The sequence below is a fragment of the Rhodocaloribacter sp. genome, assembly GCF_056451265.1.
In genome coordinates this window covers 1-57,671 of record NZ_JBWOPL010000065.1, presented here as the reverse complement: position 1 = coordinate 57,671, position 57,671 = coordinate 1, and the positions used below count along the sequence as shown (strand labels likewise).

Annotated in this window: 46 protein-coding genes and 1 pseudogene (1 of these 47 running past the window's edge); 21 read left to right on the top strand and 26 right to left on the bottom strand. The window is 66.5% G+C overall.

The genetic code is table 11. The features are described 5' to 3' along the window. Positions 1-27, bottom strand: partial view of a formimidoylglutamate deiminase gene (locus AC1HIY_RS11650; RefSeq protein ID WP_479576912.1) — the start only. Its footprint begins 1,359 nt before the window's first position; 27 of the gene's 1,386 nt are visible here — the first part of the coding sequence; the start codon lies at positions 25-27; its stop codon lies beyond the left edge, outside the window. 19 nt (positions 28-46) lie between these two features. Then, on the bottom strand, positions 47-850 hold the full coding sequence (gene hutG / locus AC1HIY_RS11645; protein WP_479576911.1) for an N-formylglutamate deformylase: 804 nt from the start codon (positions 848-850) through the stop codon (positions 47-49). Positions 851-1,012: 162 nt separating this feature from the next. Here hutG and ggt point away from each other — a divergent pair, with 162 nt between their 5' ends. Then, entirely contained in the window at positions 1,013-2,737 is a 1,725-nt protein-coding gene (gene ggt / locus AC1HIY_RS11640; protein ID WP_479576910.1) for a gamma-glutamyltransferase, read from the top strand. Between the two features lie 351 nt (positions 2,738-3,088). Here the strand turns inward: ggt and AC1HIY_RS11635 are convergent, their stop codons facing one another. Beyond that, positions 3,089-4,255 (bottom strand): glycosyltransferase family 4 protein, encoded by a 1,167-nt coding sequence (locus AC1HIY_RS11635; protein ID WP_479576909.1) that lies wholly within the window; start codon positions 4,253-4,255, stop codon positions 3,089-3,091. A gap of 244 nt (positions 4,256-4,499) precedes the next feature. On the opposite strand from AC1HIY_RS11635, the gene AC1HIY_RS11630 reads away from it, so the two are divergent. The 4 genes from AC1HIY_RS11630 (at position 4,500) to AC1HIY_RS11615 (ending at position 7,913) form a co-directional block, all read left to right on the top strand. Continuing rightward, positions 4,500-5,579 (top strand): mannose-1-phosphate guanylyltransferase, encoded by a 1,080-nt coding sequence (locus tag AC1HIY_RS11630; protein WP_479576908.1) that lies wholly within the window; start codon positions 4,500-4,502, stop codon positions 5,577-5,579. Between the two features lie 137 nt (positions 5,580-5,716). Next, positions 5,717-6,193, top strand: a complete 477-nt coding sequence (locus AC1HIY_RS11625; protein WP_479576907.1) for a YbhB/YbcL family Raf kinase inhibitor-like protein — start codon at positions 5,717-5,719, stop codon at positions 6,191-6,193. A gap of 42 nt (positions 6,194-6,235) precedes the next feature. After that, on the top strand, positions 6,236-7,339 hold the full coding sequence (locus tag AC1HIY_RS11620; RefSeq protein WP_479576906.1) for a 3-keto-alpha-glucoside-1,2-lyase-like domain-containing protein: 1,104 nt from the start codon (positions 6,236-6,238) through the stop codon (positions 7,337-7,339). Between the two features lie 16 nt (positions 7,340-7,355). Beyond that, positions 7,356-7,913 carry a SixA phosphatase family protein gene (locus AC1HIY_RS11615; protein ID WP_479576905.1) on the top strand — a complete coding sequence of 186 codons (558 nt, stop codon included), beginning with the start codon at positions 7,356-7,358 and terminating at the stop codon, positions 7,911-7,913. Here AC1HIY_RS11615 and AC1HIY_RS11610 read toward each other — a convergent pair. After that, positions 7,876-8,943 (bottom strand): AI-2E family transporter, encoded by a 1,068-nt coding sequence (locus tag AC1HIY_RS11610; RefSeq protein WP_479576904.1) that lies wholly within the window; start codon positions 8,941-8,943, stop codon positions 7,876-7,878. The two genes, AC1HIY_RS11615 and AC1HIY_RS11610, sit on opposite strands and share 38 nt — an antisense overlap. Further along, positions 8,927-9,487 carry a cyclic nucleotide-binding domain-containing protein gene (locus AC1HIY_RS11605; protein ID WP_479576903.1) on the bottom strand — a complete coding sequence of 187 codons (561 nt, stop codon included), beginning with the start codon at positions 9,485-9,487 and terminating at the stop codon, positions 8,927-8,929. The genes AC1HIY_RS11610 and AC1HIY_RS11605 overlap by 17 nt, the downstream gene beginning before the upstream one ends. Positions 9,488-9,602: 115 nt before the next feature. On the opposite strand from AC1HIY_RS11605, the gene AC1HIY_RS11600 reads away from it, so the two are divergent. Both AC1HIY_RS11600 and AC1HIY_RS11595 read left to right on the top strand, forming a co-directional pair. Further along, positions 9,603-10,490, top strand: a complete 888-nt coding sequence (locus AC1HIY_RS11600) for an ROK family protein (RefSeq protein ID WP_479576902.1) — start codon at positions 9,603-9,605, stop codon at positions 10,488-10,490. 283 nt (positions 10,491-10,773) lie between these two features. Beyond that, positions 10,774-12,180, top strand: coding sequence for an undecaprenyl-phosphate glucose phosphotransferase (locus AC1HIY_RS11595; RefSeq protein ID WP_479576901.1), 1,407 nt, complete (start codon positions 10,774-10,776; stop codon positions 12,178-12,180). A gap of 167 nt (positions 12,181-12,347) precedes the next feature. Here AC1HIY_RS11595 and AC1HIY_RS11590 read toward each other — a convergent pair whose 3' ends face one another. Together AC1HIY_RS11590 and AC1HIY_RS11585 are read right to left on the bottom strand one after the other, a co-directional pair. Next, entirely contained in the window at positions 12,348-14,171 is a 1,824-nt protein-coding gene (locus AC1HIY_RS11590; protein ID WP_479576900.1) for a gamma-glutamyltransferase family protein, read from the bottom strand. 69 nt (positions 14,172-14,240) lie between these two features. Next, a complete protein-coding gene (locus AC1HIY_RS11585) occupies positions 14,241-17,411 on the bottom strand; it encodes a VPS10 domain-containing protein (protein WP_479576899.1) in 3,171 nt (1,056 codons plus the stop codon). A gap of 174 nt (positions 17,412-17,585) precedes the next feature. Here AC1HIY_RS11585 and AC1HIY_RS11580 point away from each other — a divergent pair, with 174 nt between their 5' ends. Next, on the top strand, positions 17,586-19,997 hold the full coding sequence (locus AC1HIY_RS11580) for a S9 family peptidase (RefSeq protein ID WP_479576898.1): 2,412 nt from the start codon (positions 17,586-17,588) through the stop codon (positions 19,995-19,997). Positions 19,998-20,009: 12 nt separating this feature from the next. On the opposite strand, the gene AC1HIY_RS11575 is transcribed toward AC1HIY_RS11580, so the two are convergent. Both AC1HIY_RS11575 and AC1HIY_RS11570 read right to left on the bottom strand, forming a co-directional pair. Next, on the bottom strand, positions 20,010-21,182 hold the full coding sequence (locus AC1HIY_RS11575; protein ID WP_479576897.1) for a serine hydrolase domain-containing protein: 1,173 nt from the start codon (positions 21,180-21,182) through the stop codon (positions 20,010-20,012). A 35-nt stretch (positions 21,183-21,217) separates the two neighbouring features. Beyond that, positions 21,218-21,544: a cupin domain-containing protein gene (locus tag AC1HIY_RS11570; protein ID WP_479576896.1), complete on the bottom strand. Its 327-nt coding sequence runs from the start codon at positions 21,542-21,544 to the stop codon at positions 21,218-21,220. Positions 21,545-21,737: 193 nt separating this feature from the next. Between AC1HIY_RS11570 and AC1HIY_RS11565 the strand changes: the two genes are divergently transcribed. Next, on the top strand, positions 21,738-22,199 hold the full coding sequence (locus tag AC1HIY_RS11565) for a universal stress protein (RefSeq protein WP_479576895.1): 462 nt from the start codon (positions 21,738-21,740) through the stop codon (positions 22,197-22,199). A gap of 19 nt (positions 22,200-22,218) precedes the next feature. Here the strand turns inward: AC1HIY_RS11565 and AC1HIY_RS11560 are convergent, their stop codons facing one another. From AC1HIY_RS11560 to AC1HIY_RS11545, 4 genes are all read right to left on the bottom strand, one after another. Continuing rightward, on the bottom strand, positions 22,219-23,304 hold the full coding sequence (locus AC1HIY_RS11560) for a response regulator (protein WP_479576894.1): 1,086 nt from the start codon (positions 23,302-23,304) through the stop codon (positions 22,219-22,221). Between the two features lie 162 nt (positions 23,305-23,466). Continuing rightward, positions 23,467-24,336 carry an alpha/beta hydrolase family protein gene (locus AC1HIY_RS11555; RefSeq protein ID WP_479576893.1) on the bottom strand — a complete coding sequence of 290 codons (870 nt, stop codon included), beginning with the start codon at positions 24,334-24,336 and terminating at the stop codon, positions 23,467-23,469. Between the two features lie 36 nt (positions 24,337-24,372). Beyond that, on the bottom strand, positions 24,373-25,071 hold the full coding sequence (locus AC1HIY_RS11550; RefSeq protein WP_479576892.1) for a hypothetical protein: 699 nt from the start codon (positions 25,069-25,071) through the stop codon (positions 24,373-24,375). 233 nt (positions 25,072-25,304) lie between these two features. Then, entirely contained in the window at positions 25,305-25,637 is a 333-nt protein-coding gene (locus tag AC1HIY_RS11545; protein WP_479576891.1) for a HesB/IscA family protein, read from the bottom strand. A gap of 310 nt (positions 25,638-25,947) precedes the next feature. On the opposite strand from AC1HIY_RS11545, the gene sufB reads away from it, so the two are divergent. The 8 genes and pseudogenes from sufB to AC1HIY_RS11505 all read left to right on the top strand — a co-directional run bounded on the left by sufB (position 25,948) and on the right by AC1HIY_RS11505 (position 32,219). After that, positions 25,948-27,408 (top strand): Fe-S cluster assembly protein SufB, encoded by a 1,461-nt coding sequence (gene sufB, locus AC1HIY_RS11540; RefSeq protein ID WP_479576890.1) that lies wholly within the window; start codon positions 25,948-25,950, stop codon positions 27,406-27,408. Between the two features lie 42 nt (positions 27,409-27,450). Continuing rightward, positions 27,451-28,215, top strand: coding sequence for a Fe-S cluster assembly ATPase SufC (gene sufC, locus AC1HIY_RS11535; RefSeq protein WP_479576889.1), 765 nt, complete (start codon positions 27,451-27,453; stop codon positions 28,213-28,215). A gap of 61 nt (positions 28,216-28,276) precedes the next feature. Beyond that, complete coding sequence (gene sufD / locus AC1HIY_RS11530; RefSeq protein WP_479576888.1) at positions 28,277-29,599, top strand: Fe-S cluster assembly protein SufD; 1,323 nt, start codon at positions 28,277-28,279, stop codon at positions 29,597-29,599. 39 nt (positions 29,600-29,638) lie between these two features. Beyond that, entirely contained in the window at positions 29,639-30,898 is a 1,260-nt protein-coding gene (locus AC1HIY_RS11525) for a SufS family cysteine desulfurase (RefSeq protein ID WP_479576887.1), read from the top strand. Positions 30,899-30,930: 32 nt separating this feature from the next. Then, entirely contained in the window at positions 30,931-31,362 is a 432-nt protein-coding gene (locus AC1HIY_RS11520) for a SufE family protein (RefSeq protein WP_479576886.1), read from the top strand. 41 nt (positions 31,363-31,403) lie between these two features. Beyond that, entirely contained in the window at positions 31,404-31,733 is a 330-nt protein-coding gene (locus AC1HIY_RS11515; protein ID WP_479576885.1) for a DUF59 domain-containing protein, read from the top strand. 27 nt (positions 31,734-31,760) lie between these two features. After that, positions 31,761-31,871, top strand: a pseudogene (locus AC1HIY_RS11510) (AAA-type ATPase lid domain-containing protein); the annotation flags it as partial. 3 nt (positions 31,872-31,874) lie between these two features. Next, a complete protein-coding gene (locus tag AC1HIY_RS11505) occupies positions 31,875-32,219 on the top strand; it encodes a VOC family protein (protein ID WP_479576884.1) in 345 nt (114 codons plus the stop codon). 15 nt (positions 32,220-32,234) lie between these two features. Here AC1HIY_RS11505 and AC1HIY_RS11500 read toward each other — a convergent pair whose 3' ends face one another. From AC1HIY_RS11500 to gyrA, 3 genes are all read right to left on the bottom strand, one after another. Continuing rightward, a complete protein-coding gene (locus tag AC1HIY_RS11500) occupies positions 32,235-33,131 on the bottom strand; it encodes a TPM domain-containing protein (RefSeq protein ID WP_479576883.1) in 897 nt (298 codons plus the stop codon). A gap of 59 nt (positions 33,132-33,190) precedes the next feature. Continuing rightward, positions 33,191-34,075 carry an HDOD domain-containing protein gene (locus tag AC1HIY_RS11495; RefSeq protein WP_479576882.1) on the bottom strand — a complete coding sequence of 295 codons (885 nt, stop codon included), beginning with the start codon at positions 34,073-34,075 and terminating at the stop codon, positions 33,191-33,193. 202 nt (positions 34,076-34,277) lie between these two features. Then, entirely contained in the window at positions 34,278-36,902 is a 2,625-nt protein-coding gene (gene gyrA, locus AC1HIY_RS11490; protein ID WP_479576881.1) for a DNA gyrase subunit A, read from the bottom strand. Between the two features lie 385 nt (positions 36,903-37,287). Here gyrA and AC1HIY_RS11485 point away from each other — a divergent pair, with 385 nt between their 5' ends. Next, positions 37,288-38,598: a tetratricopeptide repeat protein gene (locus tag AC1HIY_RS11485; RefSeq protein WP_479576880.1), complete on the top strand. Its 1,311-nt coding sequence runs from the start codon at positions 37,288-37,290 to the stop codon at positions 38,596-38,598. Positions 38,599-38,759: 161 nt separating this feature from the next. Here AC1HIY_RS11485 and AC1HIY_RS11480 read toward each other — a convergent pair whose 3' ends face one another. From AC1HIY_RS11480 to ilvD, 9 genes are all read right to left on the bottom strand, one after another. After that, positions 38,760-40,829 (bottom strand): acyl-CoA dehydrogenase family protein, encoded by a 2,070-nt coding sequence (locus tag AC1HIY_RS11480; protein WP_479576879.1) that lies wholly within the window; start codon positions 40,827-40,829, stop codon positions 38,760-38,762. A 585-nt stretch (positions 40,830-41,414) separates the two neighbouring features. Further along, positions 41,415-41,978, bottom strand: coding sequence for a 3-isopropylmalate dehydratase (locus AC1HIY_RS11475; protein WP_479576878.1), 564 nt, complete (start codon positions 41,976-41,978; stop codon positions 41,415-41,417). A gap of 50 nt (positions 41,979-42,028) precedes the next feature. Next, complete coding sequence (locus AC1HIY_RS11470; RefSeq protein WP_479576877.1) at positions 42,029-43,321, bottom strand: 3-isopropylmalate dehydratase large subunit; 1,293 nt, start codon at positions 43,319-43,321, stop codon at positions 42,029-42,031. Positions 43,322-43,342: 21 nt separating this feature from the next. Beyond that, positions 43,343-44,998, bottom strand: coding sequence for a 2-isopropylmalate synthase (locus AC1HIY_RS11465; protein WP_479576876.1), 1,656 nt, complete (start codon positions 44,996-44,998; stop codon positions 43,343-43,345). 217 nt (positions 44,999-45,215) lie between these two features. Further along, positions 45,216-46,316 (bottom strand): 3-isopropylmalate dehydrogenase, encoded by a 1,101-nt coding sequence (leuB, locus tag AC1HIY_RS11460; protein ID WP_479576875.1) that lies wholly within the window; start codon positions 46,314-46,316, stop codon positions 45,216-45,218. A gap of 8 nt (positions 46,317-46,324) precedes the next feature. Further along, positions 46,325-47,341 (bottom strand): ketol-acid reductoisomerase, encoded by a 1,017-nt coding sequence (gene ilvC / locus AC1HIY_RS11455; RefSeq protein ID WP_479576874.1) that lies wholly within the window; start codon positions 47,339-47,341, stop codon positions 46,325-46,327. 53 nt (positions 47,342-47,394) lie between these two features. Further along, positions 47,395-47,976 (bottom strand): acetolactate synthase small subunit, encoded by a 582-nt coding sequence (gene ilvN / locus AC1HIY_RS11450; protein ID WP_479576873.1) that lies wholly within the window; start codon positions 47,974-47,976, stop codon positions 47,395-47,397. Between the two features lie 38 nt (positions 47,977-48,014). Further along, positions 48,015-49,706, bottom strand: a complete 1,692-nt coding sequence (ilvB, locus tag AC1HIY_RS11445; protein WP_479576872.1) for a biosynthetic-type acetolactate synthase large subunit — start codon at positions 49,704-49,706, stop codon at positions 48,015-48,017. Between the two features lie 133 nt (positions 49,707-49,839). Beyond that, on the bottom strand, positions 49,840-51,576 hold the full coding sequence (gene ilvD / locus AC1HIY_RS11440; protein WP_479576871.1) for a dihydroxy-acid dehydratase: 1,737 nt from the start codon (positions 51,574-51,576) through the stop codon (positions 49,840-49,842). Positions 51,577-52,495: 919 nt separating this feature from the next. Here ilvD and pyrF point away from each other — a divergent pair. From pyrF to AC1HIY_RS11425, 3 genes are all read left to right on the top strand, one after another. Beyond that, positions 52,496-53,317, top strand: a complete 822-nt coding sequence (pyrF, locus tag AC1HIY_RS11435) for an orotidine-5'-phosphate decarboxylase (RefSeq protein WP_479576870.1) — start codon at positions 52,496-52,498, stop codon at positions 53,315-53,317. A 48-nt stretch (positions 53,318-53,365) separates the two neighbouring features. After that, a complete protein-coding gene (gene ppc, locus AC1HIY_RS11430) occupies positions 53,366-56,170 on the top strand; it encodes a phosphoenolpyruvate carboxylase (RefSeq protein ID WP_479576869.1) in 2,805 nt (934 codons plus the stop codon). A 78-nt stretch (positions 56,171-56,248) separates the two neighbouring features. Continuing rightward, a complete protein-coding gene (locus tag AC1HIY_RS11425) occupies positions 56,249-57,130 on the top strand; it encodes a hypothetical protein (RefSeq protein ID WP_479576868.1) in 882 nt (293 codons plus the stop codon). 61 nt (positions 57,131-57,191) lie between these two features. Here the strand turns inward: AC1HIY_RS11425 and AC1HIY_RS11420 are convergent. Then, the coding region (locus tag AC1HIY_RS11420; RefSeq protein WP_479576867.1) for a GspE/PulE family protein at positions 57,192-57,671 on the bottom strand (480 nt) is incomplete at its 5' end.

Sequence of the window (57,671 nt, the reverse complement as noted above, 5' to 3'; positions counted from 1 at the left end):
CGGGCAATGTAGTTCTCGCAATCGCATCTCGTTTCTCCCCCTCGTTTCAGGCCGCACGTCCGGCGTGCTCCGCGCCCCATCCGAGCATCGTCTCGACGACCGCGCGGAGCACGGGCCGGAGCTTCGCCGCGCGGTCGGCGCGATAGGCGAACGGTGCGTCTTCTTCCATGTAGGTGTGCTGCGCCAACTCGAGCTGAAGGGCGTGGACGCCCGCCGCCGGGGCGCCATAGTGCCGCGTGATGTATCCGCCCCGAAACCGCCCGTCGCGCACGCTCGAAAAGCCTTCCGCCCCCGCACACACCGCTTCCACGCGGCGCGCGAGCCCGGTGTCGGCGCTCGCCCCATCGTTCGTCCCGAGGTTCAGGTCCGGCAACCTCCCGTCGAAGAGGCGCGGCACGACGGAACGGATCGAGTGCGCGTCGAGGAGGAGGGCGTAGCCGTGTCGGGCCTTCAGCCGCGCGAGCTCGTCGGCGATCTGCTCATGGTACGGACGCCAATACCGTTCGCGCCGGCGCCTCTGCTCATCGGCGTCCGGCTCGGCGCCGGGACGATAGATCGGCGCGCCGTCGAAGAGCGTCGTCGGGCACAGTCCCGTGGTGGCCCCGGCATAGAGCGGCGCGTCGTCGGGCGGGCGGTTGAGGTCGATGACGTAGCGGCTATGCGTGGCCGCGAGCACTCCCACGCCGAGGTCGCCCACCGGGTCGTACAGGCGATCCACGTGCCAGTCGGTGTCCGGGAGCGCGTGCGCCGCATCGGTGAAACCCCGCCGGAGCTCGGGCGGCACGTACAGCCCCACGTGCGGCATGCTCACGAGCAAAGGCCGCTCGCCGGGAACGAAAGTAAAGGTCATCTCAAAAGGTTCTCTGCAGAATTTCCGGAGGAGACGGTTCGTTACGTTCCTTCGAAAACCCGCGCGTGAAAAAATCCCGCGAGGCGCGTACCTTGCCCCGCCCCGGATTCCCCACCGGAGCCAGGTTAAACATACGAATCACGAGCCAAAGCCCGCGCGATGATGCAAAAATTCTCCCTTCTCTTGCTGATGATCGGCCTGCTTTTCGCCGGTCGGACGCCGTCCACCGTCCACGCGCAGGCCGGGCGCATCCCCGTTCCGGCGAAGCACGGCATGGTGGTCAGCAGCCACTACCTCGCCTCCGAAGCCGGCGTGGAAGCGCTCAAGAAAGGCGGCAACGCCATCGACGCGGCGGTGGCGACGGCCTTCGCGCTCGCCGTGACGCACCCCTCGGCAGGCAACATCGGCGGCGGCGGCTTCCTCGTCTATCACGGCGCCGACGGCACGGTGACGACGTTCAACTTCCGCGAGAAAGCCCCGCTCGCCGCCACGGAGACAATGTTTCTCGACGAGAACGGAGAGATCCGCGACCGGGTGAACCACGAGGGGCTGCTGGCCGTCGGAGTGCCGGGCACGGTGGCCGGACTGTGGCTGGCGCACGAGCGCATGGGCCGTCTGCCATGGAAGGACCTCGTCGAGCCCGCCATTCGCCTGGCCGAAGAGGGCTTCCCGATGCCGTGGTCCATGCAGGGCATCGAGCGGTATTTCCAGTCGCTCGAAGGCGACCCGCTCTTCGACGCTTCGCGAAAGGTGTTCCTCAAAGACGGCCGGGACGTGTACGAGCCCGGCGAGACCTGGCGACAGCCCGACCTCGCCCGCACGCTCCGACGCATCCGGGATCACGGCAAGGACGGTTTTTACAAAGGTGAGACGGCCCGCCTCATCGCCGCGTTCATGCGGAAGCACGGCGGCCTCATCACCGAGGAGGACCTGGCCCGGTACGAAGCCGAGGAGCAGGCGCCCATCCACGGCACGTATCGCGGATACGACGTCTACGGCATGGCGCCCCCGAGTTCCGGCGGCGTGGCCGTGGTGGAGATGCTCAACATCCTCGAAGGCTTCGACCTCGCGGACATCGGCCACAACTCGGCGCTCTACCTCCACCTCCTCACCGAGGCCATGCGCCGCGCCTATGCCGACCGCGCCGAGCACCTCGGCGACCCGCATTTCAACCCCGACATGCCCATCGACCGCCTCACGTCGAAGGCGTATGCCGAGGATCTCCGCGAGACCATCGACCTTTTCATGGCCTCCGAGAGCGACTCCTCCCGGTTCAACAGCGCGTACTTCGCCCATGAGAGCGAGGAGACGACCCACCTCTCCGTCGTCGACGCCGAGGGCAACGCCGTCTCGATGACGTACACGCTCGAATACAGCTACGGCTCGCGCATCGTGGTCGAAGGCGCGGGTTTCCTGCTCAACAACGAGATGGGCGACTTCAACCCCATCCCCGGACGCACCACCACGACGGGCCTCATCGGCACGCCGCCGAACCTCGTGGCTCCGGGAAAGCGGATGCTTTCGAGCATGTCTCCGACCATCGTGGCCAGGGACGGGCGGCCCGTGCTCGCCATCGGCAGCCCCGGCGGGCGCACCATCATCAACACCGTCACACAGGTGGTGCTCAACGTCATCGACCACGGCATGAACGTGGGCGAGGCCGTCGAGTCGCCGCGCATTCATCATCAGTGGCTCCCCGACGTGACCTCGTTTGAGCGGTGGGGCTTCTCGCCGGACACGAAACGGCTCTATCAGATGATGGGCCACAAGATCCGGTATCGCGGCATGCAGGGCCGGGCGCACGGCATCTTCATCGACTGGGAAGAGGGCATCCGGTACGGCGCCGCCGACACCCGCGCTCCGAACGGCCGCGCCGTGGGGTATTGAACGACGGTCCGTTCTGAAGCGACACGTCGGGCAGATACGAACCACACGCGGAGAAACCCACTCAAGCCCCTCCCCGTGCGAAGGAGAGGTGGCGCGAAGCGAAGGAGAGGTGGCGCGAAGCGAAGGAGAGGTGGCGCGAAGCGACGGAGGGGTAGTACAGAGCCACGCTCGGAACGAAAAATACCCCCTTCCCCCCTTCGGGGTACTTCCCCCTGACAGAGGGAAGAGCTTGATACATTCGAGCGGGACCAGTCCCTCCCCGTGCGAAGGGGAGGGGGCGCGAAGCGACGGAGGGGTAGACCGGCTACCGTGAACGTCACCCTTGAGAAGTGACGGGTCGGCAAAAACGCACTATGCCCTGCGAAGGCCTCCCCCCTCCGCCGCCACCCGGCGCACCAGCGCCGCCACCTGCCGCGCCGTGCTCTCGACGGACGCGTGCTCCCGAACCCACGCCCTGTTCCGCGTCGCGACCCCGGCCTTGAGCGCCGGCAGGTCGGCCAGCACGCACAGGAGCGTCTCGCGCAGCGCCTCCGCGTCGTCGGTGGGGACGAAGAAGGCGCGGTCCGGGTCGAGAAAGGATCGATTGCTCGGGATGTCGCTCACCACCGGGATGGCGCCGGCGTACATACCCTCGAGGATGCCGACGGAGATGCCGTCGTGCGGAGGAACGGAGACGAGCACGTCGGAGGCGGCCCACGCGGCGCACATCTCGGGCTTCGTGAGGAAGCGATCGACGACGTGAGCGCGGGGGTGGGCGGCAAGGGCGTCGAGGAGGGCCTGCGTTTCGGCGGAGCGTTCGTGTTCGAGCGTGAGCACGATCACGTGCGCGTCGGGGCGGGCGTCGAGCAGGCGGCGGAGGGCCGGGAGCACCTGCGTGGGCGCGTACCAGTCCGAGATGCCGCGCGCGCTGATGACTACGGGCGCTTCCGGCGGGATGCCGCGCGCCGCGCGGGCCTCGGCGCGAAGCTCGGGCGTGAACGGATGGTCGGCGAGGCGGATGCCCCACAGCGCCGGGACCACCTTCTCGGGCGGCAGGCGATACTGCGTGCGGACGAACCCGGCGAGCGCGCCGCCGTCGGTGAGCACCGCCCGCGCCCGACGAAGCACGCGCCCGACGATCGGGCGAAAAAGGAAGCGCCGAACCCCCTCGAAGGGGTACACCGACACGTCGTACGTCCACGTGTTCACAATGATGGGGTCGAAGCCCGAGCGGAGGCCCATCCATCCGTAGCTCGTCGCATACGAGGGCATGAGCACGTCCACCCCGCGTTCGCCGAGGAGCCTGCGGAGCGGGCGCGCCGAAGCCGCAAAGTCGATCCACGTCATCCGTTCCGCCGACGCATGAAACGCGGGGCGGAGCACGCCGACCTCGACGCCTTCGAGCGGCATGTCGGGCGGGTGAAACGTGAAGAGCGACACCCGCAGCCCCTGCTCGGCAAGCGCGGGGAGCCACTTGTGCACGTGATAGCTCCGCCCGTTTCCGAAATAGGCGAGATGAAGGCGTGTGTCGTCCGGCATGTCGTCGGGAGGGAAGGAAACGTCTTGATCTTCGGGCGGGCGGAAACCGGTCCGGTCCCGCCGGGGTACGGTGCTCGGGAGCCGACGGCCCCGTGAGGTCCCTGTTCAAAATACGCGGGTGTGACGGCGTCGTTTTGTGAAGGCTCTCCGGGCACTTAGTTTCCCGCACCGGGCCTCAAAATACGGATACGCCGCCCGGGAATCCCCCTTGCCCCTGCATCCGATCAACCCGAACCCAACCGACATGGCAACCTACGCAGTGATTATGGCCGGCGGCATCGGCAGCCGGTTCTGGCCGAAGAGCCGCCGCGAACAGCCCAAGCAGTTCCTCAACGTCTTCGGCGAGGCGACGCTGATCCAGAACACCGTCGCCCGGCTGCAGGGGCTGGTGCCGCCGGAACGGTGCTTCGTGGTGACGCACGAGCGGTACGTGGAGCAGACGAAAGCACAGCTTCCCGCCGTGCCCGAGGAGAACATCCTGGCCGAGCCGATCAGCCGGAACACGGCGCCGTGCATCGCCTATGCGGCGGTGCGTTTGCAGGCCCTCGACCCCGACGCCGTGATGATCGTGCTTCCGGCCGACCACGTCATCACGGACGTGCGCGCCTTCCATGAGGTGCTCGAGACCGCCATCGAGGCGGCGCAGGAGCCGGGCGCGCTCGTCACCATCGGCATCACGCCCACCCACCCCGCCACCGGCTACGGATACATCCAGTTCGAAGGCACACCCGAGCACATCGGCGCATCCTCGAAGGCGCTCCACGTGCGCACCTTCGCCGAGAAGCCCGACCAGGAGACGGCCGAGCGCTTCCTCGACTCGGGCGACTTCCTCTGGAACAGCGGCATGTTCATCTGGCGCGCCGAGTCGATTCTCGATCAGATGGCGTGCCATTTGCCCAAAGCCCACGCGGCCTTCGCGCCCGTCGCCGAAGCGCTTGGAAGCGAGAACGAGCATGAAGCGGTGGCCGATGCCTTTCGGAACAGTCCCCGCGTCTCCATCGACGTGGGCGTGATGGAGCGCGCCGACAAGGTCTACGTCGTGCCCGGTTCGTTCGGCTGGAGCGACGTCGGCGACTGGCGCGCGGTCTACGATCTGAGCGAGAAAGACGCGCACGGCAACGGCCTTCAGGGCAACGTCCTCGTGCACGATTCGAGCCGCTGCCTCGTGCAGAGCGACGACCGTCTCATCGTGCTCGTGGGCATCCACGACGCCGTCGTCATCGACACCGAAGACGCGGTCCTCGTGTGCAACCGAGAAAGCACCCAGCAGGTCAAGAACGTCGTCGACTACCTGTACGCGCATCAACTCACCCGGTACATCTGAGCGGCGTTTCGGCCCGGGTCCGACGAACCTGCTTTCGAAAAAAAACAGCGACGGCCGAGTGCTCCGGCCCTTGTGCCTGACGGGTGAATTTCGTATCACTTCCGTGCCCGTCCTCCCTTCGTTTTTCGAAAGCAACCATGCCGCTGACCCTTTCTTCGCCCGCCTTCCCGAACGGCGGGCCGATCCCGCCCCGCCACACGTGCGACGGCGACGACCTCGCGCCTCCGCTCCGGTGGTCGGGCGTGCCCGAAGCCGCCGCGAGCCTCGCCCTCATCGTAGACGACCCCGACGCCCCGGACCCGCGCGCCCCCCGCATGACGTGGGTGCACTGGGTCGTCTACAACCTCCCGCCCGACGCCGACGGTCTCCCCGAAGGGGCGTCGGCCCGCGACCTCCCGCCCGGCGCGCGCGAAGGGCTGAACGACTGGAAACGCCCCGGCTACGGCGGCCCGTGCCCGCCCATCGGACGCCACCGGTATTTCTTCAAGCTGTACGCGCTCGACGGCGTCCTCCCCGACCTCGGCACGCCGACCAAAGCCGCCCTCGAAGCTGCGATGGCGGGCCACGTCCTCGAACGCGCCGAACTCGTCGGCACGTACCAGCGAGTGGGATAAACCACCGCGCACGCCGCTTCTTCCCCCATGATCGCCGAACCCATGTCTCGCCCCCTCATCTTCCTCTTCACCCTCAGTCTCTTCGTCCTCATGACCCGCCCGACCCTCGCCCAGCGCGGATGGAAACAGCATGACATGAACCGCCCGCGCCCGCCCGTGGTGACGCCCGCCCCGCAGACGCTCCCCGTCCCGCCGCCTCCCGACGCCGTCGTGCTTTTCGACGGCACGGACCTCTCGGCGTGGGAGGCGCACGTCGGCGGTCCCGGCGCGTGGACCCTCGGCAACGACTACATGGAGGTGGCCCGCCACAGCGGCAAACCCGCCCCGTGGAAGGTCGGCGACGGGTATTTCGAGGTCGCCCCCGGCACGGGAGACATCCGAACGAAGCAGACCTTCGGCGACGTTCAGCTTCACGTCGAATGGGCCGCGCCGTCCGTCGTCGAGGGGGACGGGCAGGGGCGCGGCAACAGCGGCGTCTTCCTCATGGGCCTCTATGAGGTGCAGGTCCTCGACTCGTACGAGAACGACACCTATCCCGACGGGCAGGCGGCGGCGCTTTACGGGCAGCACCCGCCGCTGGCCAACGCGATGCGGCCGCCCGGCGCGTGGAACACGTACGACATCGTCTTTCGGCGCCCCCGCTTCGGAGCGGCCGGGCAACTCCTGGCGCCCGCCCGCGTGACGGTGATCCACAACGGCATCCTCGTGCAGGACGCCGTCGAGCTGTGGGGCGTGCCGCTGTGGCTTCAGCACCTCCCCTATCGCCCGCATGCCGACCGGCTCCCGCTCGTCCTTCAGGATCACGGCGACCCGGTGCGCTTCCGCAACATCTGGTTGCGCGAACTGCCGGAGACGTTGCCTGCCCCGCCCCCGGACGCCTACCCGGAGGGCCTCACGCTCGCGCCCGAAGTGCTCGAGCGGTACGCCGGGCGTTACGGCTCGTGGGAGATCCGCCGCGAAGACGACCGGCTCCGGGCGCATTTCTTCGGCCCGCTATGGCTGGAGATGATCCCGCTCTCGGAGACCCGCTTCACCCTCAAACACACCGCCGGCACGCTCGACTTCGACCTCGGCGACGACGGCGTGGCGCGGCGCGTGACGTTCACCCTCGGCGGCGTGCCGATGCAGGCGGAACGGGCGCAATGACCCGTCCTCCAGAGTCATGTCTTCCCCCTCAATCCGGACGCCCATGAAGATCCTCCGCCTCCTCGCCTTCGCCGCGCTCGCGCTTCTGTGCGCCCCGCCCCTCCGGGCCCAAACGCAGGAAGCCGCCGTCGTCTACCTCGTGCGGCATGCCGAAGCCGTATCGCCGGAGCTTCGAGAGGACCCGAAAAACCCGCACCTGAGCGAGGCCGGTCGTAGGCGCGCGGCGCACCTCGCCTACGTCCTCGGCGATGCGGGTCTCACGCAGATCCTGAGCACCGACTTCCACCGCACGCGCGAGACGGCGCGGCCGCTCGCCGAAAAGCTCGGCCTCGAGGTGAAGGCGTACGACCCGTACGACCTCCCGGGCTTCGCCGAGACGCTTCGCGGCATGCGCGGACGTTTCCTCGTCACGGGCCACAGCAACACCACGCCGAAGCTCGTCGAACTGCTCGGCGGCGATCCGGGCCCGCCCATCGACGAGCAGACCGAATACGACCGGCTGTACGTCGTCGTGCTCGGCCCCGACGGAACGCTCACTACGACGCTTCTCCGGTACGGCGCACCTGCGAAGTGAGGCCTCCGCCGAAGCGATACCGGCGGGCGCTCAGGGCGGTTTCTCGCGCGGCCACCTTGAGGATGGCCGCCGCCGGGATGGCAAGCAGCATGCCGAGCACGCCGAAGAACTTCCCTCCGATGAGCACCACGAGCAAGACCGTCACCGGGTGCAATTTCACGTTTCGCGCCACCACGAGCGGGTTGAGCACCAGGTTGTCGATGAGTTGAACGGCGATGAACGCCGCGATGATGGCGAGGCCCGTACGCAGCGGAGCGCCGCCCAGCATCGAGACGGCCACGGCAAGCACGGTGGCGAACACGGGTCCGAGGTACGGGATCAGGTTTGCCAGTCCCGCGACGATGCCGAGAATGAGGTACGAATCGACGTCGAGGAGCCACAGCGCCGCCGTCGAGAGCGCAGCCACCACGAGCGTCGTGACCAGCTTGCCGCGCAGATAGTTGCCCAGTTGCCGATCCATCTTGTGCAACAGGTTGAGCACGAACTCGAAGTACCGGTTCGGCGCCCAGGCGATGAAGCTTTTCCGGAGCGTGGGGCCGTCTTTGAGGATGAAGAACAGCAGGAACGGCACGAGGACGAGGTTGCCGAGGAAGGCGAGCACATCCGGCACGAACGTCACGGCGTTGCGCACGTGGTCGGCGACGAAGGCCCGGATGGCTTCGGAGAGGTCGAGGTCCACCGCGCCTGCGAACGCAAACCGGGTTTGGAGGAAACGTTCCGTCCGGTCGATGAGCGCGGCCACACCCTCCGGCGTGACGGCGCTCTGCAAGGCGCGCATCTGCGCGAAGGCGGGCGGCAGACACCAGAAAAGCGCGAGCCCTACGGCCGCCGCAACGCCGGTGAAGACCACACTCGCGGCGGCGGTGCGGCCCATCCCGCGCGCCTCCATCCTGCGCACGAGCGGATCGAGGAGGTAGGCCAGCAGGGCCGAGACGAGCGCCACCTTCACCACCGCGCCGACGGCGGCGAGCGCGTAGAGCACGAGGCCGAGAGCGAGCGTCCCCAGCCCTGCCTTAACCCATGGGTTCATGCGCATCCTCCCCGCCGCTTGTGTCCTCCCCGGGCAACGCCGCCCGAAGGCGCTCCACCTCCTCGTGCAAGGCCTGAAGCTCCCGATCCGCCCGGATGAGCCTCCGCCCGGCGATGCGGGCCAGCGGCAGGAGCACCTTCACGCCCAGCTTAGGGTCGCGGGCGAGCAGGCCGAGCAGTTCCGGCTGAAAGAAGCCCCACAGCGTGCTTGCCGTCTCGGCGCGCGCCGTGGCCGAACGCGGCGTCTCGTTCAGCAGCGCGATCTCGCCGAAGAAGTCGCCGTCGCACAGTTCGGAGAGCACCCGCCCCGTAGGCTCGTAGAGAATGGCGACGCGACCCTGTTCGATCAGGTACATGCCCACGCCCGGCTCTCCCTGACGGAAGATGACCTCCCCCGCCGCGTATTCCCGCCGGTACAGGATCCGTTCGACGGCGGCCAGTTCTTTCCGGCTCAGTTCCGAGAAGAGAGGAATGTTCCGGAGCAGCTCCCACGTGGCGAGCCTCTCCCCGTTCGACCGAAAAATATTATCCCAGATACTGCGCATGCCATTCCTGAAAGAAATCGATTACATTTTGTCCGGCCGGGTGTATATTGCCGTCCCTGAGCATGAAAACATACGGTATAACGAGCACAACATAAACCGGCCCTCACGCATGTCCGTGAACCTTCCGTCTCCCCTTTTCGGCGCCGTGGAAGCGGGCGGCACCAAGTTCGTCTGCGCCGTGGGGCGCGGCCCGGACGACCTCCCCGCCGTCACGCGCTTTCCCACGACCACCCCGGAAGAGACGCTCGCCCGCACGCTGGCGTTCTTCCGCGCGCAGCCGTCGTTGCCCGCCGCCGTCGGCGTCGGCTCTTTCGGTCCGGTGGATCCGGATCCGCACTCGCCCACGTACGGGCACATCACGCTCACGCCCAAGCCCCGGTGGTCGAACGTGGACGTGGCGGGGGCGCTTCGGGAAGGTCTCGGCGTGCCCGTAGCCTTCGACACGGACGTCAACGCCGCCGGCCTGGGCGAACACCGGTGGGGCGCAGCGCAGGGCCTCGACACGTTCCTGTACCTCACCGTCGGCACGGGCATCGGGGGCGGCGGGCTCGCCGGCGGGCGCCCCATGCACGGGCTCGTGCACCCGGAGATGGGACACATCTTCGTCCCGCGCGCGCCCGGCGACACCTTCGCCGGCGCCTGCCCGTTCCATGGCGACTGCCTCGAAGGCATGGCCTCCGGGTCGGCCCTCGAAGCCCGGTTGGGCCGCCCCGCCGCCGAACTGCCCGCCGACGATCCCGTGTGGCCCCTCGAAGCGCACTACCTCGCCTACGGCATCGCCAACTTCATCCTCACGCTCTCGCCGCAGCGCATCATCGTCGGCGGCGGGGTGATGCATCATCCCCGGCTGCTTCCCATGATCCGGCAACAGGTGCAGACGATCCTCAACGGCTACGTCAAGGCGCCCACCTTCGACGACCTCGACGCCTACCTCGTCCCCCCCGCTCTCGGCGACCGCGCGGGCGTGCTCGGCGCGCTGGCGATGGCGCAAGATCTGGCATAGTCGTATCTTCCCCGGGCACGCCGGGTCCTCCCTCCCGTCGGCGGGCGTCCGGCGTATGCCCCCCCTTTTTGCACTTCCTCAGGCTCCATCCCCCGACAGGCGCGTATGAGATAGGCTACGAGACGGCCGGGTTCGATCAAGCCGCGTCGGGCGCCTCACAGGGCGTATTGCGTTTTTCGCGCGCGTGCATGGATCCGCGATCCGCCCTGCACGACCCCCCCGGTCCGGCGCGCCGGATCGTCTCTGCCGTAATCCTCCCGTGTTCCTTCCTCCGTACGTCCCCATGCTGCAAGAGCAAAGCCGATTGTTTCAGCGGTTGCTGTTCTTCGCGGATTTCGTGCTGGTTGCGATCAGCTGGATTGCCGCGTATTACATCCGTTTCGACCTGTTGCGCATCCTCGGCGTATGGCCGCCGCCGGAGTGGGTGCCGCTCACGCGGTACCTCGGCTTCCTGCCGTGGGTGCTCATCGTCTCGACGTTCGTCTTCTGGGCCTCCGGGCTGTATGAACCCGACCGGGCGCAACGCCTGACCCGGCTCATCTACAGCGTCGTCAAATCAATGGGGCTCGGCTTGCTCGTGGTGGCGGCCACGCTCTCGTTCTATCGCGAGCTCAACTTCTCTCGCCTGCACATGATCCTCTTCGGCGCCATCACGCCGACGCTGATGATCGCGCTCCGGCTGATCCTTTACACGGCGCTGCGGCGGGCGCGTCAACAGGGCAAGTACCTCCGGCGCGTGCTCATCGTGGGCGCGGGCGACGTGGGGCGGCGACTCGAGGAAGCCTTCCGTCAGTACCCGTGGATGGGCCTGGAAGTGGTCGGCTTCCTCGACGACCACAAAACCGGTCCCGACATCCTCGGAACTACCGGAGAGGCGGCTGCGCTCATCGACCGCTTCGAGGCGGCAGGACGGCCCATCCACTACGTCTACCTCGCCCTCCCGCTCTCCGCCGCCACCCGCATCGAGATGATCACCGATGCGCTCTCGACCCGTCTCGCCCATGTCTGCCTCGTGCCCGACCTGCTCCAGTTCAACATCCTCAACAGCCGCGTCACGGACGTGGACGGGTTGCCGGTGATCCACCTCATCGACGAGACGCCGATGGAGTTTCGGCGCGTGATGAAACGCATCGTCGACGTCGTCTTCTCGGCTCTGGTGCTCCTCGTCGCCGCGCCCTTGATGCTCGCCATTGCGATCGCCGTGAAGCTGTCCTCGCCGGGGCCGATCTTTTACCGGCAGGAACGCATGGGGCTCAACGGCCACACGTTCCACATGCTCAAGTTCCGCTCCATGCCCGTCGACGCCGAGGAACGGACGGGCGCCGTGTGGGCCCGGCCCGGCGAGCCCCGCGCCACGAAGGTCGGCGCATTCCTCCGAAAGACCTCGCTCGACGAACTGCCGCAGTTCATCAACGTGCTCAAGGGCGACATGTCGGTCGTCGGGCCGCGCCCGGAACGGCCGGTGTTCATCCGGCAGTTCAAGGAACGCGTGCCCGGATACATGCTCCGCCACAAGGTCAAGGCCGGCATCACCGGATGGGCGCAGGTCAACGGCTGGCGCGGCGACACCTCCCTCGAAAAACGCATCGACTACGACCTCTACTACATCCAGCACTGGTCGCTCAAGTTCGATTTCAAGATCATGCTGATGACGCTCTGGAAAGGCTTCATCAACGAAAACGCCTATTGAACCAGCCGGGGCAGAGGAGTCTTCGAGCATCTTGTGATCGGCATCGGGCGCACGCTTCGGGATCGTCAAACGACCAGGGGGAAGAACGCCTTCCGTCGGGCGAGCGGCTCAAACGAGGCGCAAACGCCGGTCCGTGAACGGGTTGGGGCGTTTCTCAAACGCGCGATTCACCACGCGATGCCGTAGTCTTCGCCGTGGTGGCTGGAGCCGCCCCAGAACGAACCGTGTTTCCAGTCGAAGAAGAGGGCGTTGATGGGGCCGGAAGTGCGCTCGGCGGTGCGCAGCTCGTAGCCCATCGCGCGCAATTCTTTCCGCACCCACGGCGGCGTCGCCTCCTGGATGAGCAGCCGTCCGGGGCGCGACTCGTGTTGCCCGAACGAGCCTTTGAGCTGGAAGCTGTTGATGTTCGCCGCCTCGGCCGCCTCCTGCACGTTCATCCCGAACTCGACCACGTTGAGGAAGAACTGCAGCAGGTTCTGATCCTGGCTGTCGCCGCCCTGGACGGCAAACGAGAGGTATGGTTTGCCGTCTTTGAGGGCCATTCCCGGCGTGAGCGTGGCGCGAGGCCGCTTGCCCGGCTCGACGACGTTGAACGGGTTCTCCGCGGGGTCGAGGACGAAGCTCTGCATGCGCTGGCTCAGCCCCACGCCCGTGCGCCCGGCGATGACGGCGGGCACCCACCCGCCGCTCGGCGTCACCGAGACGACCCAGCCCTCCTCGTCCGTCGCCTCGATGGAGGTCGTGCCCGCGTAAAAATCGTCCTCGAAGCCCGCGTCGTCGGTCTGCACCGGGGTGGCGGCGGCCCACCGTTCGAGGTAGTCGAGATACGGGTTCGTCCCGCCCTGAAACGGATACGGGTCGCCGGGTTTGACGGCGGGATCGTTCTTCTCCCAGTCGATGTCCCGGATGCGCGCCTTCGCGTACTCCTTCGAGAGCAGCCCTTCGAGCGGCTCTTCCGGGGGGAAGTAGGGATCGCCATAGTAAAAATCCCGGTCGGCGAAGGCGCGGTTCATCACCTGATAGAGCGTGTGGATGTACCGGGCGGAGTTGTAGCCCATGCTCTTGAGGTCGAAGTTTTCGAGCATGTTGAGCATCTGAAGCATCACCGGTCCCTGCACCCACGAGGTGAGCTTGTATACCTCGATGCCCTTGTACGTGGTCATCACCGGCTCCTCGATGTGCACCTGCCAGTTTGCGAGGTCTTCCATGGTGATGAGCCCGCCTTCCTCCTGCACGGCGCGCACGAGTTCCTCGGCGATGTCGCCCTTGTAAAAGCGGTCGTACGCGGCATAGATCGCCTCTTTTCGGGTCTTCCCCTCGGCCAGCGCCGCCGCCTCGGCATCGACGAGTTTTTGGAGGGTGTTCCGAAGGTCGGGCTGGCGGAAGATCTCGCCCGCGTACGGCGCTTCGCGTTCCTCGCCGAGGTGCGGGAGGAAGACGTCGCGGGAATACTTCCACTGTTTGATGCGCTCTTTCTCCCGCTCGATGCGGTCGGCGGTCTGCGCTTCGATGGGATAGCCTTCGGCCATCTCCATGGCGGGCGCCAGCACGTCGGCCAGGCGCATCGTGCCGTACTCGGCGAGCATCACCATGAGGCCGCCGGGGGTGCCGGGCGTCACGGCGGCGAGGGGACCGAACTCGGGCGGGTACTTCATCCCCTGCTCTTTGAAGAACGCGGCCGTCGCGCCAGTGGGAGCCACGCCGAGCGCGTTGATGCCGACGACCTTGCCGGTGTGCGGGTTGTAGATGAGCGCCTGCGTCTCGCCGCCCCAGCTCAGCACGTCCCACATGGTGGAGGTGGCGGCGAGCATGGCGCAGGCGGCGTCTACGGCGTTGCCGCCCTGCTGAAAGATGGCGGCTCCGGCGGTCGCGCCGAGGGGCTTGCCCGTGATGGCCACCCAGTGCCGACCGTGAAGCACCGGCTTGGCCGTCCGCTGTCCGAACGCCGTCATGGGGAAAAGCAGGAGCAGGGTGAAAAGGAGACTTCGCATGGCAACTTCCTCATGGTCTCGTGTCTGCCCGGCGGCCTCGCGTGGATGCGCCGCCGGGCGCGTGAACGTTCAGGGTTTGTCCGCATCGATGACCACCTGCGGCACCGACTTCGCCATCTCGTTGATCGGGGCGACGTGCGATTCGAGGATCTGCCGGAAGGTCGCGTGGGCGGCTTCGGTCTCGGCGGTCAGCTCCGCGAGGCGTTTCATCTGCGGCTCGGTCGGGCGGGCGAAGGCCCCGTCGACGGCCCAGGCGAGCGAGCGGATCTCTTCGCGAAGACGCGGGCGCTGCCGGTAGCCCATGTTCGGCGGGGGGCGTGTGAGCACGTCGTCGCGGAAAGCGGTGATGGCCGTGACGGCCTCGTCGATGGCCGTCGCGAGGTCGCGCGGGGCGGGCAGTTCGGCGGGCCGGTCGGCGGTCGGCGGGCGGTCGCCCTCGAGGTGTTCGATCCGTCCCTTGAGTTCCTTCAACTGCCGGACGAGTGCGTCGCTGTCATTGATCATCCCGTGCGTCTCGGAGAGCAGCTCGGTGAGGGCCGCCACGGCCTCATGCGCGGCGCGGTAGTCGTCCATCGTCGCATCGAGGCGCGGGTCCGCACGCACCTCGACGGCGGCCGTGCGCGTCTCGCCGAGGGCTTCGAGCGTGGCCGTGTACGCGCCGGGCATGGCGCTCGGACGGAAGCTGCCGCGGAAGCCGCCGCCGCCCCCGCTCGCCAGCGGCGTCGGTCCCTCCTCCCGCAGATCCCACACGAGGCGGTTGAGCCCCGCCTTCGCCGTCGAGTCCGTGATGACGCGCACCGTGCGTCCGTCCGCGTCGGCAATGGTGAGCGTCACCGGCTCGGCCGGCGTCTCGGAGAGGCCGAAGTTGACGTACACGCCGTAGTCGGGATTCTTCGCGCGATAGGTGCGTTGCCCGAGGTTTTCGAGGCGGCTGTGCATTTTCCACTTCGTGGTCGGGCGCACGTCGAAGAGGTGCACGCGCTCGCCGCGCACGGCGGTCCACTCCTGCAGCGGGCGGATGTCGTCGAGCACCCAGGCGCCGCGCCCGTGCGTGCCCACGACGAGGTCGCCCGCGCGCGCCTGCACGCGGAGGTCGCGCACGGAGACGGGCGGGAGGTTGTTCCGGATCGAACGCCACGTCCGCCCCCGGTCCCACGAGGCAAAGATGCCGTGCTCCATCCCGGCATAGAGCAGATCGGGGTTGCGCGGGTCCTGCCGGACGACCTTCACGTAGTCGTCCTGCGGCAAGCCGGGGCTGAGGTTCGTCCACGTCCGCCCGAAGTCGGTCGTCATGAAGGCGTACGGGCGGAAGTCGTCCATGCGGTGATGATCGACGGCGACGAAGGCGGCGCCGGCGTCGTGCTCGGAGGCGTGGATCTTGCCCACCCAGCCGAAGCGGGGGAAACCGTCGATGTTCTTCGTCACGTCCTCCCAGGTTTCGCCGTCATCGGGCGAGAGCCACACGTGCCCGTCGTCCGTGCCCACCCACAGCACGCCTTCCCGCACCGGCGACTCGGCGATGGTGAGGATGGTATTGTAAAACTCGGCGGCGGTGTTGTCCTGATAGATCTCGCCGCCCGAAGATGCCTGTTTCGCCTTGTCGTTCTCCGTCAGATCGCCGCTCAGCACTTCCCACGTCTGCCCCCGGTCGCGCGTGCGAAAGACCACGTTGCCGCCGAAGTACACCTTTTCGGGATCGTGGGGCGAGATGAGGATGGGCGAATCCCAGTTGAACCGGTATTTGTGCTCGGCGATGGCGTCGCCCGCCGAGCCGGTGATCTTCGGATACGGATGGATCACGCGCTGATTGCCGGTTTTCGTATCGACGAAATAGATGACGCCGCCCTGCGAGTTGGCATACGCATAGCGCTCGTCGCCGGGGATGGGCACGGCGTAATAGCCGTCGCCGTAGGCGATGCCGTACCAGTCGCGCTTGAGGATGCCCGCCGTGCGGAGCGAGTTGCTCGGGCCGCACCACGTGCCGTTGTCCTGCAGCCCGCCGCACACGTAGTACGGATCGCGGTCGTCCACGTAGAGCTGATAGAACTGCGAGAGCTCGACGTTGTTGATGATGTCCCACGTCTTTCCGGCGTCGTGCGAGATCTGATAGCCGCCGTCGGAGCCGGAGAGGAGGCGGTTGGAGTTCATCGGATCGATCCAGAACGACTGGTGGTCGCCGTGAACGTCCTGTGCGATGCGCTCGAAGGTCTTGCCGCCGTCGGTGGATTTGACGAGGCGGCCGGAGAGCGAATACACCACGTCGGGGTCGTTCGGGTCGACGCGGATGTCGCTGTAATAGAAGGGGCGGAAGTTGATGTTGCGGTCGTCGTTGACCATGCGCCAGGTCTCGCCCCGGTCGTCGGAGCGGAAGAGGGTGCCCTCGTCGGGCGTCTCGGTGATCATGTAGACCGTGCTGGGCCGGCTCTGCGCCACGGCCACGCCGATGCGCGCCATCGGGCCTTTCGGCATGCCCGGACCGGTCAGCTTCGTCCACGTCTCGCCGCCGTCGAGCGAGCGGTAGAGGGCCGTCTGCTTACCGCCGTCGTCGAAACGCCAGGGGCGGCGGCGGAAGGTCCACATGCCGGCATAGAGGACCTTCGGATTGGCCCATTCGAAGTCGAGGTCGGAGCATCCGGTGTCTTCGTCGAGGTAGAGCACCTTGCGCCAGGTCGCGCCGCCGTCGGAGGTTTTGAAGACGCCGCGTTCTTCGTTCGGCCCCCACTCGCGTCCGAGGGCGCAGACCCAGGCCACGTCCGGGTCGTCCGGATGCACACGGATGCGTTTGATGCGCTCGGTTTCTTCGAGGCCGAGCTTCGCCCACGTCTCGCCGCCGTCGGTGGAGCGGTAGACGCCGCGTCCGTAGCCGACGCTGTTCCGGGGATCGCCCTCGCCGCTGCCGAGCCAGACGACCTCGGGGTTCGACGGGGCGATGCCGAGCGCGCCGACGGAATAGGCGTCCTGGTCGGTGAAGAGCGCCTCGAAGGTGACGCCGCCGTTGGTCGTCTTGAAGACGCCGCCGTCGGCTCCGGCCACGAAGAAGACGTCCGGGTTACCGGGGACGCCGGCGATGTCCGTGACGCGCCCGCCCATGTTCGCCGGGCCGATGGCGCGCCACTGCATGGCCGCAAGGGCCGAACCGTCGTCGCCCGACTGCGCGCGCGCGGCAGGGGGCGCAGACAGCAGGAAGAAGCCAAAAAACAGGCAGAAGAGTGCCCGGACGGGCCAGTGAGGGGAGCGCATGACCATACCTCTGCAATAGGTGGGAAGGAAACGAAAGAGCGGCGGTCGGGGCAGTATGGTAGCCGTTTACGGGGAGGGAGTCAAGACCCGGATATTCCGCCGGTTGCATCCTCCCGGCGCACTGCCTAAGTTCTCCCACCCCCTCCTTCGTCTCCGGCATCTTTCGAACCCGCCATGCGCAAACTTCTGGCTCTCCTGGCCCTCTCGACCCTCACGCTCCCTGCCGCCCTTCACGCACAAAAAGCCAACTTCGAACTCGCCGAAACCTTCACGACCCGGCGCATGGACAAGATGACGGGCAGCCTGTCCGTCGACGCGCAATGGATCAAGGGGGAGAACCGCTTCTGGTACGAATACGAGACGGGCGACGGCAAAAACTGGTACCTCGTCGACGCCGAACGACGCGCGAAAAAGCTCCTCTTCGACCAGGACGAGATGGCGGCGAAGCTGACCGAAACGTTCCACCGCCCCTTCAACGCGAAGGACCTCCCGCTCAAGGATTTCACGTACGACACCGAGCGGCGTCGCTTCAGCTTCCACGTCGACAGCATCCGCTTCACGTATCGCCTCGAGGACCGGGCGCTCGTCCGCGGCGATTCTCTGGCAAAGGAGCCGAAGGAAGACTGGGCCTCGTATTCCCCCGACAGCACCTGGATCGCCTTCGCCCGCCGACACGACCTCTACCTCATGCGCCGCAACGACCCGGACAGCACCGAGATCCGGCTCACCACCGACGGCGAACGCTGGTACAGCTATCAGGCCGACGACGGCGACACCACCTCGACGAAACGCCTCCGCGCCCGCGTAAACTGGTTCGAGGACGAGAAAAAGCTGTACGTCCGGCGGCAGGACCGGCGGGAGGTCGGCGACCTCTGGGTCATCAACGCGCTCAAAAAACGCCCGGAGCTGGAGACGTACAAGTACCCGATGCCCGGCGAGGAGCACGTCCCGCAGGATGAGATCTGGATCTTCGACGTCGAGCGCCGCAAGGGCATCCGCGTGAAGGCCGACAAGTGGAAGGATCAGGCGCTCGGCGGCGCGTACTTCAACAAGGGCGGCTTCTTCACCACCGAGCAATCGGACTACCTGTACTTCCTCCGCCGCGACCGCCTCTGGCAACACGTCGACGTGTGCAAGGCGAACACGACCACGGGCGAGGTGACGGTGTTGTGGTCGGAGGAGAGCAAGCCGTACTTCAACACCCGCTTCGCCGACCTCGCCATCCTCAACGAAGGCGAACAGTTCCTCTGGTGGTCCGAGCGCAACGGATGGGGCCAGCTCTACCGGTACGACGCCGAGGGCAACCTCGTCAACAAGATCACCGACGGCTATTTCAACGTCGGCGACATCGAGCGCATCGACACGCTCCGGCAGGTGATCTATTTCGAGGGCTTCGGTCGCGAGCCCGGCGTCCACCCGTACTATTCGATGAAATACCGGATCCACTTCGACGGGACGGGGATGAAGCGCCTCACCCCCGAGGACGCCACGCACTCGTTCAGCATGTCCGACCGGCACGAATACTTCGTGGACACCTATTCGCGGGTGGACCTGGCCCCGAAGTCCGTCCTCCGCGACGCCGAGGGGCGCGTGGTGCTCGAACTCGAAGCAACCGACCTCAGCCGCATGATCGAAGCCGGGTGGCGCATGCCGGAGATCTTCACGGTGAAGGCCAACGACGACGCCACCGACCTCTACGGCGTACTGTGGAAGCCGTTCGACTTCGACTCGACGAAGACGTACCCCATCATCACGTACGTCTATCCCGGCCCGCAGACCGAGCCGTTCCCCATCGGCTTCACCCTCTCCGGCTCCCGCGCGCGCACCGTGGCGCTGGCGCAGCTCGGCTTCATCGTCGTCGCCATGGGACAGCGCGGCGGAAGCCCCCTCCGCTCGAAATATTATCACAACTACGGCTACGGCGACCTCCGCGACTATCCGCTGGCCGACAACAAGTACGGCCTCGAACAGCTCGCCGCCCGACACCCGTACATCGACCTCGACCGCGTGGGCATCTTCGGTCATTCCGGCGGCGGCTTCATGTCCACGGCGGCCCTGCTCACCTATCCCGACTTTTACAAAGTGGCCGTCTCCTCCGCCGGCAACCACGACAACAACATTTACAACATGTGGTGGAGCGAGGTCCACAACGGCGTGAAGGAGAAAACGAAGAAGGTCGAGAAGAAAGAGGACGAGGAGAAAAAGGAAGACGAGCAAAAGAAAGAGGACGAGGAAGAACAGCAAAAGGAGGACGAACGGGAGCAGGCAGAGGAGATGACGGAAACCACCTTCGAGGCGCACGTGGAGACGAACGTCGAACTCGCAGGCAACCTGAAGGGGCGCCTCCTGCTCGTGCACGGAGACATCGACAACAACGTGCACCCGGCGAACACGATCCGCCTCGCCAACGCGCTCATCAAAGCCGGCAAGCGGTTCGACTTCATGATCATGCCCGGCAAACGTCACGGCTTCGGCGACTATACGCCGTACTTCGAGCGCATGATGTGGTATTATTTCGCCGAACACCTCCTCGGCGACTACCGCGCGAACGTCGACTTCAACCTCCCGGCGGACGAAGAGGAATGACCGGCGGGGCGGCTACTCTTCCACTGCCGCGAGCACCCGGCCGACGAGCCCGTCGAGTTGCCCCCGTTGGATCCATCGCGCCACGACGACGAGGTCGTGCTCGGGGTCGATGTAGACCATGTTCGTGCCCGCGCCGAGGTGCGCGAAGGCCGACGCGGGGGCGCTCGGGAGCATCTTTTGGTCGGTGTTGAGGAACCAGTTCATGAAGCCGTATCCGGGGTTCGGCCCCGTGGGCGTGGTGGCCCGCCGATACCATTCCTCCGAGAAGATCTGCCGGTCGTTCCACTGCCCGCGCCGGAGCGTGAGATACCCGAAGCGGGCCTGATCGAGCGCGGAGAGGAACATGCCGCCGCCCCAGTGCCCGCCGCCGCTCACCGACTGCATGCGCAGCCCGTCGAGCGTCACCCACGAGTTCTCGTAGCCTTCCCACCGCCACGTGTTCGACGCGCCGATGGGGTCCATCACGGCTTCGCGGAGCACCGCCGGCAACGGTTTCCGCCAGACGTGCAGCGCCGCGAGCGCGAGCACGTTGACGCGCACGTCGTTGTATTTCCACGCCGTCCCCGGCTCGGGCAGAGGTTGCGAGGGCCACGCCATCGGGTCGTTCCCCACGGGGCGGTCGGCCCACGACGGCTTGCCCCATAGCGTGCCGTCCCACGCGCTCGTCTGCCGGAGGAGGTGGTCCCACGTGATCTTCGCATTATGCTCGGAGTCGAAATGGTCGGTGGGCACGTAGTCGCGCACGCGGTCGTCGAGGTCGCGGATGAGCCCCCGGTCGTAGGCGACGCCGACGACGGTCGAGAGGAAGCTCTTCGTGACGCTGAAGGTCATGTCGACGCGCTTCGTGTCGCCCCATTCGGCGACGATGTATCCGTGACGGAGGATCAGCCCGGCCGCCCCGCCGCGCGGCTTCGTCGGGCCGATGACGTCGTTGTACGGCTCGCGGGCGAAGCTGAGCGCGACCATCATCGCGAGGTCGCGGGGCTGCGTACTCTCGTGCGCGAGCGCAAAGGCGACGGCCGAGTCCACCTTCGCCGCGTCCATGCCCACGTCGGCGGGGGCGCGGTGCTCCCACGCGCCGCGCTCGGGATAGTACACCGACGGCTGCGCCGCCACGGAGACGGCGCTCGCGGCGAGCAGGAAAACGACGAGCAAACGAATCGGCTGGAGGAGCAGGCGGGTCATGGCGTCAGACAGGGATGGGTAAGAGAAAAAGGCGTTCACGATGCAAAATGGAGGGCCAGCCAGACGGTCTCGGCGTCCGGGTCGGTCCACGCGACGCGGTGACGGCAATGGGCGGGCAGCAGGAGGTAGTCGCCGGGGCGGAGCGTCTTCGTCTCGGCTTCGCCCTCGACTTCGAGCCGCGCCGCGCCGCGAAGCACGAGCACCCACTCGTGCCACGACTGATCGTACCAGAACCCCGGCGGCGAGGCATGCCCCTTCGAGACGATCCGCTCCACGCGAAAGCCGGCGGCTTCGAGCAGCGTCTCGAACCGCTCTTCGGGCAGTTCCGAGGGGATGTTTTCGAACAGGTTTCCGCCGTCCATCCTGCGTGTGTTTCGCGGTTGCCGGAACGCGTGCATGCGGGCGGATCTATTTATGAAACGACGCCCTGAGATGCAATCCGGTCGGCCCTCCCGGAGCGGGCGCGGCCTTCAAAAAAGCGCGGCGGGCATTGAGCCTTGCCACGCGAAGATGTATCATGGAAGGCCCGCTCGCTCTCCCCAACCCCTTCCCTCCATGAAGCTCCTGTTTGCCGTTGACCTCACCGAACCGAAATCCGTGACCGGGGCCGTCGAAGCGCTCGCGCAGAAGCTCGACGCCGAACTGCTCGTGCTCCACGTCTATACGCCCACCCCGACCTCGCCCGTCCCCCTCGACCCGATGTCGGGCTTCGGGGACTTTTCCTACGTCGTCTTCGATCCCCAGGTGCAGGAGAACATCGAGAAGGCCGAAGAGCACGGATTTCAGGATTTCCTGGTCAAGCGCTTCACGCGCCCCGTCCGTCCCGAGCTGCTCAAGGGCGATCCCGCCGAGACCATTCTGGAGGAAGCCGACGCGCGCGGCGCCGACTTCATCGTGCTCGGGAAGCGTCATCACAGCCGACTCGAACGCCTGCTGCTGGGCAGCGTGACGCGCCACATCGCCGAGCACGCCACACGGCCGGTGATCCTGATGCCCATTCCGAAAGAGGAGGGGTGATCCGGGGCTCGCGGACGGCTCACGCCTCCGGCAAACGTTCCAGCCAGAAGGTGGGCAGAAGGTCCTCGGCGCCGACCGTTTCACGGTGTGAGGTCAGCCGGTCGATCATGGCCGCCGAAGGCGGAAGGTCGGCGAGCGCGTTCGTCAGATCGGCCTCCACCTCGCGCGCGGCGATGCCCAGCGGATAGACGGCCAGCGCGCTCCGCGGTTGAAGCCCCACCCACGTGTCGGTGAAGACGGCGTGCGGATCGACGCCGAGGAAGCTCCGATCGTGGCCGAGGGCGTGGACGCCGAGTTCCGTCACGAGCATCGGGCGGTAGTGCCCGCAGCCGGCATAGATCACCCGGTTTTGCGCCGGGTCCCACCGGATGAGCGTCACCGAAGCGAGCGTCTCCTCCATCGGAGGATCTTCGATCAACACCTCGTTCACGCGCCGGATCAACTCGGCGGGCGAATGGGCGGCATCCCGCATGGCGTGCATGACGCTGCGCACGTATGCGAGAAAGCTGAAGGCATAGAACTGCGCGCGGAGCCCTTTGCCCCACACGTTCCCGATAATGAAATAATACGCGCCCGAGGCATCCTTCATCCAGTCGAGCAGGTTGCCGCCCCGGTCCCCGTTCGGGATGTCCTGGGCGAAGATGCGAAAGCCGGGCGCCTCCGGCCAGTGCTCCGGCTTCAAACGTCGAGAAAACTCTTCCCCGATGCAGAGGTCGAGCCGTTCCTGGCTAAAACGGGCGCGCTCCAGCAGCCGGTCCACCCGCACCCGCAACTGCTCGAAGTCGAACGGCTTGGTGATGTAATCGTCGACGCCGGGACGCAGGCGCAGCGACGGCCCCTGGTCGTCGGGCAACGCCGTGAGAAAGATGAACGGGATGGCGCGCGTCTGCTCCCGGGTCTGCAAGGCCTCGTGAAGCGCCACGCCGCTCATGCGGGGCATCATGATGTCCGAAATGATCAGGTCGGGCGCGTGCTCGGCAATGCGCTCGAGGGCTTCTTCTCCGTCCGAGGCCGTGCGCACTTCGTACGTCTCTCCAAGATAATACCCAAGGACATCCTGAATGGAATCCTCGTCATCGACAATCAAAATGGAATAATTTTCCATGAGGGCACCTCCCGGGACAGAAAATTCCGAATTATAAATACTTATTCCGTCTTGCGGCACACAGGCACTGGATACCGACGCTATAGTCAAAAAGGGTACCACGTCCGCCAATCCCTTCGAGGAAAACTCCCGGGCGCCGATTATTACCCCGGAAAGGCGAGCTCAAAGGTTCTTTCGGAAGAACGCGCGTGTGGTTTCAAAAACCTCATGAAGGGGTGGGGGGAGCGGACCTGAGAAAGGATGGCGACCGCCGAAGGTGTGCCCGCCGGAGGCTTTGACGAAGCGGGCGTGCGGGGCGGCGGCGTGAAGCGTCTCAGCTTCGGCGAAGGGCACCGCCCGGTCGTCGCGGGCGTGCACGAGGAGCCACGGCACGGCCATGCGCGCGGCGGCGGCGCGGACGTCGAGGCGTTCGCGATGAGCGAGGGCGTCGTCGTAGAGCGTGCGGTTGAGGCGCATCACCTGCCCCGTGCGCGCATTGACCACCTCGACGTAGCCCTGCTTTTCCCACCGTGCGATTTGTCCGGGCGTGAAGCGTTCGACGAAGCACGACACCGCATTCCACGTCGCCAGGGCACGGACGCGGGCGTCATCGGCGGCCTGAAGAAGGGCGATGCCGCCGCCGCGCGAGTGCCCCATCAACCCGATGCGCGCGGGATCGACGGGGGCTTCCGGCAAGCGGCCCTCCGCCACGGCAGCGAGCACCGCGTCGAGGTCGTCGAGTTCACGCGTGAGGGTGTTCTCGGCAAAGCGGTCGAGCCGGGTGAAGGTGGTCGGATGCTCGGGCGCGACGCCGTTGTAGGAGAAGTTGAACGTCACGGACACGAACCCGGCGCGGGCGAGCGTGCGCCCCCACTCGGGAAACATCCCCCAGTCCTTGAAGCCCTTGAACCCGTGGCACACCACCACCACCGGACGCGGCGTTTCGGAAGGATGAAAGCGAACATCGCCGTAGACGGCGTCGCCGCGGCCGTTCTCGATCTGAAAGGGAATTTCGTGAAGCGGCGTTTCCACCGTCGAGGCTCGATCACTCATGAGGGTGCGCATCTGCGGCAGGCGGCTCCGCCCCGCTCACTGCCCGTTGATGAAGTCAATGAATTCCTGCGCGTGCACGCGATAATACGTGTTCGTTTCATGACACCCGTCGATGGTCTGGCTGCGCTCGAGCGCGGAGAAGGGCGGCAGCGCGACGACGTTGTCGAAATCCACCACCAGTTCGCTCACGAGGAGGGCCGAGGTGGCCGGGCCGCCGGGCCCGGAGATGTCGCAGACGTGCCCGTCGTACGGGGTCATGGGCGAGAGGTAGACGGTCTTTCCGGGCCACTGCCGCTGCAGTTCGGCCAGGATGTCGTGGGCCAGCTCCCGTTGCCGTTCCGAAGGCGTGAAGGCTTCCTGCCCCCGAATCCCGACCTGCCACCACACGGCGTCGATGCGCCTGTTCCGGCTCTCTTCGTATTGCCGTTGCGCGGCCAGCGCGCCGTCCACATACGCGGTCATGCTTCCTCCCTGCGGCTCCTCCACCATCAGCTTGAAACCGTCGCGGGCGACGTCGGAGGGCGGGAACCAGTCCGGCTCCATCAGCCGATTGACGGCGTCGGCCACGCCGCGCGTATTGCTATATCCGGCCACCAGGAAGGAAGGCGCCTCCTCGCCGCCGCTCGCGTCCGGCCCCGCCGGATTGCCGTCGCCGCCGCAACCCGGCAACATCAGAAGGAGCAGACTCGCCAGCGCGCCGAGCCATCCATTTATGTTCAACGTGTGATGCTTCATCGGTCAAGCCCTGTGTGCATGAGAGAGACGATCCGGTACCGTTCACACCAGACCGTCAAAATCTGCACCGGACGCATCGTCCATTCACGCCGATCCTGCCCCTATTCTGTCGCAAAAAGGGCGCGCTTCGTGACAGGACGCGGCCGACGCCGGGACCGGCGGGGCGCATCCAAGGAAAAACCCGAGGCCAAATCGGCGTCGGGTCGCGTTTTTCCCCTTCCGTCAACGGACGTTCACAGGCTGAACGATTCGCCGCAGGCGCACGTCCGGGTCGCCTGCGGGTTCATGAAGTGGAAGCCACGTCCTTCCAGCCCATCGGTGAAGTCGAGCTCGGAGCCTTCGAGGTAGAGCGCGCTCCTGGCATCTACGGCCACGCGCACGCCCTCCAGCTCGGCAACGTGATCGTTATCCTGAACGGTGGTGTCCCATCCCAGGTCATACGTCAAGCCGGAGCAACCGCCGGGGACGACGACCACGCGGAGCACCGTGCCTTGCAAATCAACCCCTTCCTGCCGCGCTACCTCGCGGATTTTGTCCAGCGCGCGCCCGGTTATCGTCAGGTCCATAAGTGTTTCCGTCGGTCGGTGTGAGACAAGCTTTATCGGGAGGGTGCATACCCTTCGAATCGGGTCCGGGTTTCCTCGTTAAAGTCCGGTTAAGGAGGGAACGGAATGCCTGCGCGCGCGTGATGTATCCGAACGTTGCCAGCTCTTACGATCGTAAACACCGGTTTACGAAAGACCACCGCCCCCGCCCCCCTTTTCCCTTTTTCTACTTTCAGGAATGGCATCGCGATCGTTATATTAGAATCAGTCTAAATAAACAGTACCGGGATTCTCCACCGCCCTTTTCACGATTTCATCCGATTCCCACACCATGAGCTCTACGGAAACCGAATTCCTGCAGGAAGTTGCCGACAGCGACTACAAATACGGCTTCGTGACGCCCATCGAGGCCGAGACCGCGCCGAAAGGGTTGAACGAGGACACCATCCGTTTCATCTCTGCGAAGAAGGAAGAGCCGGAGTGGATGCTCGAATGGCGTTTGAAGGCGTTCCGCCACTGGCAGTCTCTTCTGGAAAAGGAGGCCTATCCGCGCTGGGCGCACCTCGAGTATCCGGAGATCGACTTCCAGGGCATCAGCTACTATTCCGCGCCTCGAACGACGCCGAAATACAGCAGCCTCGACGAGGTCGACCCGCAGTTGCTCGACACGTTCAGCCGGCTCGGCATCCCGCTCGAAGAGCAAAAAATGCTGGCCGGCGTCGCCGTGGACGTGGTGATGGACAGCGTCTCGGTCACCACCACGTTCAAGGCGGAGCTCGAAAAGCTCGGCATCATCTTCTGTTCCTTCGGCGAGGCCGTGCGCGAGCATCCGGACCTCGTGCGCAAACACATCGGCTCGGTGGTGCCGTACACGGACAACTTTTACGCCGCGCTCAACTCGGCGGTCTTCTCCGACGGCTCGTTCTGCTACATCCCGAAGGGCGTCCGATGCCCGATGGAGCTCTCGACGTATTTCCGCATCAATGAGGCGGGCACGGGCCAGTTCGAGCGCACGCTCATCATCGCCGAGGAGGGTTCGTACGTGAGCTACCTCGAAGGCTGCACCGCCCCGATGCGCGACGAGAACCAGCTCCACGCCGCCGTCGTCGAGATCATCGCGCACAAAGACGCCGAGGTCAAGTACTCGACCATCCAGAACTGGTATCCCGGCGACCAGGAGGGCCGGGGCGGCATCTACAACTTCGTCACCAAGCGCGGCATCTGCGCGGGCGACCACGCCAAAATCTCGTGGACGCAGCTCGAGACCGGCTCGGCCATCACGTGGAAGTATCCGAGCGTCATCCTCAAGGGCGACCATTCCGTCGGGGAGTTCTACTCGGTCGCTTTCACCAAAGGATACCAGCAGGCGGACACCGGCACGAAGATGATCCACCTCGGCAAGAACACGCGGAGCACGATCATCTCGAAGGGGATCTCGGCCGGACACTCGAACAACAGCTATCGCGGTCTCGTCAAGATCGGCAAGAACGCGGCGAACGCTCGCAATTTCTCGCAATGCGACTCGATGCTCCTCGGCTCGACGTGCGGCGCGCACACCTTCCCGTACCTCGAAATCAGCAACCCGACGGCCCAGGTCGAGCACGAAGCGACGACCTCGAAGGTGGGCGAAGACCAGATCTTCTACTGTAAGCAGCGCGGCATCAGCGAACAGGACGCCATCAAGCTCATCGTCAACGGCTTCTGCCAGGAGATCCTCACGAAGCTGCCGATGGAGTTCGCCGTCGAGGCCCGCAAGCTGCTCGACATCGAGCTCGAAGGCTCCGTCGGATGAGCCGCCGCCCTCCTTTTTGAACGTTCAACCGAAAAAAAAGCAATGCTTGAAATAAAAGACCTCAGAGCAAGGATCGAGGACCAGGAGATCCTCAAGGGCGTCAACCTGACGGTGAAGCCGGGCGAGGTGCATGCCATCATGGGGCCCAACGGCTCGGGCAAAAGCACCCTGGCCTCGGTGCTGGCCGGGCGCGAGGAATACGAAGTGACCGGCGGCGAGGTGTGGTACGACGGCAAAAACCTGCTCGACATGGAACCCGACGAACGCGCCCGCGAAGGCGTCTTCCTTGCGTTCCAGTATCCCGTCGAACTGCCGGGCGTGAGCATGTCGAACTTCCTCAAGCAGGCCGTCAACGCCGTGCGCGAGCACCGGGGCGAGGCGCCGCTGAGCGCCGTCGAATTTCTCAAACTCATGAAAGAGAAGGCCGCGCTCGTCCACCTCGATCCGAGCCTGAAACGCCGCGCCGTCAACGAAGGCTTCTCCGGCGGCGAGAAGAAGCGGAACGAGATCTTTCAGATGGCCATGCTCGAACCGAAGCTCGCCATCCTCGACGAGACCGACTCCGGCCTCGACATCGACGCGCTCCGCATCGTCGCCGACGGGGTGAACCAGATGCGTTCGCCCGAACGCGCCTTCCTCGTCATCACCCACTATCAGCGCCTGCTCGACTACATCGTCCCGGATATCGTGCACGTCCTCGTGGACGGGCGCATCGTCAAATCCGGCGGCAAGGACCTGGCGCTCAAGCTCGAAGACCTGGGCTACGACTGGGTCAAGGAGCAAGCCGACGTCGAAACTCTGGCGTGAGTCCGAGCGCACGGCCGCCACGGCTGCGCGCCTGGACTTTGCCCTTAATCCATAGATTCCCATGCAAACGACGACAGAACGCATCGAGCGCCCGGAAGACCGGTTTCTGGCGGCTTTCGAGGTGCACGCGGGGCACGCGCTCAACGGGAGCGGGCCGCGCATGCAGGCGCTCCGGCGCGAAGCCCTGACGCATTTCGCCCGGCTCGGTTTTCCGGAGCGGAAGGCGGAAGCCTGGAAATACACGAACATCGGCCGGAAGCTCGCCCACCCCTACGCGCTCGGAGCGCCGACGCCGACGCTCACACCCGACGACCTCACGCCCTACGCGATCCCCGACCTCGACGCCGCGCGTGCGGTGCTCGTCAACGGGCATTTCGAGCCCGGCCTCTCTTCGCTCGACGGGCTGCCCGACGGCGTGGTGGTGACGGGCCTGGCCGAAGCCGCAGAAGCGCACCCCGAGCTGTTCGACCGCCACTTCGCCCATTATGCCGACTACCGGAGCGAGGTCTTCACGGCGCTCAACACCGCCTTCATGCACGACGGCCTGTTCGTCTACGTGCCGAAGAACACCATCGTCGAGCGACCGATCCACGCGCTGAGCCTGCTCGACACGGACGCCGACCTTTTTCTCCAGCCGCGCCTGCTCGTCGTCGTCGAGCGGGGCGCGCAGGTGCGGTTCATCGAGAGCCGCCACGCGCGCACCACGACGCAGACGTTCACGAACGGTGTGACGGAGATCTTCGTCGGAGCGAACGCGCACGTGGACCTGTTCACGCTTCAGGACGAGGGCGACGCCGCCACGCAGGTGGCCGCGCGCTATGCCTATCAGGAGGCGGACAGCTACCTCGCCACGAGCACCATCACGCTCAGCGGAGACGTCGTGCGGAACACGCAGAACTACCTCCCCAACGCGGAGAACTGCGAGACGCATCTGCGCGGCCTCTTTCTCGGGCAGGGGTCGATGCACGTCGACAACCACACGCTCGTCGACCATGCCCGTCCGCACTGCTACAGCAATGAGCTTTTCAAAGGCATCCTCGCCGACCGCGCCACCGGCGTCTTCAACGGGAAGGTCTTCGTCCGACCGGACGCGCAACAGACGAATGCGTATCAGGAGAACAAGACCGTCCTGCTCTCGGAGGCGGCGCGGATGTATGCCAAACCGGAGCTCGAGATCTATGCCGACGACGTGAAGTGCAGCCACGGCGCGACCACCGGCCGGCTCGACGCCGAGGCGATGTTTTACCTCCGCACGCGCGGGCTCACGGAAGGGCGGGCGCGCCGGATGCTGCTGCTTGCCTTCGCCCGCGACGTGATCGACGAGATCGCCGTCGAGCCGCTCCGCGCGCATCTCGACCATCTGATCGAGCGCCGCCTGCCCTGAGCGCCGGCTTCGACCCCATGACCAAACGCCGAGGTCGCCATGCCGACCGCTGATATGCTTCCGACGTCTGAAACCACCGCCGCCTTCGACGTGGCGCGCCTGCGGGCCGACTTCCCGGCCCTCCATCAGGAGGTCTACGGAGCGCCGCTCGCCTACCTTGACAACGCCGCCACGACGCACAAGCCGAAGGTGGTGATCGATCGGCTGCGCGCTTTTTACGAGCGCGAGAACAGCAACGTCCATCGGGGCGTGCACTTCCTCAGCCAGCGCGCCACCGAAGCCTACGAAAACGCGCGCGCGAAGGTCGCCCGGTTCATCCACGCGGCGCACACGCACGAGGTCGTCTTTACGCGCGGCACGACCGAGGCCGTCAACCTCGTGGCCGACAGCTACGGGCGGCTGGCCCTCTCGCGCGGGGACGAGATCGTCCTCTCGGCGATGGAGCACCATTCGAACATCGTGCCGTGGCAACTGCTGTGCGAGCGCACGGGCGCGCGGCTCCGCGTCATCCCCGTCGACGACGCCGGAGCGCTCGTCTATGACGAATACCTCCGGCTGCTCAACGAGCGCACGAAGCTCGTCGCCGTGGCTCACATCTCGAACACCCTCGGCACGATCAACCCCGTGCGCCGGATGATCCGCGACGCGCACGGACTCGGCATCCCCGTCCTCGTCGACGGCGCGCAGGCCGTGCCCCACATGCGCGTCGATGTGCAGGCCCTCGACTGCGACTTCTACTGCTTCTCCGGCCACAAGATGTTCGGCCCTACCGGCATCGGCATCCTCTACGCCCGCGAGACGTGGCTCGAGCGCATGCCGCCGTATCAGGGCGGCGGGGACATGATCGAGACCGTCTCCTTCGACGGCACGACGTTCAACGAGCCGCCGCACAAGTTCGAAGCCGGCACCCCGAACATCGCCGGAGCCATTGCCCTCGGCGCAGCCATCGACTACCTCGACGCCCTCGACTTCGAGGCCCTCGCCCGCCATGAAAAGGACCTGCTCGACCATGCCACCGTGCGCCTCGCCGAGATAGAGGGGCTGCGTCTCGTCGGGACGGCGGCGGAGAAGGCAAGCGTGTGCTCGTTCCTGCTCGGCGACGTGCATCCATACGACACCGGCGCCATCCTCGACCGCCTCGGCATCGCCGTGCGCACCGGGCACCACTGCACGCAGCCGCTCATGCAACGCTTCGGCATCCCCGGCACGGTCCGCGCCTCGTTCGCCTTCTACAACACGAAAGCCGAAGTGGACCGCCTCGTCGAAGGGCTGCGCAAAGTCCAATCCATGTTCGCATGAAAGGCGCCCCTCGCGGCCGCCACCGGAGCCTTATGACCAACCACGACACCATCGAAGCGCGGGCCGAGGAGATCGTCGAGGAGTTCGAGCTTTTCGACGACTGGATGGGCAAATACGAGCACCTCATCGACCTCGGGCGCGCACTGCCGGTGATCGAGGATGCGTACAAAACGGACGCATACAGGATTCGCGGCTGCCTCTCGCAGGTCTGGCTCCGGGCCGAGCGCGAAAACGGACGCATCGTCTTCAAAGCCGACAGCGACGCCATGATCACGAAGGGGCTGATCGCGTTGCTCGTGCGCGTCTTCAACGGCCAGCCGCCCGAGGCCATCGCCCACGCCGACCTTTCCTTCCTCGACCGTATCGGGATGAAGGAACACCTGTCGCCGACGCGCAAAAACGGCCTCGACGCGATGATCAAACAGATGAAGCGGTACGCCGTCGCGCTAAACGGGAACGGATGACGCCCCGACAGACCGGGCGGCGCCCTCAAGCCTAGAGAACCATGACCGAGATACACGATCATTCACCGGACGAACTCGCTCCGCGGGTCGTCGAGGCGATCCGCCAGGTCTACGACCCCGAGATCCCGATCAACGTGTACGATCTGGGCCTGATCTACGAGGTGCACGTCTACCCGGACAACGGCGTCTTCGTGAAGATGACGCTGACGGCCCCGAACTGTCCGGCGGCGGGCACACTCCCGTACGAGGTGGAATCCCGGATCAAAGCGATCCCCGAGGTTACCGACGTGCGTCTGGAACTGACGTTCGACCCGCCCTTCACCCTGGAGATGATGTCGGACGAAGCCAAGCTCGAACTCGGTTTCCTCTGAGGCCGGTCCGGCGCGCCCCCGGCCTCCATCACCAAAGACGCCCTGGACGCCCTCCTCCGATACGACTGGCCCGGAAACGTCCGCCAGCTCCGCAACGAGATCGAGCGCGCGCTCGTCTATGCCGGAAGCGAACCGGCTCCGATGATCGATTACGACGACCTCTCGCCGGCCATCCTCGAAGCGGCCAGACGGCCTCCGCACCCGACCCCGAACGACGCACACGACCGCATCCTCAGCCCCGACTATCACCTCGACGACCTGCTCGCCGACACCGAGCGCACCCTCATCGAGATGCCGGAGCTGGCGCATCCGTCCATCCCCGGCCGAGGCGGCCTTCATCACCTTGGCTTCCGTCTGCCCCTGCAACGGTGGCACGCCCTCCGCTCCCGCCTCGACGCCGCCTCGTATCCGTATCGGGAAATCCGGAACCGCCTCTTTCTCCGCGACGCCGACGGGCTGTTGCTCGAAATCGAGCAGGCGCTCTGACGCACAACCGTCCCCTCACCATCCGCCCGAAGCGCCGCCCCCGCCGAAGGACCCGCCGCCGCCGCTGAAACCACCGCCGCCCCCGCCGAACGCACCGCCGCCGAACACATTGCCGCTTCCTCCCCGGAACGTGAACGGCCCCACCTTCGTCTGCTCCCCCGCCTTCATCCGCTCGATGGCGGCCTGCACCCTGGGATGCCGCGTCAGGATGAGGAACCCGACGACGTAGACCGCAAACATCCCCCAGCCGCCATACGGACTCCCGAAAAAGATCATGCCGGGCGCCCAGAAGAAAGGCATGAGAAAGACGAAGAGGAACCACCGCGCGCACCCGTACGAGAAGAGCGCGAAGAAGGCGAAGAGGAGCGGCAAGATCATAAAGAGGATGCCCATCCAGAACGGCGGCGCGCTCGCGTCGTCTTCCGGAGGCGTGTACGTGCCCTCGAGGGCCCCCACCACGGCGCGCGCGCCCGCAAGCACACCCCCGTTGAAGTCGCCTTCCCGGAAGCGGGGCGTCATCTCGTGACGTATGATGCGCGCCGCCGTCACGTCCGGGAGCGCGCCCTCGAGTCCATAGCCCACCTCGATCCGGATCTTCCGGTCGCGGTAGGCGATCAGCAAGAGGACGCCGTTGTCGAACGCGGAAGTGCCCAGTTTCCACGTCCGCGCCACGCGCAGGCTGTACGCTTCGAGGTTTTCGCCGTCGAGCGAGGGAATGGTCAGCACCGCCACCTGGTTGCTCGTAGCGGCTTCGTGAGCGGCGAGCAGGGCTTCGAGCGTGCGTTCCGTCTCCGGCGTGAGAAGGTCCGCCCGATCGACGACCCGCCCGGTGAGCGGCGGCACGGGCTTTTGCGCCCGCACCCCCTCCACGCCGAGGCTCCACAGAAGCGCCACGCAAAGAAAACGGATCATCGGTTCTCGACAGATCGGATGAGCAGGGCGGCGAGAGGACCGGAAGGACGCCCCCGGCGCTATATCGACTCAATATAACGCGCGGCGCGGGACCGAAGGGAGGACATCAGCGCCGTCAGCTCCTCCGTCGTGACCGGCAGCCCTTCGGCGAGCGCGTCGAGGGCAACCGAGGGCGCGAAGGGCGGGGCGTCCGGGCCAAGGCGGCACAGCGTCTCGGCCGCCGGGACGCTCACCGCGAGGACGTGCGCCAGCGGTTGCAGCGCTTCGTCTTCGAGCATAGCGGGGGCCCGATACGCCCCCAGCACCTCCCCGATCGCCGGCGGAAGACTCCACCGATCACAGGCCTGCACCGCCAGCGACACGTAATCACGGCCGAAGATGCATTGCTCTCCCGCCGCCGACGGCGCGCCGCCCGTCTCCGTCGTTTGCCACAGCGCCTCGTACTCGTCCGGCGAGTTGTAGAGCAGCACCAGCCGACCCACGTTGTGGAGCAGCCCCACGGTGAAGGCCGTGTTCCCGTGCGGCACGTCCCAGTGAAGCGCCAGTTCCTGCGCGTAGAAGGCCGCCGCCAGGCTCTCCCGGATGATCTGATGGAAGATGTCCCGCTGTTCGTCCGAGCTCAGAATCTCGCGCAGTTCGAGCATGGCCGCCGTCAACACCAGGTTGCACACTTCCTGGAAGCCGAGCAAAAAGACCGCCTGCCGCACGGCCGTCACCTCCCGGCTCATGCCATAGTAGGCCGAGTTGATCCGTCGGAGCACGCCGGTGGCCACTACCGGATCGGCGTGCGTGAGCGCCACCAGACGCGGCGTGTCCGGCACGTCGCCCTGTTCGGCGAGCAAGATTGAAACCTCGGCGACCGTCTTCGGCAACGGGGGGAACTTGAGATCAAAGTCCGGCCCGCGACGATCCCGAAGCGTGGAAAGGGCATGCTGCGCTTTCATCCTTCTCCCCCGGATAACCATTGATGAGACGAAGCAAGGGATTCCGGGAGTATCGACCGTCGCGCGTCGTTTCTAAACCTCGACGCCGCGCCCGGCCATCGACGCCGGTCCGCCCGCGTGCCTCTGACGGCGGATGGTATGGGAGTTGGGGTGAGCGCCCCATGACGGCGAGCCCCCACGAACACCTGACGGCGAGCCCCGATCAGGCCGCCTCCACCGTCGGCGCGCCGTCCTCCGCGCCCGCCGCTTCCGATCCGCCCGCCGCTTCCGATCCGCCCTCCGGCGCGAGCGTCTCTTCTTCGACCTCTTCGGAGGCCACGCGCGTCACGTCGGCGATGGCGTCGCCCGGCTTGAGGTTGATCAGCCGTACGCCCTGCGTGTTCCGCCCGTACACGCTGATGTCGCTCACGTGCATACGGATCATGATGCCGCTCTGCGTGGAGATCATCAGGTCGTCGCTCTCGCGGACGCCCTTGATGGCCACGAGCGGCCCGGTCTTCGCCGTGGTCTTCAGCGTGATGATGCCCTTGCCGCCGCGCGACTGCACGCGGTAGTCGTCGAGCGGGGTGCGTTTGCCGTAGCCGTTGGCGCTGACGGAAAGCAGGTCGAAGTCGTCCCCCTGCCCGATCACCACCATGCCCACCACCTCCTCGCCGGAGCCGAGGCTGATGCCGCGCACGCCGCGCGTGTCGCGTCCCATCGGGCGAACGTCGCTTTCGGGGAAACGGATCGAACGGCCGCTGGAGGAACCCAGAATCACGTGGGCGGCTCCGTCGGTCAACTGCGCCTCCAGAAGCTCGTCGCCCGCCACGATGTCGATGGCGATGATGCCGTCGACGCGGGGGCGGCTGAACGCTTCGAGCCGGGTCTTCTTCACTTGCCCGAGCCGCGTGGCCATGATGATGAAGTGCGTATCGAGGAAAACCGGATCGCGGAAGTGCTGCTTGCTCACGGCCTGCACGGCGCGGATGCGGTCCTCGGGCGCGATCCGGATGAGGTTGCGGATGGACCGCCCCTTGCTCGTGCGCCCCCCCTCGGGAATCTCGAAGACCCGCAGCCAATAACACCGCCCCTGGTCGGTGAAAAACAGAAGGTAGTCGTGATTGCGGGAGACGAAGAGGTGCTCGATGAAGTCCTCGTCGCGCATGCCGGAGCCCCGCATGCCGACGCCGCCCCGCCCCTGCTGGCGATATTCGGTGACGCTCGTGCGCTTGATGAGTCCCTGATGGGAGATCGTCACGACGACCTGCTCGTCCTCGATGAGGTCTTCGAAGATGATGTCCTCACCGCCCGCATAGTCGATCTCCGTGCGGCGCTCGTCGGCATATTTCTCCCGGACCTCCAGCAACTCCTCCTCGATGATCTTCATGCGAAGCGCCTCGTTCCCGAGGATGCTCCTGAGCCGTTCGATCTCCTGCACCACGGCCCGGTATTCGCTTTCGATCTTCTGCCGTTCGAGGCCCGTCAGACGGCTCAGCCGGAGGGCCAGGATGGCGTCGGACTGCGTCTCGGTGAGCGAGAAGAGGGATTCGCCGTGCGTGGGGAGGCCGAGGCGTTCGAGCTGGGGCGCGGTCAACATCGAGGGGAAGATGCCCGCCATGAGGTTTGCGCGCGCCGCCTCGGTGTCGGCGGAGTGGCGAATGATGGTGATGACGGCGTCGAGGTGGTCGAGCGCGATGGTGAGTCCTTCGAGCACGTGCGCCCGCGCTTCGGCCTTGCGCAGCTCGTACGCCGTGCGGCGGACCACCACCTCGTGCCGGTGATCGACGTAGTGCCGGATGGCGTCCTTGAGCGTCAGCGTGCGCGGGCGGCCGTGCACCAACGCCACCATGTTCATGCCGAAGGTCTGCTGGCACTGCGTGTACTTGTACAGCTGGTTCTGGACGACGAGCGACACCGCATCCTTCTTCAGCTCGATGACGATGCGCATGCCCTGCCGGTCGCTCTCGTCACGAAGGTCCGAGATGCCCTCGATGCGTTTGTCCCGGGCCAGCCCGGCAATCTTCTCGATGAGCGTGCTCTTGTTGACCTGATACGGGATCTCGGTGATGATCAGGGCCAGGCGTCCGGGGCGCACCTCTTCCTCATGCATCCGCGCGCGCATGATGACGCGCCCCCGCCCCGTCTGATAGCCCTGCCGCACCCCGGCATACCCGTAGATGATGCCGCCCGTGGGGAAGTCCGGCGCGGGGAGGTGCTCCATCAGCCCCTCGATGGTGATGTCGGGGTCGTGGATGTAGGCGACGACCGCGTCGACGGCCTCGCCGAGGTTGTGCGGAGGAATCTTCGTCGCCATTCCCACGGCGATGCCGTCGGAGCCGTTGATGAGCAGATGCGGGAGCGCCGCCGGCATCACCTCCGGCTCTTCGAGCGAGCCGTCGAAGTTCTCCGTGAAATCGACCGTGTCTTTGCCGATGTCGCGGAGCAGTTCCTCGGCGATGCGCGTCATGCGGGCCTCGGTGTATCGCATGGCCGCCGCCGAGTCCCCGTCGACCGAGCCGAAGTTGCCCTGCCCGTCGACGAGCGGATAGCGCATGGAAAAGTCCTGCGCCATACGGACCATCGTGTCGTAGACCGCCGTGTCGCCGTGCGGGTGATACTTACCGAGGACGTCGCCGACGATGCGGGCGCTCTTCCGGTACGTGCTTCCGGGCGTGAGGCCGAGCTCGCTCATGCCGTAGAGCACGCGCCGGTGCACCGGCTTGAGCCCGTCGCGCACGTCCGGCAACGCGCGCCCGACGATGACCGACATCGAATAGTCGATGTAGGAGGATTTCATCTCCTCCTCTATGTTGATCGGAATGATCCGATTGGTCTCCTGTTCCATACCCCTTCTCTCGTAATGCGAGGACGTCTTTCGTCGCGCCGCCGGGCCGCAAATCCGGGATCAAAAAATCCCCGAAAACCCGCCGGCGCAACCTTCCTGAAATCTGTTGAAAATACGAAAAATCGAGCCAAAAAGCGAGAAAACCCCACCCGGCCAGGCCGCCGCCCGGCCCCCCTCTCCGGTCTTGACGGATTCTTCTTTTCGCTCCCCACTTCCGACCGGAACGGCAACTTTCCCGGGGGTGCGCGCTCTATGTTTCGACGTCCTCTTTCCCGCCGAAACGTCCGTCGCCGACGAAACACGAAAGGCGACGGACGACGTCCCACCCGAGGACCGGTCGCTTCCCGGAACGAAACGTCCCCACACACCCATCATCCGCGACACCATGAAACGCCCGCTCTTCACCACGCTCTTGAGCCTCGTTCTCGCCTGCTCCGCCGCCGCCCAACCCGCCGCGACGCTGCGCGAAGTGCGCACCCTCTTCGCCGAGGGGGACTATGGCGCCGTAGTGGAACGGCTCGAAGCGGCGCGGGCGGAGGCTCCGCTTTCGTCGGAGGGCCTGCGGCTGCTCGGTCTCGGCTATCAGGCCCGGATGCAGCACGGGCGCGCCATCGAAGCGCTGAGCCTTGCCGACACGACGGACGTCCGCGTGCGCGCCGCGCTTGCCCGGAGCTACGAGAAGCTCGGGCGCAAACGCGAGGCCCTCGAAGCCTACCGGGCCGCCTATCGCATGGACTCGACCGACCAGAGCCTCGCCGCCGGCCTGGCCCGCCTCTACGCCGAAGCCGGGCGGTGGTCCCCCGTGCGCGCGCTCTACGAACGTCTCGTCGCACGCGACCCCGAGAACGGCTTCCTCCACGCCCGGCTCGCCGCCGCCTACCGCGCCCTCGACTCGACCGACCTCGCCATCATCCATTACGAACGCGCCCGTCAGCTCATCCCGAAGAGCATGACGGTCTACCTCAACCTCAGTTCGGTCTATTTCGACAGCGAGCGTCTGATCTCGGCGTGGCGCGTCGTGAACGCGGGCGTCGAGGCGTTGCCGGAGGAGCCGATCCTGTGGCGGCGACGCGGCGAGGTGGCCCTGAAACGCGAGGACTATCCCGAAGCGCAAACGTCCTTCGAAAAAGCCCTCGTCCTCGGCGACTCGTCGGCGCTCACACTCCGCAACCTCGGCGCGACGCACTACCTGCGCAATCACCTTCCCGAGGCCGACTCCGTCCTCACGTGGTCCTTCGCCACCGACAGCACCGACGCGATGACGGCGTTCTACCTCGGCATGGTCAAACAGTACGAGCAGGAGTACGATGCAGCGCTCGACTACCTCCACCGCGCGGCGCAGCTCATGGGCCAGTCCGCCCTCGCCGACGTGCACGCGCAGATCGCCGCCACGTACGACCAGATGGACCGCGACGCCGACGCCATCCGCGCCTACCGCCTCACCCAGGCCCTCGCCCCCGACCGGCCCGAGGTGCTCTTTCACCTCGCCGCCCTCTACGACGCCTATTACGCCGACCTCTCGACCGCGCTCAAGCAGTACGAAGCGTTCCTCGCGCAGGTGGAGGAGGGCAAGCTGCCCGAAATGGAGAGCTATGCACAACAACGGGTGCGCGAGATCCGCGAGCGGCTTTTCTTCGAGACGGGCCGCCGGGCCGCCCCTTCGCCCACCGACACTTCCGACGCGCAGCTGAGATGAGCCATGGCGCGCAAGCGCGGCGGTGATCCCACCGGAAAGAGCGGCCACGAGCAAACAGGCGGATCCGGCGACCGTCGGCAGACCCGAAGCCCGCAGACGAAAAAAAGAGCGCAGCGCCCGGTGCAGACGCTGCGCTCTTCGAAAACGAACCGCCGGAGCGGTTATTTTTTCGACGCCGTTTTCGACTTGGCCGCTCCTTTCGCGCCGCCGTTGGCTTTCGGCTCCACGTCCGTGAGGGCGGCGTGACCGTCGCCGCCGGCTTCCACGTAGCGGTCGCCGGGGAACTGCTTGATGTGCTCCTTCGGCACTGGCTTGCCCGTCCCCTTCGCCACGGGAGAGGCCTCGTGGATGTAGAAGTCGCTGTTGGGCAGCGTGTCGTTGTGCCGGCGCTCGGCCGCCGCCGCCTCCCGCATGCTCTCGTCGGCGTTCTTCCGCAGTTCGCCGATGTTGGCGTGAATCTCGAGTTCGAACAGGTCGAAGACGTGCTCGAAGGCGGCCCGGTCGCGCTCGAAGGCGACGCCGTGCGCGCCGGAGCGCAGCAGATCGTCCATCTTCGAGAGCGAGGCCGAGAGGGCGAAGAGCAGCACCGCGTTGCCGGCGATGCGGGCCTGCACGGCCTGCCGCGTGACGATCTCCTCGCGGAACCACCGGCTCGCCATCTTGAAGTAGTGTGAATGCTTCCGGATGAGCGTCGCGAGGCGGTCGGCGTGGCGCTGAAGCGCGGGATGCACGCCCGCCACCACCGGCGGCTTCGGCTTCACCCCGAGGAAAAGCTGGAGCCCGAGCGGGATCGCCCGGCGCACGATCTCGGGATTGAGCGCGTTGCCGAGAATCCGGTTGACGTTCTCCGAAAACGACTCGTCGCGGTCCCAGAGCAGCGCCTCCTGGATGCCCAGCATCTGCTCGGCCAGCTGCTTGCCGCCGTAGCCGAAGATGAACGGCTGCATGACCTCGTTCGAGCCCTCGACGATGCGGTGGATGCGGTTGTCGCGCCAGAGGCGTTCGAACTCGTTCTCCGTCACGTACCCCTCCCCGCCCATGATCTGCATGGCGTCGTCGATGACCTGCCAGCCGTAGTGCGAGCAGAAGACCTTCGTGATCGCCGTCTCGACCATGATGTCCTTGTCGTGACGGTCGAGCATGCCCGTCATCAGATAGAGCATGGCGTCCATGGCGAAGTTGTACGCCGCCATGCGCGCGATCTTTTGCTGCACGAGCTCGAAGTCGGCCAGGGGACGATCGAACTGATAGCGCGTCTGCACCCACTTGACGCTCTGGTCCATCGCCTGACGGGCCGCACCGTAGACGCCTGCCGACAGCGTGCACCGCCCATAGTTGAGGCACGTCAGCGCCACGTTGAGGCCCTTCCCTTCCTCATGCAACAGGTTCTCCTTGGGCACTTTCACGTCCGTGAAACGGATGCGCGCCTGCCACGTGCCCCGGATGCCGCACTTGCTCCGGTTCTTCTCGAAGATGTCGACGCCCTCCATGTCCGGCGTGCAAATGACCGCCGTCACCCGGTCCTCGACCTTTCCGGTCTTCGGGTTCTTGAGCCGCTGCTTCGCCATGACGGTGAACATGCCGCTGTACGCGCCGCTCGTGGACCACTTTTTCTCGCCGTTGAGGATATAATATTTGCCGTCCTCGCTTTCGGTGATGCGGGTCTGTTGTCCGGCGGCGTCGCTGCCCACGTTCGGCTCGGAGAGGCAGAAGGCCGACAGGTATTCCCGCGCCACCTTGGGCAGGTAATGCCGCTTCTGCTCCTCGGTGCCGAAGAGCATGATGGCCTTGCACCCGATGGACTGATGCGCCGAGACCATCACGGCGGTGGAGCCGCAATAGCGCCCGATGAGGGCCAGCACGCGGTTATAGCTCGTCACGCCGAGGCCGAGACCGCCGTACTCCTCCGGCACGGTCATCCCCATCACGCCGATCTCGAAGAGCCGCCGGATGCTCCACTCCGGGATGTATTCTTCCCGGTCGATGAGGATCGACGGGTGCTCGTTCTTGAGATAGTCTTCCAGTTCGGCCAGAAGCCGGTCGGCCTTCTCGCGCTCGGCCTTGCTCTCACGCGGATAGGGGAACACCAGATCGTCCCGGAAGCGTCCCCAGAAGAGGTTTTTCGCGAAGCCCATCTCGGAAGGCTCCGGCCCCATCATCACCTCGATATCCTGGATCATCTTCTGATCCTCGGCGGACACCCCCTTTAGTTTCAAACTGCCAATAGCCATAAGATCCCTCTTGGTCTGGATGTATGTGGAAAGCAGCGTCGCGCATGCCGGGGCAGAAGGCCCTGCGGTCGGATTGCGGCAACCCGCTTGAAATTTCGAACGGACAAAAAGCGCTTCCGGGATGACCTGACCTGTACCCTCGCTGAAAGGGCCGGTTCCGACGGCCCCGCGCCTTCGCCGAGTTTTCCCGATCTCCCGGGGACGTCCCTCGCGCGCCTGCCGAGACACGGCCTTCGCCTGCTTTTCCCTCAGGCGCACGCCTCTCCCAGGCATCGACCGTTTGGCGCCGGGGTTAATGACCGAGACGCGAAGTTCCTCAAGCGCGGCGGCGAATCCCGTGTGAACAATATCGTCGAACGAAGCCCTCCGAAGCCTCTCCGCTCCGATCAGGTGGCGATCGAATGGAGCAGGCTCGTCTCGCGAAACGGTCTCATGCTCGCCTGCGGACGGACGCACTGAACCGTCTCTCAAAGCAGCTTCCTGAACTCATCCACCGTCAACCCGGCGTCCTTTTGTCCCCGAAATCTTCGGCATCGCTACGCGGCCGCCGCTACGGAGATCGGGAGCCCTTCTTCCACGCCGACCTCACGCGGGGATGAGCCCGGCGCGGCGGGCGTAGTTGAAGATGCCGCCGGCGCGGAGGATGTCCGCCACGTCGCCCAGGGGTTTGAGCAAGAAGGTCTCGCCGGTGGTCTCGTTGGCGAGGGCGCCCGCGCGGGCGTCGAGAACGAGCGCGTCGCCGGTGCGGATGCGCGCGACGAGCCGCTCGTGGCTCTCGAACGGCGCAAGGAAGCCGCCCCCGACGGCATTGCGGTAGAAGATGCGGGCATAGCTCTCGGCCACGACGGCCGTACACCCGGCCTCGGCCAGCGCAAACGGCGCGTGCTCCCGCGAGGAACCGCAGCCGAAGTTGCTCCCGGCCACGACGATGCGATACGGGGAGGTGAAGGCGGTCGGCGGGGTGAAGGGGCGGCGCCCGTACGGAAGTCCCTGCCCCTCGGGCGGCACGCCGCTGAGCGCATAGCGCCCGTAATAGCGGCGCTCCTCCGGGTCGGAGAGGCTGTACACCAGATGCTGCGCCGGGATGATCTGATCCGTGTCTACGGCGTCGCCGACGACGTAGGCCGCTCCCCTGATGATGGTTTCCATTCGTTTTCGGGTCGATCAAGCATGAAAGGAAAGCACACGAGCCGCCGGGTTCAAACGAGCGCCTCGCGAGGGTCCGTGATGACCCCGGAAAGGGCCGAGGCCGCCACCGTCAGCGGCGAAGCCAGATAGACCGAGGCCTGCTTCGAACCCATACGCCCGGGGAAATTCCGGTTCGTCGTCGAGAGGACGACCTCGGCGCCGTGGGTTCGTCCGAACGTGTCCACCGGCCCGCCCAGGCAGGCGGCGCATCCGGCCTTGCCGATCTTGCACCCGGCTCGCTCGAAGACGTCGTAGAGCGACACACCGTCGAGGTGGGCGCTGTGGAGCCGGCGGGCGACGTGGGTCGTCGCCGGCACGACGTACGTGTCGACGGCCACCTCCTGTCCTTTGAGCAGGCGGGCCGCCGCCTCGAAGTCCTCCAGCTTGCCGCCGGTGCACGAGCCGATGTAGGCGCGGTCGATCCGGACGCCGGCCACCTCGCTGACGGCGGCGCGGTTGTCCGGGCTGTGGGGCCTGGCCACCACCGGCTCCATCGTCGTCACATCGTAGACGCGGAACGTGTGATACCGCGCGTCGGAGTCGCCGTAGACGGGCTCGAACGGGGCATCGGTGCGCGCCCGCACGTAGTCGAAGACCTTCTCGTCGGGCGCGATGATCCCACTCTTGCCGCCGGCCTCGATGGCCATGTTCGTGAGCGTCATGCGCTCGTGCACGGGCAGGTCGTAGACCGCCTCTCCGTCGAACTCGAGCGCCCGATAGGTGGCCCCGTCGCACCCGATGTCGCCGATGACGGTAAGGATCAGATCCTTGGCCGTCAGGTAGGGCGGCAGGCGACCTTCGAAGACGAACTTCATCGTCTCGGGCACTTTCAACCAGAGCTTGCCCGTGCCCATGACGAGCGCAGCGTCCGTGTTGCCGATGCCGGTGGAAAACATCCCGAAGGCGCCGGAAGTGCAGGTGTGGCTGTCGGTGCCCACCAGCAGGGAGCCGGGACGGTTGAAGCCCTCCTCGGCCAGCGCCATGTGACAGACGCCCTTGTACCGCTCCGTCCCCACGTCGTAGTAATGCGGCAGATTCTGCGCCCTTGCAAAGGCCCGGATCACCTCCACGTTGCGCCGGGCGTGGCGGTTCTTCGTAAAAATGTAGTGATCCGGGATGATGACCACCTTTTCGCGGTCCCACACGCGGGCGTTCTCTCCAAACTCACGCTTGAAGATGTCGATGGTGGGCGGCCCGCAGACGTCGTGCGTCATGAGCACGTCCACGTCCACCCAGAGGTTGTCGCCGGGAGCCACGCGGTCGCGCCCGGCATGGGCGGCGAGGATCTTTTCCGTGAGGGTCATGGGACGGTTCAGGGCTGATGGTCAGAAAGATGCGGCGAAGCCGTTGCCTCCGGGCGCGTCGGTCGCTCCGAAGGCGGGATTGCCGAACGAGTGCATGATGCCGTTGCCCACGAAGGCCACGTTGCTGCGGTCGGCGTGGTGGGCGGCGAGTTGGTTGAGGGCTTCGACGTAGGCGTCGGCTGAGGCCTGGAGCACGTCCGTGTGCCTGGCTACCCCCCGAAAGAAAGCGCCGCCGTCGCTGAGCAACACCGTCGCCTCCCCGAGCGCATCCGAGCCCTCGGTGACGGATCGGATGTGATAGTTGGCCAGCTTGTGCGTGCTCCCGACGGCGCGGTCGAGGGCGCGGAAGAGGGCATCGACCGGTCCGTCGCCGGTGGCCCGGCGCACGATGCGCGCCCCCGTCTCGCAGAAGAACACCTGCACGTCGGCTTCAGGCGGCTGCTCGGAGGCCGCCGTCACACGGACCCACTCCAGGCGGTAGTGCTCGGTGGCGTCGGGCACGAGGGCGCCGTTCACCAGATGCACCAGATCCTCGTCGAAAATCTCCTTCTTCCGGTCGGCCAGTTCAACGAACGCCTGATAGACGGCTTCCCGTCGGTCTTCGGGCGCGGCCAGCCCCAGCTTTTCGAGGCGGCTGAAGAAGCCGTGCCGCCCCGAGTGCCGCCCCAGCCGGATCGGCTCGGCTTCCTGCCCCACGTCCTCGGCCCGCATGATCTCGTACGTGTCGCGGCGGCGGAGCACGCCGTGCTGATGGATGCCGGCTTCGTGGCTGAAAGCGTTTCGCCCCACGACGGCCTTGTTCGGCGGCACGGGGAAGCCCGTGGCGAGGGCCACCATGCGGCTCGTGGGCGTCAGCTGCCGCGCGTCGATGCCGGTGGCGACGCCGAACCGGTCGGCCCGCACGTGCAACGCCATGACCACCTCTTCGAGCGCCGCATTACCCGCCCGCTCGCCGATGCCGTTGAGGGTGCACTCCACCTGACGCGCCCCGGCGAGGACGGCTGCCAGCGAGTTGGCTACGGCCAGCCCCAGGTCGTCGTGGCAGTGCGCCGAAAGGATGATCTCCGGGTGGTCCTTCAGGCAGTCGCGCGCCGCCTCGAAGAGCGCCGCATACTCGGAGGGCGTGCAGTAGCCGGTGGTGTCCGGGATGTTGATGGTGGTGGCCCCGGCCTCGGCGGCGGCCCGAATCACCTCACACAGGAACGCCACGTCCGTCCTCCCGGCATCCTCGGCGCTGAACTCGACGTCGTCGGTGAACGTGCGAGCCAGGCGGACGGCTTCGCGCGCCATGCGGGTGATCGTGCGGCGCTTCTCCGCCGTCGTGGCCCCGAAGCGGTCGTCGCCGAACTTGGCGTCGATGTGGATGTCGCTGGTGGCGATGAAGGTATGGATGCGGGTGCGCGCGCCCGCGGCCAGGGCCTCGCCGGCGGCCCGGACGTCGGCTTCGAGCGCGCGGGCCAACCCGCAGATCACCGGTCCGGAGACCTCGGCGGCGATCCGAGCCACAGCCTCATACTGAGCCGGCGACGAGAGGGGGAACCCGGCTTCGATGACGTCGACGCCCAATCGGGCGAGTTGATGCGCAATGCGGAGCTTCTCGTCCAGGTTCAGGGAAGCGCCGGGCGCCTGTTCGCCGTCACGCAGCGTGGTGTCGAAAATGATAACGCGGTCGTTCATGATCTTCTGAATGCTTCGACAAGAGTTCGGATGGATGGGGGAGCGCCCTCCGGGAAGGCGTGTTCGGGAAGCGTTCGGCATGCGGCCCGTGGGCCTCGGCACACCGAACGCCCGCTAAGTCGAAGCGTGCGCCGGCCTCGCACGTGCGAACGTCTCGCGTTCCTCCGGTTCATATGGCGTAGGGCGGTGTGGGCGCCGGGCGAGCAGACGAGTCGCGTCATGCCGTCACCTCCACGCGGTTCATTCGCTCGCAGACGGCCGCGCCCATCTCGGCGGTGGCGACGCGCGTGTCGCCCTCTCGCGCGAGATCGGGCGTGCGGAGGCCGTCGGAGAGGACGGCGTCGACGGCGCGATGGACGAGGGCGGCGGCTTCGGTCTCTCCGAGCGTCTCCAGAAGCATGGCCCCGCTGAGAATGGCCGCCAGCGGGTTCGCCCGGCCCGCACCCGCCAGAGGCGGCGCGCTCCCATGCACGGGTTCGAACAGCCCCACCGACCCGCCGAGACTCGCCGACGGAAGCATCCCCAGCGAGCCCGCCAACGTCGCCGCCAGGTCGGAGAGGATGTCGCCGAAGAGGTTGGCCGTCAGCACCACGTCGAACCGGCGCGGGTCGCGGACGAGTTGCATCGCGGCGTTGTCCACGTACAGGTGATCGAGTTCGAGATCCGGGAAACGGGTGCGGTGCACGGCCGTGACGACCTCGCGCCAGAGGCGGGAGACCTCGAGCACGTTGGCCTTGTCGACGGAGGTGACGCGGCCCCGGCGGCGGGCCGCCCGCGCGAAGGCCACCGTGGCGATACGGGCGATCTCGGCCTCGTCGTAGCGCATCGTGTTGACGGCCGCTCGGCCCTTCGGCCCCGTCTCGATGCCGCGCGGCTCTCCGAAATAGACGCCCCCGGTCAGTTCTCGGACGATGACCAGGTCGACGCCGCCGACGCGCTCCGGACGCAAGGGCGAAGCCCCGGCCAGCGACGCGGGCACGCGCACGGGGCGCAGGTTGGCAAAGGCTCCGAGCAGACGGCGCAGACGGAGCAGCCCGTCCTCGGGACGGCGACCGGGCGGCGCGCCGTCCCATGCGGGGCCGCCGACGGCCCCCAGGAGCACCGCGTCCGCCGCGCGACAGGCCTCCTGCGTCGGTGGCGGCAGCGGGTCGCCGAAGGCCTCGAGCGCGGCGCCTCCCACCGGGTGCGCCTCCGTCTCGACGGTGAAGCCGAAACGCTCGGCGGCCCGCTCCAGCACCCGCACGGCCTCCCGCGTCACTTCCGGGCCGATGCCGTCGCCCGGCAGCACGGCGACGCGATAGGTTCGGGTATCTCGCATCGACTCTTTCACGCCTCCACGGGTTCGGGCGCATCCGGGCGTCCGGCGCGGACCCAGCTCATCATGGCGCGGAGCTTGCGCCCGACCGTCTCGATGGGGTGGTTCTTCGACCGCGACCGCAGCGCCGACAGCCGCCCGGCGCCCCGCTCGTTCTCGGCGATCCACTCCTCGGCAAAAGCCCCGGAACGGATCTCGGCCAGGATCTTCTTCATCTCATCCTTGACCTGCCGGCCGATCACCCGGGGGCCGCGCGTGTGGTTGCCGTACTCGGCCGTGTCGCTGATGGAATAGTTCATGTATGCGAGCCCCCCTTCGTACATCAGGTCGACGATGAGCTTCAGCTCGTGGAGGCACTCGAAGTAGGCCAGTTCGGGCGGATAGCCCGCCTCCGTGAGCGTCTCGAATCCTGCTTTCACGAGCGCTTCGGCGCCGCCGCAGAGCACGGCCTGCTCCCCGAAAAGGTCGGTCTCGGTCTCGTCGGCGAAGGTTGTCTCGATGACGCCCGCGCGAACGCCGCCGATGGCGTCGGCATAGCTGAGCGCCAGCGCCAGCGCCTGCCCGGAGACGTCCTGCGCCACGGCCACCAGACACGGCACGCCACGGCCCTCGGTGTAGACCCGCCGCACCAGATGCCCCGGCGACTTCGGCGCGACCATGAAGACGTCCACCCCTTCGGGCGGGGTAATTCGCCCGTAGTGAATGTTGAAACCGTGCCCGAAGCCGAGCGCCATGCCCGGCCGGAGGTGGGGGGCGATCTCCGCTTCGTAGACGCGCTTCTGGTGCTGGTCCGGGATGAGGATCATGACGACGTCCGCCCCGGCGACGGCCCCGGCAAGGGATGCCGTCTTCAGCCCGGCCGCCCGCGCCCGAGCCGCCGAAGGCGACCCCGCGCGCAGCCCCACCGTCACGTCCACACCGCTGTCTTTCAGGTTGAGCGCGTGCGCGTGCCCCTGGCTGCCATAGCCGATCACGGCTACTTTCCTGTCCCGGATCAGCCCCGGGTCGGCTTCATAGTAGACTTTCATGAAGGTGTGGATTCGGTTGTTGAAAACGGGAGAGAAAACGGGAGACGGCCGCTTCAGTCACCATAGACGAGGGCCCGGCGCATGGCCACCCGACCGCTGCGGGCCACCTCGACGATGCCGTGCGGGCGCATCATCCCGACGAAGGCGTTGACCTTGGCCGTCGGACCGGTCACTTCGAACGTCAGCGTCTCGGGCGTCACGTCGATGACGCGGGCGCGAAAGATGTCGGCGATGTCCATCAGTTCGGCGCGGTTGTCCTTCGTGTACCCCGCGCGAAGCAGACACAGCTCGCGCTCGACCACGACCTCGGGAGCGAGGTCTTCGACCGAAAGCGTGTCGAGCAGACGGTCGAGCAGACGGAGCACCTGCCTGACCCGACGGCGCGTGCCCGAAGTGACAATCGTCAGGCGGGAGACCTCCGGGTCCTCCGTCACGCCGACGGTCACGCTCTCCAGGTTGAAATTGCGGGCGGAGAACAGGTTGACGACGCGGTTGAGCGCGCCGACGTGGTTCTCGAGCCGTACGGAGATCACATGACGGCGCGGCGTCTCGGGCGCATCGTGGAGCACCGTCTCGCCGTTGGCTTTCATGCGCAGAATCTGTTGTTGCGTCAGGTTCCGTTCGGTGGCGGGCATGGTCGGAATAAGCGTGGGATCGTTTGGAAAGCGGGACATCATTCTTCCGAAAAACGCCGGACGATCATGTCGTCGGTGGCGGCGCCGGCAGGCACCATCGGGAAGACCATCTCTTCCCGGGGCACGACGAACTCCATGAGCGCGGGACGGTCGTGGACCTGCCAGGCGGCCTCGATCACTTCGTCGGCTTCCTTCGGAGTCTCGGCCCGCAACCCCACGCAGCCGAAGGCCTCGGCCAGCTTCACGAAGTCGGGGTTGGTGTCCGAAAGGCAGGTGTGGCTGTAGCGTTCTTCGTGGAAGAGTTCCTGCCATTGACGCACCATGCCGAGGTAGCCGTTATTCATGACGGCGATCTTGATGGGCAGGCGGCGCCCGGCCGCCACACGCAGCTCCTGAGCGTTCATCAGAAAGCCGCCGTCGCCGTTGACGGAGACGACCGTGACGCCGGAGCCGCGCAGCCCCATAGCCGCCCCGAGCGCCGCCGGGAAGCCAAAGCCCATCGTGCCGAGCCCGCCGGAGGTGATGTGCGAGCGCGGGCGGACGAAGGTGAAGAACTGAGCCGTCCACATCTGATGCTGCCCCACGTCGCTCGTCACGACGACGTCGTCGCCGGCCCGCTCGCTCAACCGCCGGATGACGTACTGCGGCCGGAGCTTCCCGTCCTGCACAAACGTGAGGGGGCAACGCGCCTTCCACCTCGCGATCCGTTCGAGCCACGCGCCGGTGGCTTTCGGTTCCACCTTCGGAAGCAACGCTTCGAGCACCCGGCGCACGTCGCCCATGACGGCGCAGTCCGCATAGACGTTTTTCGAAACGCACGAAGGGTCAATCTCGACGTGGATGACCTTGGCATGCGGCGCCCACGCCTCCAGCTTGCCCGTGACCCGGTCGTCGAACCGGGCGCCGACGGCGATGATGAGGTCGGAGTGCTGCACGGCCATGTTGGCGTACCACGTGCCGTGCATGCCCAGCATCCCCAGCGAGAGCGGATCGTTTTCAGGAAAAGCGCCCAGCCCGTGCAACGTGGTGGTGACGGGGATGCGGGCCTTGCGGGCCAGCGCCGTCAGCCGCTCGGACGCGTTGCCGTTGACCACCCCGCCGCCGACGTAGAACAGCGGCCGCTCGGAGGCGCGGATCATCCGCACCGCCTGCGCGATCTTCTCGGGCTGCGGCTCCTCGGGCACCCGGTATCCCCGCAGCGCCACCGCCTCCGGATACTCGAAAACAGCCTCCTCCGCGAGCATGTCTTTGGGCAGGTCGACGACCACCGGACCGGGCCGTCCGGTGCGGGCTATGTGGTAGGCGGCCTTGATCGTCGGCGCCAGGTCCGCCGCCCGCCGCACCTGAAAGCTGTGCTTCGTGATCGAACGGGTGACGCCGATGATGTCGGTCTCCTGAAAAGCGTCGCCGCCGATGAGAGGCGTGGGCACCTGCCCCGTGAAAACCACGATGGGCACCGAGTCCATGAAAGCGTCTGCGATGCCGGTGACGGTGTTCGTGGCGCCGGGACCGCTCGTCACGAGCACCGTACCCACCGTGCCGGTGGCCTTCGCATACCCCTCGGCGGCGTGCGTTCCCGCCTGCTCGTGCCGCACGAGCACGTGCTCGAAGCGGGGCTTGAGACGTTCCATCTCGTCATAGATCTTGATGACGGCGCCGCCCGGGTGGCCGAAAACCACCTCCACCCCTTCGGCTTCGAGGCTGCGAACGAAGATCTCGGCGCCGCTCATGCGGGGGCCCTTCGCCGCAGGAGAAACCGCCTCGGACGCAGCGCGCCCCTTGAACGAATGCGCCTTGAACGGAGCCGTTGGTGTCGAATTCATACGGTTGTCGGAAGCTGTTGATGGAAGGTTTGAAAAAAGCTCACTGCGCCCGAAGAGCCGTCGCGGCCATCCGGTTCTCGCCGGCACGGTCGCGCCCGTCGAAGGGGCTGCGGAGCACGGCGCCTCGGGAAGCGCTCGTGACGAAGCAGGCATAGCGTTCGAGATAGCCGCCCCGGATCTTCGGATGGAACGGTGGGAGGTCGGCCATCCGGCGAGACACCTCGGCCTCCTCGACGAGCAGCCTGATCTCGCCGGCGGGAATGTCGATGCGGATGCGATCGCCGGGATGAACGGCGGCGATGGGGCCGCCCGCCGCCGCCTCGGGCGAGACATGGCCGAGCGAGAGCCCCCGCGTTCCGCCGGAAAAGCGCCCGTCGGTGATCATCGCGACGGAGCGGTCGAGCCCCATGCCCGCCAGCGCCGACGTCGGCTGAAGCATCTCGGGCATGCCCGGCCCCCCCCGCGGCCCCTCGTAGCGGATCACCACCACCTCGCCCGGATGCACCCCCCCGCCAAGGATGCCCTCGACGGCTTCCTCCTGCGATTCGAAGATCCGCGCCGGCCCCTCGAAGACGAGCATCTCCTCCGCCACCGCGCCGGTCTTGACCACACATCCCTCCGGCGCCAGGTTGCCGAACAGGACCGACAACCCGCCCGTCCGGCGAAAGGCCCGCTCGACCGGACGGATGACGTCGGGGTTGCGATTCTCCGCTTCGGCCAAGTTCTCCCCGAACGTCCGCCCCGTGACCGTCGGGCGGTCCGGGTGAAGCACACCGAGACCGGACAGCTCTTTCAGAATGGCGGGCACTCCCCCGGCGGCGTCCACGTCTTCCATGTGAACGAGCGGCGTCGCCGGGGCCACCTTGCACAGGTAGGGCACACGCGCCGAAAGCGCGTTGATGCGGTCGAGATCATAGGCCACGCCCGCCTCGTGGGCGGCGGCCAGCAGATGCAGGATGGTGTTCGTCGAACCGCCCATGGCCATGTCGAGCGCGAAGGCGTCGTCGAAGGCTTCCCGGGTGACGATGTCCCGGGGCTTGAGCTCGCGCGCCACCAGTTCGACGATCTGCCGGGCGGCGCGACGAGCCAACTCCTCACGTCGCGGATCTACGGCCAGAACCGTCCCATTGCCGGGCAGCGCCAACCCCAGCGCCTCCATGATGCAGTTCATCGAGTTGGCGGTGAACATGCCCGCGCAGGAGCCGCAGGTGGGACAGCCGAAAACTTCGAGCGCCTTCAGGCCGGCCGCGTCGATTTGCCCGCTCCGGAACCTGCCGACCCCCTCGAACACCGAGATCAGGTCCACCTTTTCGCCCGAGGGAAGACGCCCGGCCTTCATCGGTCCACCGGAGACGAAAATCGTGGGGATGTCGAGGCGCAGGGCGCCCATGAGCATGCCGGGCACAATCTTGTCGCAATTGGGGATGCAGACGAGCGCGTCGAGGCAATGGGCGGCGGCGACCGTCTCGACGGCGTCGGCGATGAGTTCGCGCGAGGGCAGCGAGAAGCGCATCCCGGGGTGCCCCATGGCGATGCCGTCGTCCACACCGATGGTGTTGAACTCGAACGGGACGCCGCCCGCGGCCCGCACCGCCTCCTTGACGATCCGACCGAATTCCTGCAGGTGGACGTGCCCCGGGATCAGGTCGATGTACGAGTTGCAGATGCCGATGAAGGGCCGATCGAAGTCGGCGTCTTCTCGGAGGGCGCCCGTGGCCCGAAAGAGGCTGCGATGGGGCGCCCGCTCGATCCCTTTCTTGACGATGTCGCTTCGCATGGGGTGGCTCTCGGCTTCGGGGTCAACCCCTTCACCTTGTTCGCCTTATGCCATGCGCTTCGATGTGCTCGGGATTGACCGTCCGGGTTAGCCTCCTACAAGAAGGAGGCTGATAAGAAGGAGGTTGAGGAGAAGGGTCGAGAGAAAAAGCCGACTCCCGACGGCCTGCCCGGCACGCGCGGCATGCCTCAACCGATCGATCCCGTCCGTCAGACTTGGCTGACGGCCGCTAAAAAAGCAAGAAATATGTGCGACCGATCGAATCATGGAAAGCCAGAGCATGCGCATCAACGCGTGATTTTGCGCCGTCAATAACGCCACAAAGATCTCTTCGTGTCAAGCCGCCCGTCTTTCGCTCCGACACTTCCCCCCTCGCTCGCACGGCCTCTTCGGGAGCGCTTTCAATTCATTTATTTAAACAAAATGGCAATTTTTATTCTGAAAATAGATAGAATCTGAACTTATTCCTTTTATTTTTAAGAGCACCCGAATCTACTATTCACGATTCCTTCATGATGGAAGCGCTTTTTCCTTGATCCGATCTCGTCGTCCTTCCGGCATGTATGCTTCTCCACCGGCGGCGGTAGAAACGAGACGACAGAGGACCTCCTCTCGCGACATTTTGTGCCCTCGATCAGGAAAACACATCTCCACCCGCACGCTTCGAAAATATTTTTTATTGTATTATATCTTAAATAACACAATAAATGACAGGTCAGACTTTCACAACTTATCATAAAATCACGGCCGACGCGATGAACCGTCGGCGTGCAACGTGCCGCCGCGCGCCGTCGAATGCCTGCCGGGAAGCCCCGTCATGCCCGATCGACGGGGCATTATCACGGCGGCAACGTATATTGCGTCCGCGGGCGCGCACAGGCCCGCCCGAACCTCCCGCTTCACCCCGGATTATCCCGCCGTGACCGAACCTTTCGACGAACGTCTTCGCCGCATTCAGGCGCGCAAGCGCTCCGTCCTCTGCGTGGGGCTCGACCCCGACCCGGAGCGGATGCCGCCCCACCTCTTCGCCGAAGCCTCGCCCGCCGAGGCCGTCGTCGCCTTCACCACCGCCGTCATCGCGGCGACGCAGGCGGCGGCATGCGCCTTCAAGCTCAACTTTGCCTTCTTCGAGGCGCTCGGGGCCGAGGGCTGGCGAGCGCTCGAAGCGACCCTCCGACGCATCCCCGCCGACGCCCTCGTCATCGCCGACGCCAAACGGGGCGACATCGGCAACTCGGCGCGGTTCTACGCGCGGTCGGCCTTCGAGCGCCTGGGCTGCGACGCCTGCACCGTGGCGCCGTACATGGGCCGCGACGCCGTGACCCCTTTCCTTCGGTATCCGGGCAAAGCCGCCTTCGTGCTCGCCCGCACGTCCAACCCCGGCGCGGCGGACTTTCAGGCGCGCGATTGCGGGGGAGAGCCGCTCTTCCTCGGCGTGGCCCGGCAGGTGGCGGCATGGGCCGAAGCGGCGCCCGGCGACGGCGGCCTCGTTGTCGGCGCGACGGACACGGAGGCCATGCGGGCCCTTCGCGAGGCGTGCCCCGCGCTGCCGTTCCTCATCCCCGGCGTCGGCGCGCAGGGCGGCGACGCACGCGCCGTGATGCGGGCCGCCGGAGACGGACCCGTCCTCGTCAACAGCAGCCGGCAGATCCTCTATGCCTCCCCGGGCGAGGACTTCGCCCGGGCCGCCGGGCGCGCGGCGGAAACGCTCCGCCACACGCTCGAAGAAGCCCGCGCCTGAGCGCTAAGCGCCGCTCCCGGTGCGGCCCCAAGACCAACCCACGAACCCATGATGCCGACAAACCCCTGGCGTCCGGACGACGCCGAGCTGTGGATCTCCGAGCCGCTCGACGGCATGGTGACCCTCCTCGGCTCGGCGCTCGGACAGGCCGTCGCCGAGCTCGACGCGCCCGCCCGTCTCGACGACATCAAAGACCTGCACACCATGTGCCGCCGCGCCATCGCGGAGAACCAGCCGCTCTTCCGGGCGGGCGCGGAGGCGCGCATCTCCGAACTCGACCTCGACGCCATCGTCGATCTGCTCCGGGCCTACACGGCCTTCTTCCACCTCGTCAATCAGGCCGAACAGCAGGAGATCATCCGCATCAACCGGTTGCGCGCCCGCGAGGCGACGCCCGAGGTCCCGCGCCCCGAATCCATCGACGAGGCCCTCTTTCGCCTCAAAAAACAGGGGTGCACGCGAGAGGAAGCGCTCGCGCTCCTCGATCGTCTCGACGTTCAGCCGACCATGACCGCGCATCCGACCGAGGCCCGGCGGCGGAGCATCCTGTACAAGCAACAGCGCCTGGCGGCCCTCCTCACGCTCCGGCGCCGGCAGTGTGAGATGACGCCCGAAGAGGCCGAGCGCGCCCGCCGCGAGATCCACAACCAGATCGCCCTTCTCCTGGCCACCGACGAGGTGCGCCCCGAGCGCATCACCGTCGAGAGCGAGGTCGAACACGGGCTGTACTTCCTCCGGAACACGATCTGGAACGCCGTGCCGCGCATCTATGACGACGTGCGTCGCGCCTTCGAACGGCGCTACGACGTCGTGCCCGAGATCCCCACGTTCCTCCGTTTCCGCTCCTGGATCGGCGGCGACCGCGACGGCAACCCGAACGTCACGCCGGCGCTCACGCGCCGCACCGTCGCCCGTATGCGTGAGGTGGCGCTCCGGCTTCACCTCGACGAGCTTCGGCTGCTCCGGCGCGAGCTGAGCCTCTCCGACCGGCAGCTCCCCGCGCCGGACGAACTCCGCGCCTCGATCGACGAAGACGCCCGGCACATCGCGCTCGACGACGTGTGGCGACGGCAGTTCCGGCACGAGCCGTACCGCCTCAAGGTCAGCTACATGATGACGCGCGTGGCGGCCTTGCTCGAAGCGGCAGCGACCGAAAACGAAGCCGGGGGCGACGACGCGGCCTATGACGGCGCGGCGTACCTCGAAGACCTGCGGTTGCTCCGGCGCTGCCTCGAAGCGAGCGGCTTCGACGACCTCGTGCGGTACGGGCGGCTCGGCGGTCTGCTCGCCCGCGCGCAGACGTTCGGCTTCCATATGGCCGCCCTCGACCTCCGGCAGCACAGCCGGGTGCACGAGGAGGCCGTCGCGGCGCTCCTCCGGCTTGCCGGGGTCGCGGACGACTATGCCGCACTCCCCGAAACGAAACGCCTCGAAATCCTCGACGCCGAGCTTCGGAACCCGCGCCCGCTCCTCCCGCGCGGCGCCGTCCTCCCCGACGACGCGCGCATGGTGCTCGAGACGTTCGAGGTCGTTCGCGAGATCGCCGAACGGGAGCCGGCGGCCCTCGGCAGCTTCATCGTGAGCATGACGCACACCGTGAGCGACCTCCTCGAAGTGCTCTTGCTCGCGAAGGAGGTCGGGCTCTGGCGGCTCCGCGACGGCGCCGTTGCCTGCCCGCTCGACGTCGTCCCGCTCTTCGAGACCATCGAGGACCTGGAGACGGCGCACCTTTTCATGGAAGCGCTCTTCACGCACCCGATCTACCGCATGCAGCTCGAAGCGCGCGGGCGCTTTCAGGAGATCATGCTCGGCTATTCGGACTCGAACAAGGACGGCGGTTTTCTGATGGCGAACTGGGCGCTCCACAAAGCGCAGGAACGCCTCGGACGCACCTGTCGCGCGCACGGGGTCGACTTCCGCCTCTTCCACGGGCGGGGCGGGACGGTGGGGCGCGGCGGCGGACGGGCCAACCGGGCCATCCTCGCCATGCCGGCGGCCTGCCAGAGCGGACGCATCCGTTTCACCGAACAGGGCGAGGTCATCTCCTTCCGCTATGCCCTCCCCGACGTCGCCCACCGCCACCTCGAACAGATCGTCAACGCCCTCTTTCTGGCGACGGCCCCCGCCAACGAGCCTCCGGCGACGTCCGACGACGCGGATCAGGCGGCGCTCATGGAAACGCTCGCCGCCGGTGCGATGGAAGCCTATCGCGGCCTCATCGACGACCCGGAACTGTGGCCGTGGTATACGAAGGTCACGCCCATCGAGCAGATCAGCCGCCTGCCCATCGCCTCGCGGCCCGTCTCGCGCAAAGCCGCCGGCGAGGTCGACTTCGAGGGGCTGCGCGCCATCCCGTGGGTCTTCGCATGGACGCAGACGCGGTACATCGTCCCCGGATGGTACGGCCTCGGACGCGCCTTTGCCGGGATGCTCGAAGACGAGCCGGAACGCCTCGACACGCTCCGCCGCCTCTACCGGGACTGGCCCTTCTTCCGCGCCGTGATCGACAACGCCCAGCTCGAGATGGCCCGCGCCCGCCTCGACATCGCCCGGCACTATGCCCGCCTCGCCGAGGACGTGCACAAGCCCTTCCACGAGGTCATCGCCACGGACTATCACCGCGCCCGCGCCGCCGTCCTCCGCATCACCGGCGAGCGCGAACTGCTCGACAACAGCCACGCCGTGCAGGCCTCGATCCTCCTTCGCAACCCCTACACGGACGTGCTCAACCTGCTTCAGATCGAACTCATGAAACGCTACCGCCGCGCCCCCGAAGCCGAACGTGAACCGCTCCGGCAGGCGCTCTTCCTGAGCATCAACGGCATCGCCGCGGCCATGCAAAGTACGGGATGACGGCCCGAAACGGCGAACCCTCCAGCGTCCTTATCGTGATAAGGAACGAAGGTCCCCCCCCACGAACCCTCTGATGCCATGCGTCTCTTTTCGCTCTGCCTCGTCACGCTGACGCTTCTTTGCGCCGCCTCGGCGTCGGCGCAGGCCCCGCCTGCCACCGACGTCTGGCTCGTCCCGATGACCGAAGGCGCCCCCGCGCCCGAAGCCGCCGTCAACCTCACCGACCGCGACGGATACGACAACCAGCCCGCGTTCACACCCGACGGGCAGAGCCTGCTCTATACCTCCTTCCGCGACGGGCAGACGGACATCTTCCGAATCGACGTCGCCACGAGAGCCCTCCATCAGGTGACCCACACGCCCGAGAGCGAGTACTCGCCCGCCGTCCTGCCCGGCGGCGACGGGATCTCCGTGGTCCGGGTGGAGGCGGACGGGACGCAGCGGCTGTGGGCCTTCGCGATGGACGGCTCCGCGCCGCGCCTCGTGCTCGAAGACGTCGCGCCCGTCGGCTATTATGCCTGGGGCGACGATCACACGCTCGTCCTCTTCGTCCTCGGCGACCCGCCCACGCTCCAGATCGCCGACACGCGCACGGGCCTGGCCGAGACGCGCGTCCACGGCGTCGGGCGCTCGATCCGGCGCATCCCCGGCACGCGTGAGGTCAGCTTCATCCGCAAGCGCAGCGAAGACTACTGGGGCGTCCGCGTGCTCGACGTCGACACGCGCGCCGTCCGGCCCATCGGCCCCACGCTCCCGGGCCGCGAGGACCACGCCTGGACGCCTGACGGCAAGCTCCTCATGGCCGACGGCGCCGTGCTCTACCACTGGAACGCGCTCACCCGAAGCTGGCAGCCCCTTGCCGACTTCTCCGCTCTGGGCGTGACGAATATCACCCGGCTCGACGTCCATCCCGAGGGCCGGTACCTCGCCTTCGTCGCGGATCGCCCCGGGGGCCGGTGAAAAGAGGTTCACCGTCGGGAAGCTTTCACCCACACACCCATACGATTACGGGCATCCGGCGTCAGAGCGCCCCGCCGACCACGCGCAGCATCTCTTCGACGGACGTATCCCCCATCTTGACAACCTCCCGCGCCGAATCCTTGAGCGTGAGCATGCCCTCCTTCACGGCCTGGGTGCGCAACCCGTCTTCATCGATCATATCCTCGGCGGCCATGATCATCGCGCGGATTTCCTTCGAGAAAAGCATCGTCTCCGCGACGGCCCGGCGGCCCTTGTAGCCGGCCCCTTTACACGTCTTGCAATGCGGGTTCTTGCCCGGCTTGTAAAAGGTCGTTGCGGCCAACTCTTCGTCGGTGAAGCCGAGATAGTGCAGAAGCTCCGCGTCCAGGTCGGTTTCGACCTCCTTGCATTCCGGACACAGCTTCCGGATGAGCCGCTGGGCCACGACGAGGTTGATGGCGTAGGCGATCAGAAACGGCTCCACGCCCATCTTGTAGAGACGGCTCACCGCGCTCGGAGCGTCGTTCGTGTGGAGCGTCGA

Excerpts from the sequence above, each read along its gene's own strand:
- AC1HIY_RS11580 (WP_479576898.1), top strand. The coding sequence starts at position 17,586 with ATGCGCAAACTTCTGGCTCTCCTGGCCCTCTCGACCCTCACGCTCCCT.
- AC1HIY_RS11515 (WP_479576885.1), top strand. The coding sequence starts at position 31,404 with ATGACCGAGATACACGATCATTCACCGGACGAACTCGCTCCGCGGGTC.
- ilvD (WP_479576871.1), bottom strand. The coding sequence starts at position 51,576 with ATGCGAAGCGACATCGTCAAGAAAGGGATCGAGCGGGCGCCCCATCGC.
- hutG (WP_479576911.1), bottom strand. The coding sequence starts at position 850 with ATGACCTTTACTTTCGTTCCCGGCGAGCGGCCTTTGCTCGTGAGCATG.
- AC1HIY_RS11620 (WP_479576906.1), top strand. The coding sequence starts at position 6,236 with ATGTCTCGCCCCCTCATCTTCCTCTTCACCCTCAGTCTCTTCGTCCTC.
- AC1HIY_RS11615 (WP_479576905.1), top strand. The coding sequence starts at position 7,356 with ATGTCTTCCCCCTCAATCCGGACGCCCATGAAGATCCTCCGCCTCCTC.
- AC1HIY_RS11485 (WP_479576880.1), top strand. The coding sequence starts at position 37,288 with ATGAAACGCCCGCTCTTCACCACGCTCTTGAGCCTCGTTCTCGCCTGC.
- AC1HIY_RS11570 (WP_479576896.1), bottom strand. The coding sequence starts at position 21,544 with ATGGACGGCGGAAACCTGTTCGAAAACATCCCCTCGGAACTGCCCGAA.
- AC1HIY_RS11545 (WP_479576891.1), bottom strand. The coding sequence starts at position 25,637 with ATGGACCTGACGATAACCGGGCGCGCGCTGGACAAAATCCGCGAGGTA.
- AC1HIY_RS11555 (WP_479576893.1), bottom strand. The coding sequence starts at position 24,336 with ATGAGTGATCGAGCCTCGACGGTGGAAACGCCGCTTCACGAAATTCCC.
- gyrA (WP_479576881.1), bottom strand. The coding sequence starts at position 36,902 with ATGGAACAGGAGACCAATCGGATCATTCCGATCAACATAGAGGAGGAG.
- sufD (WP_479576888.1), top strand. The coding sequence starts at position 28,277 with ATGCAAACGACGACAGAACGCATCGAGCGCCCGGAAGACCGGTTTCTG.
- leuB (WP_479576875.1), bottom strand. The coding sequence starts at position 46,316 with ATGCGAGATACCCGAACCTATCGCGTCGCCGTGCTGCCGGGCGACGGC.
- AC1HIY_RS11590 (WP_479576900.1), bottom strand. The coding sequence starts at position 14,171 with ATGCGAAGTCTCCTTTTCACCCTGCTCCTGCTTTTCCCCATGACGGCG.
- AC1HIY_RS11500 (WP_479576883.1), bottom strand. The coding sequence starts at position 33,131 with ATGATCCGTTTTCTTTGCGTGGCGCTTCTGTGGAGCCTCGGCGTGGAG.
- AC1HIY_RS11495 (WP_479576882.1), bottom strand. The coding sequence starts at position 34,075 with ATGAAAGCGCAGCATGCCCTTTCCACGCTTCGGGATCGTCGCGGGCCG.
- ilvC (WP_479576874.1), bottom strand. The coding sequence starts at position 47,341 with ATGAAAGTCTACTATGAAGCCGACCCGGGGCTGATCCGGGACAGGAAA.
- AC1HIY_RS11585 (WP_479576899.1), bottom strand. The coding sequence starts at position 17,411 with ATGCGCTCCCCTCACTGGCCCGTCCGGGCACTCTTCTGCCTGTTTTTT.
- AC1HIY_RS11520 (WP_479576886.1), top strand. The coding sequence starts at position 30,931 with ATGACCAACCACGACACCATCGAAGCGCGGGCCGAGGAGATCGTCGAG.
- AC1HIY_RS11595 (WP_479576901.1), top strand. The coding sequence starts at position 10,774 with ATGCTGCAAGAGCAAAGCCGATTGTTTCAGCGGTTGCTGTTCTTCGCG.
- AC1HIY_RS11625 (WP_479576907.1), top strand. The coding sequence starts at position 5,717 with ATGCCGCTGACCCTTTCTTCGCCCGCCTTCCCGAACGGCGGGCCGATC.
- AC1HIY_RS11505 (WP_479576884.1), top strand. The coding sequence starts at position 31,875 with ATGATCGATTACGACGACCTCTCGCCGGCCATCCTCGAAGCGGCCAGA.
- AC1HIY_RS11550 (WP_479576892.1), bottom strand. The coding sequence starts at position 25,071 with ATGAAGCATCACACGTTGAACATAAATGGATGGCTCGGCGCGCTGGCG.
- AC1HIY_RS11565 (WP_479576895.1), top strand. The coding sequence starts at position 21,738 with ATGAAGCTCCTGTTTGCCGTTGACCTCACCGAACCGAAATCCGTGACC.
- AC1HIY_RS11425 (WP_479576868.1), top strand. The coding sequence starts at position 56,249 with ATGCGTCTCTTTTCGCTCTGCCTCGTCACGCTGACGCTTCTTTGCGCC.
- AC1HIY_RS11575 (WP_479576897.1), bottom strand. The coding sequence starts at position 21,182 with ATGACCCGCCTGCTCCTCCAGCCGATTCGTTTGCTCGTCGTTTTCCTG.
- ppc (WP_479576869.1), top strand. The coding sequence starts at position 53,366 with ATGATGCCGACAAACCCCTGGCGTCCGGACGACGCCGAGCTGTGGATC.
- AC1HIY_RS11475 (WP_479576878.1), bottom strand. The coding sequence starts at position 41,978 with ATGGAAACCATCATCAGGGGAGCGGCCTACGTCGTCGGCGACGCCGTA.
- AC1HIY_RS11610 (WP_479576904.1), bottom strand. The coding sequence starts at position 8,943 with ATGAACCCATGGGTTAAGGCAGGGCTGGGGACGCTCGCTCTCGGCCTC.
- AC1HIY_RS11560 (WP_479576894.1), bottom strand. The coding sequence starts at position 23,304 with ATGGAAAATTATTCCATTTTGATTGTCGATGACGAGGATTCCATTCAG.
- AC1HIY_RS11635 (WP_479576909.1), bottom strand. The coding sequence starts at position 4,255 with ATGCCGGACGACACACGCCTTCATCTCGCCTATTTCGGAAACGGGCGG.
- ilvB (WP_479576872.1), bottom strand. The coding sequence starts at position 49,706 with ATGAGCGGCGCCGAGATCTTCGTTCGCAGCCTCGAAGCCGAAGGGGTG.
- AC1HIY_RS11525 (WP_479576887.1), top strand. The coding sequence starts at position 29,639 with ATGCCGACCGCTGATATGCTTCCGACGTCTGAAACCACCGCCGCCTTC.
- ilvN (WP_479576873.1), bottom strand. The coding sequence starts at position 47,976 with ATGCCCGCCACCGAACGGAACCTGACGCAACAACAGATTCTGCGCATG.
- AC1HIY_RS11630 (WP_479576908.1), top strand. The coding sequence starts at position 4,500 with ATGGCAACCTACGCAGTGATTATGGCCGGCGGCATCGGCAGCCGGTTC.
- ggt (WP_479576910.1), top strand. The coding sequence starts at position 1,013 with ATGCAAAAATTCTCCCTTCTCTTGCTGATGATCGGCCTGCTTTTCGCC.
- sufC (WP_479576889.1), top strand. The coding sequence starts at position 27,451 with ATGCTTGAAATAAAAGACCTCAGAGCAAGGATCGAGGACCAGGAGATC.
- sufB (WP_479576890.1), top strand. The coding sequence starts at position 25,948 with ATGAGCTCTACGGAAACCGAATTCCTGCAGGAAGTTGCCGACAGCGAC.
- AC1HIY_RS11605 (WP_479576903.1), bottom strand. The coding sequence starts at position 9,487 with ATGCGCAGTATCTGGGATAATATTTTTCGGTCGAACGGGGAGAGGCTC.
- AC1HIY_RS11470 (WP_479576877.1), bottom strand. The coding sequence starts at position 43,321 with ATGACCCTCACGGAAAAGATCCTCGCCGCCCATGCCGGGCGCGACCGC.
- AC1HIY_RS11465 (WP_479576876.1), bottom strand. The coding sequence starts at position 44,998 with ATGAACGACCGCGTTATCATTTTCGACACCACGCTGCGTGACGGCGAA.
- AC1HIY_RS11480 (WP_479576879.1), bottom strand. The coding sequence starts at position 40,829 with ATGGCTATTGGCAGTTTGAAACTAAAGGGGGTGTCCGCCGAGGATCAG.